Source organism: Methylobacterium sp. J-026, from assembly GCF_022829585.1.
In the GTDB taxonomy this organism is placed as follows: domain Bacteria; phylum Pseudomonadota; class Alphaproteobacteria; order Rhizobiales; family Beijerinckiaceae; genus Methylobacterium.
This window is the reverse complement of the sequence record NZ_JAKSYC010000313.1, coordinates 1-55,864: the sequence shown is the minus strand read 5'-3', so window position 1 is coordinate 55,864 and position 55,864 is coordinate 1. Positions and strand designations below refer to the sequence as shown.

Below are 55,864 nucleotides of genomic sequence, written 5' to 3'. Positions count from 1 at the left end.
ATCCTGTCGATCCCGCTGCTCGCCATCATTCCGGAGAGCCAGGAGGTGCTGCGCGCCTCGAACCTCGGCTGCCCCGTCACCCTCAACAACCCCCTCTGCGCCCCGGCCCGCGCCTATGCCGACGCGGCGCGCCGGCTGAAGGGCGAGGAGGTGCCGATGAGCCTGCCGGTCGAGCGCAAGTCGTTCCTCGACAAGCTGTTCATGCGGAGGGCGGCATGAGCATCCTGGGGATCTTCCAGAAGCGCAATTCCGGCACCGTCGCCCGCGACCGCCTGCAGCTGATCCTCGCCCATGAGCGGGCCGAGTCGGGGCGTCCCGACCTGGTGATGCAGCTCCGCGACGAGATCCTGGCGGTGATCGCCAACCATGTCTCGGTGGAAGCCGACAAGGTGAAGGTCACCCTGGAGCGCGGCGAGGGCGTCTCGACCTTGGGCCTCGACATCGAGCTTCCGCTCGGCGTCTCGGCCAAGCTCGATGCGAAGCTGGCGGCCAAGCTCGCCGAGGTCGCGGCCAACAAGGGGGGCTCGAAGTCGGCCTCCTCCAAGAAGGCCGCTTGAGCCGGGCCGGGATCGGCCCCGCCGGCCTACCAGAGTGCGCGTCGCGCCCGGTCCGCCGGGTGCGGCTTCGCCATGTCGGAGCCTCCGCCGAACCGCGACCCGACCCGTCCGCGCCACGTCTCCGTCGGGGAACCGAACGCCGACGAGCGCCTGCTGGACGCGTCTCGCGCGCAGGTGAAGTCCGGCCGCTGGCCGATGCGCGGCCGGTGACTGCGACGATCACCCACCTCAGGGCCTGACCGGATCCCGCGGGATCAGCCGGAAGCGGGCTGCCCTGTCCGGCTGGGTCGTGACCACCGCCTGCGGCAGCACCGGCTCGTGGTCGTCCAGGACGAGGCGGAACCGGACCAGCAGCAGCGCCAAAGCCAGCACCGCCTCGCTGAGCGCGAATTGCGCGCCGATGCAGACGCGCGGACCGGCGCCGAAGGGTAGATAGGCGAAGCGCGGCGGCGTCGGCGCGCCCGGCAGGAAGCGGCCGGGATCGAAGGCCTCCGGATCCGACCAGAGCGTCCGGTGCCGATGGAGGACCCAGGGGCTCACCATCACGATGTCGTTCTTGTTCACCGGGTGGCCCGCCACGGTGTCGGGGCCGAGGGCCCGGCGGACCACCACGAAGGCTGCCGGGTACAGGCGCAGGGTCTCGTCGATGACCGCGCGGGTCAGCGGCAGCCGCCCGTCGCCCTGGCAGCCGGTCGGGTCGGCGAGATCGGCGCTGCGCGCCTCGGCGGCGACGCGCTCCTGCATCTCCGGGGCCAGCGCCAGCAGGTAGGCGGCCCAGAACAGGGTGCCGGCCGTGGTCTCGTGGCCGGCCAGGATCATCGTGGCGACTTGGTCGCGCAGTTCGGCCGGGGTGAAGGCGGCGCCCGTATCCGGATTGCGCGCCGCTGTGAGCAAATCCAGCAGATCCCCGGAGCCGGCATGGGACCGGTCCGCCTGCTGGCGCGCCGCGATGATGCGGTCGAGGAACGGGATCCAGCGGCGGCGGAAGCGCGCCCGCGCCCAGTCGAGCGGGACCGGCCAACCCGGCGGCGTCACGATGTCGAGCAGGTGCGGCCGGCCCATCCGCACCGCATATTCGGCGATGAACCGGCGCAGCTCGGCGCCGTGCTCGTCCATGCCCACCGAGAACATGGCGCGGCCCGCCACTTCGAGGGCGAGCCGGTAGAAGGCGTTGAACAGGTCCACGGGCCCCGCCGCGGCCTCGGCGGCGATGTGATCCAGCCCCTCCGTCACCGCGGCCGCGATGTGGGGCACGAGGCCGTCGATCGCCCGCGGCGTGAAGGCCGGTGCCAGGGTCCGGCGCTGGTGGCGCCACGCCGCGCCCTCGCTGATCAGGAGCCCGTCGCCCAGGATCGGGCGCAGGATCCGGGTCGTGCCGGTGGTGCGCGCGTAGTTCGCCTGATTGTCGACCAGGACCCGGCGGATCGCCTCCGGGTCGTTGAGGACGAAGCTCCACCGGCCGAGCAGGCCCCGGCGGCTCACCGGCTCCTCGTAGGCGCGCCGGGGGAAGCCATCGAGGCCGTTGTCGCGGATCGAGCGCAGATAGGCCGCGATCGGCAGCTCGCGCTCCGGCGGTGCCCGGTGCGGCGGCACCACGCGGGGCAGGCCCGCGAAGCTCGGGGTCGTCCGGGCCTGGGTCACGGTCGCGTCCGAAAGAACGGGCATGGCGCCATCCTGTGCCGGAGACGGGCGGACCTGTAAACCGCCGCGCGCGCCGGTCACGCCGACGTCATTCCGCGGCGGCGCGCAGGCGCGCCTCCGCCTTCTTGAGCGGCAACCGGGCCGGGAACCGCGCGGGATCCGCCTCGGCCGACAGGCTGGCGATCACGCTCGCCTGGGGCAGGGTGGCCGCCGCGACGGCGAGCAGCGTGTCGACGCCGTGCTCCAGATGCTCGTCGACCCGGTCGATGACCAGCACCTCCGGATCGCGCAGGATGGCCCGGGCGAGGCCGATCCGCACGCGGACACGCTCGGTCAGCAATTGCCCGCGATTGCCGACCTGCTTCTCCAGGCCCCGGCGCTGGATCGATCGCTCGAGGTCGAAGGCGCGGAACACCGCCCGCGCCTCCCGTTGGATGATCGCCTCGCCGTGCATCCGGGCCGTGTCGATGCGGCCGAAGAGCAGGTTGTCGAGCACGGTGCTGCGCGGATTGATCCGGTTCGGGTCGTAGGATTCGATGTCGCAGCCATCGTCGCCATGCATGAAGCCCTGGACGACGTTCCGCGCCCCGACGATGCGGTTCTTGAGCGCCTGGTCGAGCAGGCCGAAGCGCATCCGCGGCTCCACGTAGGCGAGGGCCAGGGCCAGGAAGGCCACGCTGTCGGCTTCGCCCAGGCGCCCGTCGCCGGGCAGGCGCGCGAGCCGGCGCAGATAATCCGGAAGGGCGTCCGGGGTGATCAGCGAGAACCGCCGGAACAGCGGATGGCCGGGCGGAACGTCGGCGAAAATATCCTTGAGGTTGCTGGCGATGGCCACGCCCATGCGGTCGAGTTCGTCGAGGAGCTTGGCCCGCTCAAGGGCGGCGCGGAACAGGGAAGTTCCGGCCAGGCGGTGCGGATCCATCAATGTCGGGTCGCGCGGCACCCCGAACAGCAGGTTCTCCCCCACGGTCGCCTGATCGTTGTAGCTGCCCCGGGCGAAGGGGATCACGAGGTCGGCGAGACCCTTCTGGACGAAGTGGGTGCGCAGGTGCTCCCGGGCCGCGATCATGCGCTGGCCCGCCGGCGTATCGTGGGTGACCGAGCTGAGCGCGCTGAGGCCGAACCGGTAGAGCTCGTCGCCGAGGTGGAGCCGGCCGACCAGGTCGAGGAGGCGTTCGTCGAGATCCTCCGCGTTCCGCGCCCCGAGCTGCCGGTAGTCGATCCACGGATCGTCGACGCTGTCGCACGGGTTGCCGGTCTTCACCGCCTCGTTGATCCGCGTCTTGCTGAGGTCGAGGCGGCCGGTCCGCAGGGGCCGGATCCGCAGGCCGTAGAGGATGTTGTCGCGCACGGTGCCCGGAAAGAGCACGGGGTCCGGACCGGCGAAGGCGATCCGGTGGGCATGGACGGGGCGCGGCAGGATCGACAGGTCGTGTTCGCCGATCCGGATCGTTCCGTTCGAGGCCGTCTGCAGACCGGCGAGGACGCGGGCGAATTCCTGCGCCACCGGGCCGGGGGGCACCAGGGCGATACGCTCCGGCAGCCGCATTTCGAAGTCGCCGACCTCGATCGGCGGGCCGCCCTGCGGATCGCGCAGGGCCAGACCCTCGACCTTGAGCGGGCTGCCGAGCGGCGGGGGCGTCTCCTGAAGCTCGGCCTCGCCCGGCCGGAGGCGTTGCGGCCCGAAATGCGCCGCCACGGTCTCGTACTTCACCTCCACGTCGAGGCGCTGCTGATCCCAGTCGATCAGTTCCTTGAGGGGCGGCGGCAGGTCGCGATAGGCGGCGAGAACAGCCACGAGCTGGCCGATATCGAGTTCGCCCTTGAGGGCGAAGTAGCCGCCGATCGCGTAGAACAAGAACGGGGTGATCTGGGCGAGCAGGTTGTTGAGGTATTTGACCGCGAACTTGCGCCGGTAGATCCGCAGGCGCAGGTCGTAGAGGCTGTAGAGCCGGCCGCCGATCTCCGCCCGCTCCCAGCGGCCGGTATCGTTGATGACCACCGCCGGCAGGCCGTCGAGCACCTCGGCGACGCGGCCGGCGAGGTTGCGCGAGGCGATCTGGCGGCGGCGGCTGAGGCGGATGATCTCGCGCCGCAGCCGCGGGATCACGATCATCTGCACGCCGACCATGCCGCCCGCCGTGAGGCCGAGCCACAGGTTCTGCATCATGATGAAGATGAGCGCGGTGGCGGCCTGGGTGCCCAGGAACACCGGCACCACGATCGCGTCGCCGATGAAGGAGCCGATCGGCTCGACCTCGTCGCGGATGATCGTGGCGGTCTCGGACGATTTCACCTCCCGCTGGGCCTCCGGCGAGAAGCGCAGCATCAGGCTGAACAGCTGGAAGCGCAGGCGCCGCAGCATCCGCTCGCCGAGAATGCCCTTCTGAAGGTTGATCCAGAACTTGAACGCGCCGTTGATCAGCACGAGGCCGAGGAACAAGGTCGACAGGCCGAGCAGCAGCTCGAAGCGGTCGACCTGGAACCCCTCGAACAGCCGCGTCGTCCCGCCACCGACCAGATCGGGCCAAGACACGGTGATCTCCAGGAACGGCGCGGTCGCCTCGCCGTGGGAGAAGGCCTTGCCGGTGATCGCGTCGTTGACGATGCGCTTGGGCAGGTCGAGGGAGGCGAAGTAGAACGGCAGGGAGGCCAGGACGACGGCGCAGATCCGGAACTGTTCGCCCTTCGAATACCGCCAGATGTATGGGAACAGCCGCGGCTCAAGCGCGCGCATGGGTTCGTTCCCACGAGGAGCTGTCACAACGGAGGTCATGCCGAATCGCCGTACCCATGCGAGGGTTCTGGGCCGATACGGTAACCGAGCGGTTCGATTTCATCCAATCACCTCAGGACCGCTCCCATAGACCGCCCAATCCCGCTCGGGGTGTCACGGATCCGTCATATAGGGTGCCGGTTGGGCCCCGGGTCGGCATGAACGGTCGGTCTGCCCCTCCCGCCGGTCTTGGCTGCGGCCGAGGGGTTTGGACGGGTTCACGCCGGTACCGGACTCCGCCATGGCGCGGTTCAGCGCATCCGCCATGTCGAGGGTGGCCTTGCCCCAGGGCGCGCGTCCTTATATTGCGACGCAACCATCACGACTCCGTACCTGCACCGGCGCGGACGGCCGCGCCGCGCGGCCGCCAGGGAGCCGGCACAACCCGTTTCGGGCCGCCATGAATCTGCGCAACATCGCCATCATTGCCCACGTCGACCACGGCAAGACGACCTTGGTCGACAAGCTGCTGGCCCAGTCCGGCACCTTCCGCGAGAATCAGCGGGTCGAGGAACGGGCGATGGATTCGAACGACCTCGAGAAGGAACGCGGCATCACCATCCTCGCCAAGGCGACCTCGGTCGTCTGGAAGGACACCCGCGTCAACATCGTCGACACCCCCGGCCACGCCGATTTCGGCGGCGAGGTCGAGCGCATCCTGTCGATGGTCGACGGCGTGATCGTGCTGGTGGACGCCGCCGAGGGCCCGATGCCGCAAACCAAGTTCGTGGTCGGCAAGGCCCTCAAGATCGGCCTGCGCCCGATCGTGGCGATCAACAAGGTCGACCGTCCGGACGCGCGGATCAACGAGGTCGTGAACGAGGTGTTCGACCTGTTCGCGGCCTTGGACGCCACCGACGAGCAGCTCGATTTCCCGATCCTCTACGGGTCCGGCCGCAACGGCTGGATGGCCGAGACCCCGGAGGCCGACCCTGCCGTGGGCCTCGAGCCGCTGTTCGACCTCGTGCTGAAGCACGTGCCCCCGGCGCGGGTCGACGAGGGCCCGTTCCGGATGCTCGGCACCCTGCTCGAAGCCAACCCGTTCCTGGGCCGCATCATCACCGGCCGCATCGCGGCGGGCTCGGTGAAGCCGAACCAGCAGATCAAGGTCCTGGACCGGACCGGCAAGGTCGTGGAGACCGGCCGGGTCTCGAAGATCCTCGCCTTCCGCGGCCTGGAGCGCGCGCCGATCGAGATCGGCGAGGCGGGGGACATCGTGTCGATCGCCGGCCTGATGAAGGGCACCGTCGCCGACACCTTCTGCGATCCCCAGGTCGACACCCCGATCCAGGCCCAGCCGATCGATCCGCCGACCGTGACCATGTCGTTCATCGTCAACGACAGCCCGCTCGCCGGCACCGAGGGCGACAAGGTCACGAGCCGGATGATCCGCGACCGCCTGTTCAAGGAGGCCGAGGGCAACGTGACGCTCAAGATCGAGGAGGCGGCCGACAAGGATTCCTTCTACGTCTCGGGCCGCGGCGAGCTGCAGCTCTCGATCCTGATCGAGACCATGCGCCGCGAGGGTTTCGAGATCGCCGTGTCGCGCCCCCGCGTGGTGTTCGAGCGCGACGAGGCCGGCGGCCTGCTCGAGCCGATCGAGGAGGTGGTGATCGACGTCGACGAGGAGCATTCCGGCGTCGTCGTGCAGAAGATGTCCGAGCGGAAGGCCGAGATGCTGGAGATGCGGCCCTCGGGCGGCAACCGCCTGCGGCTCGTCTTCCATGCCCCGACCCGCGGCCTGATCGGCTACCAGGGCGAATTGCTCACCGACACCCGCGGCACCGCGATCATGAACCGGCTGTTCAAGGCCTACGAGCCCTACAAGGGCGAGATGCCGGGCCGGCGTAACGGCGTGCTCATCTCCAACGACCAGGGCGAGGCCGTGGCCTACGCCATGTGGAACCTGGAGGATCGCGGCCCGATGATGATCGAGCCCGGCTGGAAGGTCTACCAGGGCATGATCGTCGGCGAGCACAACCGCGAGAACGACCTCGAGGTGAACGTGCTCAAGGGCAAGAAGCTCACCAACATCCGCACCACCTCGAAAGACGAGGCCGTACGCCTCACCCCGCCGATCCGGATGACCCTGGAGCGCTCGCTGGCCTGGATCCAGGACGACGAGCTCGTCGAGGTGACGCCGAAGTCGATCCGCCTGCGCAAGGCGGTCCTCGACCCCAACGACCGCAAGCGCGCCGAGCGGTCTAAGGAGAACGCGGCCTGAGCCGATCGCCCGGCGATCGGACGTGAACGGAAGGCAACCGGGCGCTCAGGTCCGGTTGCTGATGCGGCCCTTATGCCGGATCCCGATCGGGTCCATCGAACCCTTATGCCAGCGTCTCTAGCTTGGCGTGGTGGCCCCGAGAGGCCCGTGTGAACCCCCTGACTCCGATGTCCGTCGCGTTGAACCCGCTCCAACCCGCCCTGCCGGCCGCCTCCGGGACGCCGCTCTCCTATCTCGTCGGCCAGGACGGCGAGGGCCACTGGGTCGCCGTCGAGACCGGGGGACGGGCCGGTGGCATCTTCCGCAGCCGCCAGGACGCGATCCGCTACGCCTGCCTCGAGAGCGGATGCCGCCCGGACGCGGTCCGGATGGCGGCGGGGCCGATCCCGTTCCGGCTGTCCTGACGCGATTCGCTGAACGGGGAACGCGCGCCACATCCTGCATGGGGTGCGCGGCTTTCAGTAACCGTATGTGGGCCGGCGCTGGGCCGAACCTAAAGAATACGCCGGTGGCACGGCGTTCCGCATGGTCCCGCGGAGCACCGTGTTCCTGAGCCCGTGCGGGCGGGCCGCGTTCTGACGCCGGTTCTGCCCGGATCAATCCTCCTCCTCCGCTGCGGCGAATTCCCCCGACAGTTTCAGCCCCGCGATCCAGGTCTCGCCGTCGCGCTTGATGACGGTTCGCGGCCGGGCATCCCCGTGCTCCGCGATCCCCTCCGCCAACCGCTCGGAATGCGTGACGAGCCAGACCTGGGTGCGCTCCGCCGCCCGGACGATCAGGCGGGCCAGCGGCTCCATCAGGTCGGGATGCAAGCTCGTCTCGGGCTCGTTCAGCGCGATGAAGGGCGGCAGCCGGTAGCCCAGGAGGGCGCCCGCCAGGGCGAAGTAGCGCAGGGTCCCGTCCGACAGTTCCGGGGCCGTGAAGACGCGCCCCGGGAAGTCGGGGACGCTCAAGCCGAAACGCGCCTCGCGGTCCGGCTCCGGGACGACGAGCCGGGCCCCCGGGAAGGCGCCGTCCACGGCCCGATCGAGCTCGACCGTGTCCTGCCGGATATGCACCAGGGTGGCGAAGACCGCGGCGAGGTCGGAGCCGTCCGAGGCCAAGGTCGGCGTCGTCACGGCGAGGCACGGCCGCCGCAGGGGCGATTCGGCGTCGCTTCGGAACGTGTGATGGAAGCGCCAGGCCGTCAGCGCCTGGCGGACCAGGGCGACCTCCGGATGGCCGGCAGCGTCGAGGACGCTGCCGAGCACGGTCTCGGTGGGCAGCAGGTCCGCGCCGAGGGACCGCTTCCGGCCGTCCTCGTCCCGGGCGAAGCCGGTGGGACCGTCGCGGTCCAGCATCACCGCCGCGCGGCCGCCGGTCCGGACCGTCAGGCGCTCGGCCTTGACCTGCGGCTCCTGGCGGAAGGCGGCGCCGAGCGTGCCGTTGCTCCCCTGCGGCACGAGCCCGACCTCGACCGCGTAGGCGAAGTCCTGGCCGGTCCCATCGTCGCGCAGGGTCGCCGACAGGCGGATCCGGGCGGGCTCGCCCTGCCGGCGCCGGCCGGCCCACAGCGCCGAGTTCATGCCGCCCTCCGCGGCGAGGTCGCGGGCGAGGGTGCCCCGGGCCGCCGCCTGCAGCAGTTCGAGGGCCCGGTACAGATTGGTCTTGCCCGTGCCGTTGCCGCCGACGAAGACCGACAGGCCGTCGACCGGGAATCCGATCCGCCTCAGCGAGCGATAGCCCGAGACCGCCACCTCACGAACGACCAGCATCCCCTGTGCCCCCCCGCTTTCGACGCCTGCAGGATGCCCGATCCCCGGGCACCCGGCCGCGACGGTGCGGCCAGCGTCTCAGGAAAGGCTTTTAGTCCGGTATCGTCAGGTCCGCGATCCCCGCGGGGGCTTCCGGGTGGCGCGGGTCCATCGCCTCCAGCGTGTCCGCCACCGTCCGGGCCACCACGTAGTTGCGGAACCACTTGTGGTCGGCCGGCACCACCAGCCAGGGAGCCTCTGGCGTGGAGCAGCGGGTGAGGGCATCCGCAAAGGCCCGCTGGTAGGCGTCCCAGGACTTCCGCTCGACGAGGTCGGCCGGTTCGAATTTCCAGCGCTTGTGCGGATCGGCGATCCGGGCCTCCAGGCGCTTCTTCTGCTCCGCCTTGGAGATGTGGAGGAAGAACTTGAGCACCGTCGTGCCGGACTCGGCGAGCAGATGCTCGAACTCGTTGATCCGGCCGTAGCGGCTCCGCCAGACCGCATCCGGGACGAGGCCCTTCACGCGCACGACGAGCACGTCCTCGTAGTGGCTGCGGTTGAACACGCCGATCATGCCGCGCGCCGGGGTCCGGGCATGGTAGCGCCAGAGGAAATCGTGATCGAGCTCGTCGCGCGAGGGCACCTTGAACGCGCTGACGGTGCAGCCCTGCGGGTTCACGCCCTTGAGCACCGATCCGATGGTCCCGTCCTTGCCGCCGGTGTCGATCGCCTGGAAGACCAGGAGCAGGCTGCGGCGGCGCTCGGCGTAGAGGCGTTCCTGCAGGTCGACGATGCGCGCGCGCTCTTTGGCCAGCGCCCCCTTCGCCCAGTCCTTGTCGAGCCCGCCATCGGCCCCGGTGTCGACGGCCGCCAGGTCGAAGGGCGCGCCCGGCTTGACCGCGACGATGCCCTGTGCTGGGCGGATCGGCCCCGGCGGGCGGCCACCCGGCGGTGCCGGCTCGGTTCCCGACACAGTGCCGGACTGGCTGGCGGTGGACGGTCGGTCCGCCCATTCCGATCCGTGCAGGTCGGCCCTCTCTGTCACGCCGTCGTCATGCCCCTGGCCGCGATGATGCTTGCCGTGCTTCTTCGACATGGGCAGGACCTGTTTCCGGACGTTGCCGACCGACGGCGAGAACGGGCGGCAGTCTGAGCCGTTCCGAGGGCCGGGGCAGGACGGGGTTGAGTCGGTTGGTCACCATCTACTTCATCCGCCACGGCCAGACCGACTGGAACGCCGAGGGGCGCCTCCAGGGCGGGCGCGACATCGACCTGAACGCCCAGGGCGAGATCCAGGCCGCCGCCGTCGCGGCGCGCCTCGCCGCCGCGGCGGGTCCGAGGCTGGCCGATGCGGATTTCGTCGCGAGCCCGCTCAAGCGGACCCGGCGGACCATGGAGATCCTCCGGTCGGCCCTCGGCTTGCCATCGGAGGCGTACCGCACCGATCCACGGCTGCGCGAGATCAGCTTCGGCAATTGGGAAGGCTCGACCTGGGCGGAGATCCGCCGCCGCGATCCAGTCGGCGCCGCGGGACGCGACCGGGACCGCTGGCACCATCGTCCGCCGGGGACCGGCGGCGAGAGCTACGCCGCCCTGGTCGAGCGCGTTGGACCCATGCTCGCCGATCTGGAGCGGGACACGGTCGTCGTCGCCCATGGCGGCGTCGCGCGGGCGGCGCTCGTGGCGCGCGGCCATCTCGACATCTACACCGCGCCCCGCATCGGCATACGCCAGGGCGAGGTTCTGATCCTGGGACCCGACGGCTGGCGCTGGGGTTGATCCCGTGCGCCGGCGCAGTGCAAAGCCGCCTCGATAACGGCATGATCGGCGGGCTATAGGGCAGCCGGCACGATGGGCGCCGGCTCGAGTGACCGGCCAGCGGAGCAGCGGATGAGCGACGTCGCCGAGAAGACCCGGGCCGGCCCGGCGGCCGGGGAGCGCGAGCGTGCCGGTCCCGGGGCGGCGGTTCTGCGGGGCGCGCACCGCCCCGACCTGATCCGCGATGAGGTGCTGGCCGAGATCTTCCTGGACTCGGCCCGGTCCCGGCCCGAGCATCCCTGCCTGGTCGACGGCGACCGCGTCGAGGCGGGTGGCATCCATCCGCACCTGACCTATGCCGCGGTCGCGGCCCGCGCCGGCCGGATCGCCGCCGGGCTTGCCCATCGCGGCATCGGGCCCGGGGACGTGGTCGGCCTCTGGATGGCCCGCGGCCCCGATCTCCTCGTGGCGCAGATCGGCATCACCCTGTCGGGCGCCGCGTGGCTGCCCTTCGACGCCGAGGCGCCCGCCGACCGGGTGGGCGTGTGCCTGACCGACGCCGCCGCCAAGGCGCTCCTGGTCTCCCCGGCGCTGCGCCCCTCGGCGCCCGCTGCCGCCCCGGCCCTGACCCCGGCCGATCTCGACGCCGCGACCCCGGCCGACGCCCCGGTGCCGGACGCCCGCAGCAAAGGCCTGACGCCGGAGCACCCCGCCTACCTGATCTACACCTCGGGCTCGACCGGCGTGCCGAAGGGCATCGTCATCAGCCACGCCAATATCTGCCACTTCCTGCGCTCGGCCAACGCCCTCTACGGGATGCGCGCCGACGACGTGGTGTTCCAGGGGGCCTCGGTGGCCTTCGACCTCTCGATGGAGGAGATCTGGGTCCCGTACCTCGTGGGCGCCACGCTGTTCGTGGCGAGCCCGGCCATGATGGGCGACGTGGAATCCCTGCCCGGCATCCTGGAGGCGGAGCGGATCACCGTCCTCGACACAGTGCCGACCCTGCTGGCGATGATCTCCGGCGATTTGCCGACCGTGCGCCTGATCCTGCTCGGCGGCGAGGCCCTGCCCGAGCCGCTGGTGGCGCGATGGGCGACCCCGGCGCGAAGCCTGTTCAACACCTACGGGCCGACCGAGGCGACCGTGGTGGCCACCGCGGCCGAGATGCGGCCCGGCGAGCCGGTCACCATCGGCGGCCCGATCCCGAATTACTCCGTCTACGTCGCTGGCGAGGATCTGAGCCTGCTCGGGCGCGACCAGCCGGGGGAACTCCTGATCGGCGGCCCCGGCGTCGCCCGCGGCTACCTCGCGCGCCCCGAACTGACGGCGGAAAAATTCATCGCCAACCCGTTCGCGTCCGACGGAACCGATCCGATCCTGTACCGCTCGGGCGACGCGGTCTCCCTCGACGCCGCCGGCCGGATCGTGTTCCACGGCCGGATCGACGATCAGGTCAAGATCCGCGGCTTCCGCGTGGAGCTCGGGGAGATCGAGGCGCGGATCCGGAGCGTGCCCGACATCAACCAGGCCGCGGTGGTGCTGCGGCAGGACGATGGCGTCGACCGCCTGGTCGCCTTCCTGATCCCGGAGCGCGGCCACACGATCGAGACCGCCGCCCTGCGCCGGATCCTCGCCGGGCAGATGCCGCCCTACATGGTGCCGGGCCATTTCGAGGTGACGGAGACGCTGCCACGCCTGACCTCGGGCAAGGTCGACCGCAAGGCGCTGAAGATCGCCCCGCTCACCGTGGTCTCGGCCGACGGCGAGCAGGAGCCTCCGGCCAACGAGACCGAGGCCGCCCTCGTCGCCGCCGCCAAGCAGGTGTTCGGGAACCAGCCGATCCCGCTGACGGGGGATTTCTTCGCCGATCTCGGGGGCCACTCGCTGCTTGCCGCCCGGTTCGTCTCGGCGGTGCGCGAGAGCCCGGCGCTGGCCGGCATCACCCTCCCGGACGTCTACGCCCTGCGCACCGTGCGGGCGATGGCCGATGCGCTGATCGAGCGGACCGGCGGCATGGGCGCCGCCGCGTCCATCCGCGACCTGAGCTTCGCGCCGCCGCCGCTCCTGCGCCGGGCGCTGTGCGGCCTCGCGCAACTCGTCGCGCTGCCCGTCGTGATCGCGCTCGCCACCGCGCAGTGGCTCGGCATGTTCGTGACCTATCTGCTGCTCACCGGCGGCGGGCTCAGCTTCTTCGCCGAACTCGGCGTGCTGCTGCTCGTCTACGTGGCGATCAACGGCGTGACCGCGGTGGTGGCGGTGGCCGGCAAGTGGCTGATCCTGGGCAAGACCAAGCCGGGCCGCTATCCGCTCTGGGGGACCTACTACTATCGCTGGTGGCTGGCGCAGCGGCTGGCGCCCCTGGTGCACGTCAAGTGGCTGCAGGGCTCGCCGGCCATCGCGATCTACCTGCGCCTGATGGGCGCCCGGGTCGGCCGCGACACCCTCATCTCCGACATCGAGGTCGGCGCCCCCGATCTCCTGACCATCGGCGACGGCGCGTCGCTCGGCGGCCGCCTCGTCATCGCCAATGCCGAGATCATGGGCAACGAGCTGGTGATCGGCCGCGTCGAGATCGGCGCCGATGCGGCGGTGGGCACCTCCTGCGTGATCAGCCACGACACGGTGATCGGCCCGCAGGCCGAGATCGCCGATCTCACCACGATCCCGGCCGGGACCCGGGTCGGGCCCGCCGAGGCCTGGGACGGGTCCCCCGGCCGCAGGGTCGGGATGGCCGACCTTTCCGCACTGCCGGAACCCGCCGACGCCTCGTGGACGCGGCGGGCCGCCTTCATGGCCGCCTATGTCGTGCTGCTCGGCGTGATCCCGGCGGTGGGCCTGCTGCCGATCTTCCCGGCATTCTTCATCTTCGATCAGATCTCGGACTCGCTCTCCGACATGACCGATATCGACTATCACTGGTACCTGCCGATCCTCACCTGGCCGACCGCCATGCTGATGACCGCCGGCACGGTGCTGCTGATCGCCGGCATCCGCTGGGTCCTGCTGCCGCGGACGCGGCACGGCACCTACTCGGTGCACTCGCTGTTCTACCTGCGGAAATGGTCGCTGGCGCTCGCCGTCGAGGTGACGCTGGAGACGCTCTCGTCGTTGTTCGCCACCGTGTACATGCGGGCCTGGTACCGGATGATGGGCGCCCGGATGGGCCAGGGCGCGGAGATCTCCACGAATCTCGGCGGCCGCTACGACCTCGCCGATGTTGGGCCCAAGAACTTCATCGCCGACGAGGTGGTGTACGGCGAGGAGGAAATCCGGCGCGGCTGGATGCACCTGGAGCCCACCCGCACCGGGGCCCGGGTCTTCGTCGGCAACGACGCCGTGGTCCCGCCCGGGGCGATCATCCCCGACGACGTGCTCATCGGCATCAAGTCGAAGCCGCCCGCGAACGACGCCATGAGCCCCGGCGAGACCTGGTTCGGCTCGCCGCCGATCCGGCTGCCCGCCCGCCAGCGGATCGATCTCGGATCGAACGCTCAGACCTACGAGCCCGGGCTCTGGCCGAAGATCCGGCGCGGCGTGTTCGAGGCCTTCGCGACCTCGTTCTCGCCGATGCTCTACATCACCCTCGCGATCACGGTGATCGATTGGTACTTCTACCCGGCGATCCTTGAGAAGGATTGGTCGGGCCTGGCCTTCAGCTTCGTCGCGGCGAGCGTCGCCATCGCGCTGATCCAGTCCGCGGCGGTGATCGCGATGAAGTGGCTGCTGATGGGCGTCTACAAGCCCGGCATGCAGCCGATGTGGTCCTGGTGGGCCATGCGCACCGAGGCCATCGCGGTGGCCTATTGGGGGCTCGCCGGCAAGGTCCTGCTGGAGCATCTCCAGGGCACGCCGTTCCTGCCCTGGGTGCTCAGGCTGTTCGGGGTGAAGGTCGGCAAGGGCGTCTGCATGCTCACCACCGACATCACCGAGTTCGACTGCGTGACGATCGGCGACTACGCCACGATCAACCGGGTGTCGGCGCTCCAGACCCACCTCTACGAGGACCGGATCATGAAGATCGGCCGGGTGATCGTGGGCAAGGGCGTCTCGGTGGGGGCGTTCTCGACGGTGCTGTACGACACCAAGGTCGGCGACTTCGCCCGGCTGCGCCCGCTCACCATCGTCATGAAGGGCGAGTCGATCCCCGCCAACACCGAGTGGGAGGGCGCCCCCGCGGTCCCGGTGATCCACGTCGCCTGACCGTGCGCGCATCGTCCCGAAGGGTGCCCCCCTCTCGAGACGATGCCCGCCGCAGGGGTGAGGGACACTTCGGCATTGCGCGCCCACGCGATCTCAGGCTTGGGCGGAGGCGGCCGAACGCGTCGCGCGCGTCCCGGACTCCAGTGCCGTCTTGCAATTGTGAGTGGTCGCGCCGCTCAATTGCGAGCCAATACAGGCATAGGATTCGGTTTTCGGACAGTCTAAGCTCTGCTGATATCTGTCTTCGCTGATTCGCTGCCGCCTGTGCGCGAACACGGCAGAGCGGGACGGGACCCCCGTAGTCGGCTTGTGGAGATCGATGGACGGCCTGCATCTTGATCCTGCGACCCTGCTCATCGTCAATTCCACCATCACGCTGCTGGTGGGATTGCTGTTCCTGACGACGTGGCGGCAGGCGCCCGAGGTCCGGGCGCTTGCCCTGTGGGGGGCCGCGCATCTCGTTGGGGCGGCGGGCTCCGCCGGCCTCGCCCTGAGGGGGCAGATCCCCGACCTGCTCTCGATCGGCCTGTCCAACGCCGTGGTGCTGAGCGCCTACGGCCTGATCTGGAGCGGTGTCCGCGCCTTCGAGCGTCGGCCTCCGCGCGTCGCCGTGGCGATGGCGGGCGCTCTGGTCTGGTGCGCGCTCTGCCTCATCCCGGACTTCTACGCGTCGCTCGTGCTGCGCATCGTGTACGCCTCCGCGGTGGCGACGGTCTATTGCGGCGGTGCGGCCCTGGAGTTCTGGCGCGGCCGCGGGGAGTGGCTGGCCTCCCGGATCACGGCCGCCGCCGTGCTCGGGCTGCACGGCGCCTTCTATCTCGTGCGTATTCCCTCGACGCTGCTGGCGCCGCCGCAGCTCGGCACGACCCCGCTGGCCTCGCCCTGGGTGGCGATCCTGTGTTTCGTCACCATGCTGTTCTCGATCGCGTCGGCCTTTACCCTGATGGCCCTGGTCAAGGAGCGGGCCGAGCGCGAGCAGCGCGTCGCCGCGTCCACGGATCCGCTCACGGGCGTGCGCAACCGCCGGGCCTTCGCGGAGGCGGCCCACAGGGCGCTCGCGAACCGGGAGAGTGGGGCGCTGCTGCTCCTCGACCTCGACCGGTTCAAGGCCGTCAACGATCGCCACGGGCATGCGGTCGGCGACGCGGTGCTGGTCGGCTTCTGTGCCATGGCGACCGCCCTGCTGCCGCCGGACGCGCCGCTGGGCCGCCTCGGGGGCGAGGAATTCGCCTGCTTCCTGCCGGGGGCCTCAGCCGCGGAGGCCCTGGCCCGGGCCGAGGAACTGCGCCGAACCTTCGCCGGCCTCGCCGTGCCCGAACTCCCCGAACTGCGCGTCAGCGTCAGCATCGGGATCGCCCAGACCCGCGACGGAATCGGGTTCGACGCGCTGATGCGCCGGGCCGATGCCGCGCTCTACGTCGCCAAGAACAGCGGTCGCGACCGCGTCGCCGTGGCCGAGATCGCCGCCGTGCGGGCCGCCTGAGGCCGGCGTGGCTCCGGCCGGGCGGTCAGGCCAGGGCCCGCGCCGCTTCGGAGACCTTGCGCACCGATGCGTCCACCGAGGCCGCCGAGGCCGCGATCTCGGTCATCGCCGCGCGCGCGGTCTCGACGCTGTGGGCGGCCGATTGCATGTTCTCGGTGAGGTCGCGGGTCACCGCCGCCTGCTCGGTCACCGCGGACGACACGCTGAGCGTGATCTCGCTGAGCTGCTCGATGGTCGAGCCGATCCCGTCGATGGCGGCCACGGCCCGGGCGGTCTCGGTCTGCACGGCCGCGATCTGGGTGCCGATCTCCCCGGTCGCCCGGGCCGTCTGTTCCGCCAGCGCCTTCACCTCGGCGGCGACCACCGCGAAACCCTTTCCGGCCGCCCCCGCCCGTGCGGCCTCGATCGTGGCGTTCAGCGCGAGGAGGTTGGTCTGGTCGGCGATGGAGCGGATTAGGCTCACGGCGGCGCCGATCCGATCGGCGGCGCCGGTCAGGCCCACGACGATCGCCCCGGCCTCCTCGGCGCGGGTGACGACCTTGTCCACGGAGGATTTCGCCAGGAGCGCGTGGCGGCTCAGCTCCTCGATCGAGGCGGAGAACTCCTCCGAGCCGGCGGCGACCGCCTGCACGTTACGGGCGGTCCGGTCCGAGGCCTCCGCGGTCTCGTCGGCCTGCTGGACGACGCGGCTCATCGAATCCCGGATCGCCGCGATATCCCCGTCGATGACGCGCTGGCCCTCGGCCCGGCGCTGCCGGTCCTCGACCTGCCGCGTCACGTCGGTGGCGAACTTGACGACCGCGCAGGGCTTGCCCTCGGCATCGAGGATCGGGTTGTAGGCGCCGAAGATCCAGACGACGCGGCTGCCCTTGGCGATCCGCCGGAACTCGCCGGCCTGATGGCGCCCCTCCGCGAGGGCCGCCCAGAACGCCGCGTAGTCCGAACTCGCGGCCTCCGCCGGCGGCAGGAACATCCGGTGATGCTGCCCGCGCACCTCCGCGAGGCTGTACCCCATGGTCGAGAGGAAATTCGCGTTGGCATCGGTGATGGTGCCGTCGAGGGTGAAGCGGATCACCGCCTGCGAGCTATTGATGGCCGCGACCTGGCCGGCGAACAGCGCGTTGCGGGTCCGCTCCTCGGTCACGTCCGTGGCGAGCTTCACGACCTTGACCGCCTTCCCGGCGCGGTCGAGGATCGGGTTGTAGGAGCCCTTGATCCAGATAACTCGTCCGGACTTGGTGACCCGGGCGAAATCCCGCACTTCGGGCTTGCCCGCGCGCAGGCGATCCCAGAAGGCGCCATAGTCCGGGCTCGTGCGCTCGGCGTCCGGCACGAACAGGCTGTGGTGGCGCCCGCGGATCTCCGCCAGGGTATAGCCGACGAGATCGAGGAAGATCGCGTTGGCATCCGTGACCTTGCCGTCGAGGTCGAATTCGATCCGTCCGGTGGTCCGGTCAATCGCCGTCAGGGGCGTGTCCGTGCGTAAACCAAACATCGCCATCGCCCGGCCCAATCCGTTATCGTCTTGTCGGCGCATTTTTACGTTAGATAGGTTAACAATTTACAATGCCCGATCTTCAGAAACTGAATACAGCCGGATCGTCAGGTGACGACTCATGCGACCGCGGGCTAGAAACCGCTCTACCGTTCGGGCCGATCCGAGTTCATGACCGCAAATCAGTTTATGATGCGACCCGATAATCTGTAGGTTTGCTGTTCGTGGGACGCAGGGCTTTCGGGCCTCGTCATCGCGCCGGGCTATCGCGGCGGCTCACCGGGGCCCGGCGTCCACGACAGCTCCGTCTCGGACCGGGTCGGAACGCGCCGCATCACCGGCGGCCTCCCCCCACGGCGTGTGGGAAGCCTTGTCAAACGCTTCGCAGCCTGTGAGGCAGCCGGACGCGGTCGCGATCGGCTGACAGGCCTGCACGGGGGATCGGAAATGGACGCGTCAAGCCGGATCGAGCGCCTGGAGATCCGCCTCACCGAGCAGGAGGCGACCATCGAGGATCTGAACCGTACCGTGACCGACCAGTGGCAACAGATCGACCGTCTCGCGCGGCAGATCCAGGGGCTGCGGGATCAGATGGACGAGGCGGCGGCCCGGTCGGCGCCGGGCTTGCCGGAGCCTCCGCCGCCCCATTATTAAAGTTCGTTCCGAACGATGCCTGCCCGCCTTCGGGCGATGCGCCGGCGCCGCACCCGTCACCGGGCGGATGGGCACGGCGCTCAGGGCCTGCCGGAGGCGCGCCGGCGGGTCAGAAATTCGCCTGCGTGACGAACTTGGTCACCAGATAGGCATCGAGCGCCTCGGTGCCGCCCTCGCTGCCGTAGCCGGACTCCTTGACACCGCCGAACGGCGTCTCGGGAAGGGCGAGGCCGTGGTGGTTGATGGAGACCATCCCGCTCTCCACCGTGTTCGAGACCCGGGCCGCCCGCTCGGCCGAGCGGGTGTAAGCGTAGGCCGCGAGCCCGTAGGGCAACCGGTTGGCCTCGGTCAGGGCCTCGTCGTCCTCGGAGAAGCGGTTGATCATCGCGACCGGACCGAACGGCTCCTCGTTCATCATCTGGGCCGTCAGCGGCACCTCGGTGAAGACCGTCGGCTCGAAGAAGTTGCCGCGATTGCCGATGCGCTTGCCGCCGGCCCGCAGGGACGCCCCGGCGGATTCGGCGTCTGCCGTGAGCGCCTCGATCGCCTCGAGCCGGCGCCCGTGAATCAGCGGGCCCATCGTGGTGTCCGGATCGAGGCCGTCGCCGACCTTCGCGCCCTTCGCGTAGCGGGTGAAGCCCTCGACGAACCGGTCGAACACCGAATCGTGCACCAGGAACCGGGTCGGCGAGACGCAGACCTGGCCGGCATTGCGGAACTTGGACGGGGCGAGGACCGACACGGCCTTCTCAACGTCGGCATCGCCGAACACGATCACGGGGGCATGGCCGCCGAGTTCCATGGTCGCGCGCTTCATGTGCTCGCCGGCCAGGGCGGCGAGCTTCTTGCCGACCACCGTCGAGCCGGTGAACGAGATCTTGCGGATCACCGGGTGGGGGATGAGGTAGGCCGAGATCGTCGCCGGGTCACCGTAGACCAGCGAGAGGGCGTCGCCCGGGATGCCGGCATCCAGGAAGGCCCGCACCAGCGCGGCACAGCTCGCCGGCGTGTCCTCGGGGCCCTTCAGGATCACCGTGCAGCCGGTGCAGAGCGCCGCCGAGATCTTGCGGACGGCCTGGTTGATCGGGAAATTCCAGGGTGTGAAGCAGGCCACCGGACCCACCGGCTCGCGCACCACGGCCTGAAGCACGCCGTCGGCGCGGCCGGGGATGACACGGCCGTAGGCGCGCTTCCCCTCCTCGGCGAACCAGTCGATGATATCGGCCGCCGCCAGGGTCTCGATGCGCGACTCGGCCAGGGGCTTGCCCTGCTCCTGGGTCATGATCCGGGCGATCTCGTCGACCCGGGCGCGCAGCAGGTCGGCGGCCTTGCGCATCACCTTGCCGCGCTCGAAGGGCGCCACCTTCCGCCAGATCGGGAAGGCGCGGGCCGCGGCTTCCAGGGCCTCGTCGAGATCCGCCGTGCCGGCCACCGCGCATTGGCCGATCGTCTCGCCGGTGGCGGGATTCAGGACCGCCAGCGTCTCCCGTTCGACACCCGCACGCCAGCGTCCGGCGATGTGAAGCTCGGTATCCGGATACATCGATCGTTTCCCGCCCGGCCGCACGCGCGGCCCCAGCCGGAATGTGGCCTTTTGGCGCGCCCGGGCAATGCCTGTGGCGGCATGGCTGGGGCGGCGGTCATTCAGGCTGCGGCGCGGGTCCGCTCGGGCACGTCCACGACGGTCGCGGTTCCGTGGCGGGCGCGCAGCGTCGCGCCCTTCGGCACGATCTGCCAGCCCTCGCGGCAGCCGTCGATCGGCTCGGAGACGACGACGATCCCGCCCGGTCCCTCGCGATAATACAGGCTCGGCGGCCGGCCGTCGCAGGCCCAGCGATAGGCTGTGAGCGTCTCGCCGTCGGTGAGCAGGGCCGTGAAGCGCAGCGGCTCGCAGACATTGGCGGCGTCCATCAGGTCGCGGACGGATTTGAGCGTCCGCGCCATGGCGCCGACGGGGTCCTCGGCCAGCCCGTTGGCCAGCGCCAGGAGGAAGATCGCCTCGGAATCGGTGCTGCCCCGGCGGTGGTCGTAGAACGCGTCCGGGATCAGCGCCTCGAGCCTGCGCTTGATCCGGTGATAGCCGCCGATCTGGCCATTGTGCATGAACAGGTGCCGGCCGTAGGCGAAGGGATGACAGTTCGCCCGGGCGGTCGCGGTGCCCGTGGAGGCGCGGACATGCGCGAAGAAAGTTCGCGCCCGCACCTGCCCGCACAGGTTCACCAGGTTCTCGTCCGACCAGGCCGGTGAGATGTCCCGATACACGCCCGGTTCCGGCCGCTCGGCGTACCAGCCGATCCCGAACCCGTCGCCGTTGGTCTCGGTCTTCCCCTCGTCGGCATGCAGCGACTGGTGCACCAGCGAATGGGTCGGTGCGCAGACGAGGTCGGAGAGGAAGACCGGCTCACCGCTGTAGGCGAGGAAACGGCACATGTTGGTCGGTGATCCTTCAGCTTCAGCCCGCGCTGGATCCGGTGGCCTGTCCCGCCGGGGTGGAGACGTTCCGTCGCAGGAGGTTAACAGTCGGTCCACATCGGTGAACAGGGTCTTAACTGCCGGTCCGGTGCGCCAAATTCGGGCGTTCCGCTCGAAATCGGCACCGCCTGACCGCGAGGCAGGCATGCCCGCCAGACGGCGCCGGACTCTTGTGAGCCGGCTCCTGACAGGTCAGCATGGCCGAATCGGGGAATCAGAAGCCTGCCGGAGCAGGCCGTGCCCCGTCGCGGGGCAATGGACCGACAGCAGGAGATTTTCATGGATCGCGCACAGGCCGAATGTTCCAATCCCGTCGCCCTCGTCGTCGAAGACGACGCGTCGGTCCGCGACCTCGCGACGGCGGTGCTGGAAGAAACGGAACTCGGCGTGATCGCCTGCGAGAGCGCCGAGGCGGCGCTCTCGGTGCTGGAGCGCTCGGACGTCACCGTGGCTTTGCTCTTCGCGGATGTGCGCCTGCCGGGGGCGATGGACGGGGTGTCCCTCGCGCAGGCCGTGGGCCGCCGCTGGCCGGATGTCCGCGTGGTCGTGACGTCCGGGGCGAGCCGGGACGCGCGCCTGCCCGATCAGGCGGTGTACATGCAGAAGCCCTGGCGCGCGCTCGACGTGCTGGTTCAGGCCGAGCACGCGACGATGGCCGCCAAGGCCGCCTGAGCGGCGTGGGGGGCAGCGTCCCCCCATAACCGTAGCCGTTCAGGTCGCGGCGCGAGACGGTCAACCCGCCTTTCGAGGACCCGCGCGGGCCTCTCTGGCCTGGCGCACATGAAAAAGCCCGGTCGCTCGCGCGCCGGGCCTTTCCAAATCGATGCGGCGTCGCTCAGGCGGCGGGAGCGGGGCTCACCGGCAGCTGACCGGCGGCGTTGCCGCCCTGCGGGCCGGCGGCGGACGGCGACGGGAAGCCGGGGCGGCGGCTGCCGGCCGGGAAACGGGGCTTCGGCTTCGGCGCGGCGATCAGGCCCTCGCGGATCGCGGTCTTGCGGGCCTGCTTGCGGGCGCGGCGGACGGCCTCGGCCTTCTCGCGAGCCTTGCGCACGGACGGCTTCTCATAAGCCTTGCGCTGCTTCATCTCGCGGAAGATGCCCTCGCGCTGCATCTTCTTCTTGAGGACGCGAAGCGCTTGATCGACGTTGTTGTCGCGAACGAGTACCTGCAACGGACTTGATCCTCTGGACCTGGATTTGGGGCTCGCGCGGCCCGCCGCCGATCTGGAAACCGACAACGTCCCTCGCCCGGGATGAACCCGGGAGGGACGGGAACGTCGGTTTCCGAATCGGCGTGGAGCCCACGCCTTGGCGAAGCTACTACACCAAGCGCGCACCAGTTCCAACCTGTCCGCGCGGTCGATCTTCGGCGCTGCCGTGGTAGGTTGCCAGAATGAGACACGACGACTCGCAGCAATTCGCCAGCGACAATTATTCCGGCATCTGCCCGGAGGCCTGGGCCGCCATGGAGGCGGCCAATCGCGGCCACGCGCCGGCCTACGGCGAGGATGCCTGGACGCAGCGCGCCGCGGACGCGTTCCGCCACCTGTTCGAGACCGCGTGCGAGGTGTTCTTCGCGTTCAACGGCACCGCCGCCAACGCCCTCGCGCTCGCCGCCCTGTGCCAATCCTATCACAGCGTGATCTGCGCCGACTCGGCCCATGTCGAGACCGACGAGTGCGGCGCGCCGGAGTTCTTCTCGAACGGCTCGAAGCTCCTGACCGTCCGGACCGAGGGCGGCAAGCTCACCCCCGAGGCGATCCGCGGACTCGCCACGAACCGCAGCGACATCCACTTCCCCCGGCCGCGGGTGGTGACGATCACGCAGCCCACCGAGACCGGCCAGGTCTACAGCCTCGCCGAGCTGCGGGCGCTCTCCGAGACCTGCCGCGCCCTGGGCCTCGCCCTCCACATGGACGGCTCCCGCTTCGCCAATGCCTGCGCGAGCCTCGGATGCAGCCCGGCCGACATGACCTGGCGGTCCGGCGTGGACGTCCTGTGCTTCGGCGGCACCAAGAACGGCATGCATGCCGGCGAGGCCGTGGTGTTCTTCGATCGCCGGCTCGCGGAGGATTTCGGCTACCGCTGCAAGCAGGCGGGCCAGCTTGCCTCCAAGATGCGTTTCCTCGCGGCGCCCTGGGTGGGCATGCTGGAGAGTGGCGCGTGGCTGCGGAACGGGGCGCACGGCAATGCCTGCGCCCGGCGCTTCGCCGAAGCCGTGGCCGGGCTTCCGGGGGTGCGGGCGCTGTTTCCCGTCGAGGCCAACGCGGTCTTCCTGACCATGCCGGCCGCCACCATGGAGGGCCTGCGCGCCCGGGGCTGGCGGTTCTACACCTTCATCGGCGGCGGGGCGCGGTTCATGTTCGCCTGGGACGCCGAGCCGGAGCGGGTGGACCAACTCGTCGCCGACCTGCGGGCCCTCGCGGCCGAGGCGGCCTGACCGCCCGCGGTTCTTTGCCAATACGGGGGCTTGCCGCTACAGGATCGCAAGAGCCGCGCGCGCCCTGTGACGCCGCGCGGCCCAGACCCGCCGACCCAGAGCGTTCGCTCCATGCTGATGCAGACCAAGACCGAAGCGAAGCCGGCCGATCCGGTTTCGCGGCGGCGTACCTTCGCGATTATCTCTCACCCGGACGCGGGCAAGACCACGCTCACCGAGAAGCTGCTGCTGTTCGGGGGCGCGATCCAACTCGCCGGCGAGGTCAAGGCCAAGCGCAACCGGGTCTCGACCCGCTCCGACTGGATGGGGATCGAGAAGGAGCGCGGCATCTCGGTGGTCACCTCGGTGATGACCTTCGAGTACGGCGATTGCGTCTTCAACCTGCTCGACACGCCCGGCCACGAGGACTTCTCGGAGGACACCTACCGGACGCTGACGGCGGTCGATTCGGCCGTCATGGTGATCGATGCGGCCAAGGGCATCGAGGCGCGCACGCGAAAGCTGTTCGAGGTTTGCCGGCTGCGCGACATCCCGATCGTCACCTTCGTCAACAAGCTCGACCGTGAGGCCCGCGATCCGTTCGAATTGCTGGACGAGATCGAGAAGACGCTGGCGCTGGATGTCGCTCCGGTGACCTGGCCGATCGGCACCGGCCGGAACTTCTCCGGGACCTACGAACTCGGCGCCAACCGGGTCCGCCGCCTCGACGCGGCCGAGGATGCCGGCATGGTCGCGGTGTCCGGCCCGGACGACCCGCTGTTCGATGAACTGCTGACCGAGAACGGCGCCGCCGCTGCGTGGCGCGAGGAGGTGGAACTCGCCGAGGGCGGCCTCAAGCCGTTCGACCTCGACGCGTTCCGCGAGGGACACCTGACGCCGGTGTTCTTCGGTTCGGCCCTGCGCAATTTCGGCGTGCGCGACCTCATCGACGGGCTCGCCAAGGTGGCGCCGCCGCCCCGGGGCCAGGATGCCGACAAGCGCCTCGTGGAGCCCGGCGAGCCGCGCATGACCGGCTTCGTGTTCAAGATCCAGGCGAATATGGACCCGAACCACCGGGACCGCATCGCCTTCATGCGGGTCTGCTCGGGCAAGCTCAGCCGGGGCATGAAGGCCCGGCTCGTGCGCACGGGCAAGCCGATCTCGCTCTCGGCGCCGCAATTCTTCTTCGCCCAGGATCGGGCCATCGCCGACGAGGCGTTCGCCGGCGACGTCGTCGGCATCCCGAACCACGGCACGCTGCGGATCGGCGACACGCTCACCGAGGGCGAGGACATCGTGTTCCGCGGCGTACCGAGCTTCGCCCCCGAGATCCTGCGCCGGATCAAGCTGACCGACGCCATGAAGGCCAAGAAGCTGCGCGAGGCCCTGCAGCAGATGGGCGAGGAGGGCGTCGTCCAGGTGTTCATCCCGCAGGACGGCAGCCAGGCGATCGTCGGCGTGGTCGGCGCCCTCCAGCTCGACGTGCTGAAGGAGCGGCTCCAGGCCGAGTACGGCCTGCCGGTGGATTACGAGACCTCGCGGTTCTCGGTGTGCCGCTGGATCGAGTCGGATTCCGAGATCGAGCTCGACAAGTTCGTGGACAGCCACGGCTCGGCCATGGCCAAGGACCTCGACGGGGCCCCGGTCTTCATGGCGACCACCGCGTTCTCCCTCCGCTACGAGGAGGAGCGCTACCCGGCGGTGCGCTTCACCGACGTGAAGGATTACCAGAAGCGGGCGGCGTGAGGCGGAGGGGCGCCTGATCCATTCTCCGACCTCATCCTGAGGTGGTGAATGGGAGAATCGACGTCTCGGCTCGGTCAGAACTTCCCCAGCATCGGGAATTCCACGCTCAAGGTCGATTCGGCCGCCATCGGCGCCTCGCGCTTGCGCGGCTTGCGGTTGAGCACCTGCTTCAGCTTGGTCTTCAGCACCGCCATGTCGAAGGGCTTGAGGATGAAGGCGTCCGCCCCCGCCTGATGGGCGAGGTTGATGTCCTCGAAGTCGAAGGACGATTCGGTGAGCATGAACGGCGTGTTCATCAGCGCGTCGTCGGCGCGGATCTCGCGCAGGAGGCTGATCCCGTCCATCGGCTCCATGTCGAGGTCGGAGATCACCAGGGCGTAGCGGCGCTGCCGCAGGCGTTCCAGCGCCTCGGGGGCGCTGGTGACGCCCTCCACGTCCGGGAAACCGATGCGGGTCATCAGCATCACGATGAGCCGCAGGAGCTTCTCCTGGTCGTCGACGATGAGGATCGGGGGCGTATCGCTCTCGGACATCGCTCGGCTCAGACGAAGAGGTGATCGATGCCCTGGCGGGACATCGCGTCGGATTGGAGCGCCAGGCAGAGCCCGTGGATCGCCGAGGCCTTCGGTGTGCCGCGCTGGAGCATGGGCAGCAGATTGGCCTTGGCGAACAGGGTGTCGTTGCCCGCGCTCCGCTGGGCGCTCTTGAAGGAATGGACGAATTCGCGCTTGGCGATCTCCCGCCACTCGCTGATCTGGACGTCGCGATGGCGGCTGTCGGCGCTGACCCGGTCGAAGGTCTCATGCACCGACGAGCGCTCGCCCTCGATCACCTGACAGGCGAAGTTGCCCTCGATCACCAGGAAGCTCGTGATCACCGCGAACTCGTTCTTCTTCTGGGCGATGCGGCCGATCTCGCCGATCTGCTCGGACCGCTTGGCGGGATCCGACGACAGGTTCATCCGCGAGAAGTAGATGATGTGGACGAGGCTCGTCCGTTTCGCCCGCATGATCCCGAGACCCGAAAGCCGTACCCGTCAAGCACTTTCGGGCAGGACGCGCTGCGCCCGATCCCTGCCCGGACCCGCCGCATCATCCCGGATACCGCACCCGGGACGATTCGCCAGCCTGTTGCGATCGCATCATCCGTGTCCGAAGGCCTGTGGCCACCGTCCGGGATGATGCTCTAGCCCGCCTGCGACCTTCGCATGGGTTCGGATAACGTGCCGTAAACGCCGGAAAACCCCGAGCCGGGCCGGGGACGCCCCGGCGCGGCAGAATTTGCCGGCCCGGTCCGTCCGGGCGGCCAAGGCTGCCGGGCCAAGCCGGAGCCAATCGTGGTTTGTCAGGGACTTAGTGATGGCACGGCGGTTGCGGCCATCCGGATCTGCGGGCCGCGATGGCGCGCATCGGGATCGCTCGCCATGGATCTTTTTTCCGCCCTGCAGACCTCGGTCTCCGGACTGCAGGCGCAGTCCTACGCCATCAGCAACATCTCCGGGAACATCGCCAACTCGCAGACGACCGGTTTCAAGCGCGTCGACACCAGCTTCGTCGACCTGATGTCCGAGACGACCCCCAAGCGTGAGGTCGCCGGCTCGGTTCTGGCCCAATCGCAGCTGACGAACACGATCGCCGGCAACGTCGTCTCGACGACCGTGCCGACCAACATGTCGATCAGCGGGACGGGCTTCTTCACGGTGGCGCAGAAGACCGGGGACGCCAACGGCGCCGCGACCTTCAGCGGGACGAACGCCTACACGCGGCGCGGTGACTTCGCTCCCACCGCCGACGGGCACCTGATGAACGGGGCCGGCGGCTACCTGACCGGCAACAACCTCGATCCGATCAGCGGCCAGGTCACCTCGTCCGGACCGATCGTGATCGGCAATCCGACCCTCCCGGCACAGCCGACGACCACCATCACCTACGCGGCCAATCTCCCGGCAACGCCGACGACGAGTTCGACCGCCGATCCGGCCAACAGCATCGCCGGTCCGTCGCTGACGGCCTATACCGCGTCCGGAGCGCCGGTCACGATCAACATGCGCTGGGTCCAGACGACGCCAAATGGCAACGGAACGGATTCCAGCTGGAACCTACTGTACAACAGCAGCGCCACCAGCACACCGAACTGGACCGATACCGGCCAAGCGTTCACCTTCGATTCGACGGGCAAGATGACCTCGCCCACCGGCACTGTGGCCGATCCGACCAGCATCACCGTCGATCTGAGCAACAAGACGATCTCCGGATACACGTTTCCGAAGCTTTCGCTCGATCTGTCCGGCGGACTGACCCAATACGCCGACGCGAGCGGCGCCGTCACCACCAACGCGCTCAGTCAGAACGGCAGCACCGCGGGCACGCTGACGAGCGTCGCGGTCGGCACCGACGGCAAGATCAACGGGACCTTCTCGAACGGGGCCGTGAAGGCGCTCGCCAATGTCGGGATCGTCCAGTTCGCCGATCCGGACGGGCTCAAGGCCGATACGAACGGCAATTACCTGCAGACGGCCGATTCCGGCCCACCGCTGGCGGGCCTCGACGGCAGCACCATCACCGGTGCGAGCATCGAGCAATCCAACACGGACATTGCGACCGAATTCTCTAAGATGATCGTAACCCAGCAGGCCTATTCTGCAAACACGCGCGTCATGTCGACGGCCCAGACCATGATGTCTGACCTGCTCAACGTGATCCGGTAGGTTGCATCGCAGGGAGCGCTGAGGAGGCTTCGACATGTCGCTGAACGCGCTCTCCAATGCGACCGCCGGGCTTGCGGCCACGCAGGCGGCGATCAACGTCGTCTCGCTGAACGTCGCCAATGCCGGGACGGCCGGCTACGTCAAGCGGACGCTCACGCCGGTCGCCACCGGGACCAACAACCTGGGGGTCGCTGCCGGGACGGTCACCCGAAGCTTCGACGCCGCCGCCCTGAACCAACTCCGCCTGGAGACGTCCGGCGCCGCCTATACCAGCACGAAGGCCAGCATCGGCTCTCAGCTCGACGCCCTCTACGGAACCCCCGGCAGTGCGACGGCCCTCGACGGCACGCTGAACACCTTCACGCAGTCGCTGCAGCAACTCGCCGCCAATCCGACCTCCGCGGCGGCCCGGACGACCGTCCTCGGCAACGCGACGGCACTGGCCGGTCAGATCAACAGCGCCGCCAACACGGTGCAGACCCTGCGCACCGGGATCGAGGCGCAGCTCGGAACCGACACGACTTCGGCCAGCGCGCTCCTCTCGAACATCGCGAAACTCAACACCAAGATCCAGAACACCACGGACAGCACGTCGGTCGCCGACCTGCAGGACCAGCGCGACCAGGCGATCAACAGCCTGTCGAGCTACATGGATGTCAAAGCCACGCCGCAGAGCGACGGCACGGTCACCGTCCTCACCCAGTCGGGCGCCACCCTGGTCGATCGCGGCAACGCGGCGACCCTGAGCTTCGATGGCCGCGGCACGCTCAGCGCGAACTCGTCCGCCACGTCCACGCCGCGCTCGGTCGGCACGATCACCGCCACGCTGCCGGGTGGCGGCAAGATCGATCTCGGCGAGCCCGGCGTGCTGCGCTCCGGAAGCCTCGCCGCCCAGCTCGAGCTGCGCGATCAGACCCTGCCGCAGGCGCAGCGCCAGCTCGACGACCTCGCCGCCGGCCTGGCAAGTTCGCTGACCGACAAGACCGTGACCGGGACCTCGGACGGGACCTCGGCGACGATCGACCCGACCGGGATGAAGGCCGGCAACACGATCACCATCCCGGTGACGGTGAACGGGGCGGTCCGCAACGTCATCCTGATCGCGTCCGACGCCAATGCCACGTCGGTCCCCGCGAGCGAGACCAACGATTCCACCGCCCTGGTGCAGACCTTCAAGATCCCCAGCGGGACGGCGACCTACGCCGACTCGATCAATGCGGCGCTGGGCAATCTCAATCTGGGATTGAACGCGACGATGACCGGCAGTTCGGTCACGATCGGGCCCGCGTCCGGGAACACACCCGCGGTGACCGCGGCCACCGCCAACGTCACCGCGGTTTCCGCCACCGACCTGTATACCGGCAACCCGTCGCTGGCCCTGTTCGTCGACGGCGCGAACAACGCGGTCTACACCGGCAGCTTCGACGGCGGCTCGAAGCTCACCGGATTCGCGCAGCGCATCGCGGTCAACCCGACCCTGTCCGGCGACACGGCGGCGCTCTCGGCCGCGGCGAGCTCGACGAGCGCGGCCAACACGAACGCGTCCGGCACACGGGCGCAGCAGCTCTACGCGGCGCTGACCTCCACCCAGCAGACCTTCTCGTCGTCGAGCGGCATCGGCGGGGTCTCGGCGCCCTACAGCGCCACCGTGGCGGGTTTCGCGCAGGACATCATCGCCGCGCAGGGGGCCGCCTCCGCCAATTCGACGGCCATCGATTCCAGCCAGCAGACCGCGCTCTCCACCGCGCAGAGCCGGTTCTCGGCCGGGGCCGGGGTCAATATCGATCAGGAGATGTCGAACCTGATCGCCCTGCAGACCGCCTACGGCGCCAATGCCCGCGTGCTGACCGCGGCCCGCGACATGCTCAACCAGCTGCTGCAGATCTGATCATGACCACGATCGCCCCCTTCGCGGCCGGCTCTTACCTGACGACCCGGAACGCCGCGCAGCTCACGACCCTGAAGAACCAGCTCAACGACCTGTCGAACCAGGTCTCGAGCGGACAGGTGTCGCAGACCTACGGCGGCCTCGGTTCCGGGCGTTCGACGGCCCTCGGCGCCCAGGCGACGTTGAGCGCGCTCGGCGGCTACGCGGCCGGCATCACGGCCGGCCAGACGCGGACGAACCTCGCGGTGACGAGCCTCACCCAGGTCGCGACCCTCGGGACGAGTGCCAGCCAGACCCTGAACAACGGTCTGCAGAGTGTGGCGACCAGTTCGGTCTCGGGCCGCTCGACCGCGTTGGGGGACCTGCAGACGGCGCTCGATGCGCTCAACCAGTCGGCGGCGGGCAACTATCTGTTCGGCGGCGGCGATGCCAGCACCCAGCCGGTGGTCGATGCGGACACGCTCCTCAACGGGACGACCGGCAGCCAGGGCCAAACCGTCGCCGGCCTCTCCGCGGTGATCGCGGAACGGGTCGATGCCGAGGTCGGACCCAACCAGAACGGCCGGCTCACCCAGACGCCGACCCCGTCTTCGTCCAACTCCGGCACCTCGGTGACGGTCACCGACGAGGCGGACAGCCAGACCCGGGGCATGTTCGGCTTCACCCTGGCCGCGGCACCGACGGTGACGGGATCGGCGCTCAGCGCCACCTACACGGCCGCCGCGAGCCCCAGCCCGGCTTCCTTCACCCTCAACCTGACGGCGCAGCCCCAGCCCGGCGACAGCGCGACCATCTCGCTGACGTTGCCGGACGGCACTTCGAAGACCCTCACCCTCAAGGCCGCGACGACAGCGGACGCGACCTCGACCACCAGTTTCGCGATCGGGTCGAGCATCTCCGACACGATGAACAACCTGTCGGCGACCCTGAACAAGGCGCTCAAGGGTCTGGCCAGCGGCACCCTGGCGGTGAACGCCACCGCCGACGCCGCGTCGAGTTTCTTCACGGGCTCGGCGAAAGGCGGCCTGACGGGCTCCGGGATCATGCCCGAGCGCATCCAGTACGATGCCAGCAACAACCCGATCGGCTACCGACCCGCCACCGCGGCCGACACGGTGCTGTGGTATCAGGGCGAGAACACCTACACCGCGTCGAACACCCCGACGTCGGCGCTCGACAGCCAGTCGATCCAGGTCAGCGCGACGTCCAACATCGGCACGGGCGCGCGCGCGATCGATCCGGCGGTACAGAACGTCCTCGCCGGCCTGGCCACGATGGCCTTCGCCCTGCCCACGACCAACGACGACACCACCGGCACGGCTTATCAAACCGTGATGAACCGCGCCGGCGCGTTGCTCTCCTCGACCGACGGCAGTTCCGGCGTCCAGAACACGGTCACCCAGCTCTCGATCGCCGCCGCCCGGCTGACCAACGCCGGCACCACCAACGCGGCCACGCAGAACACCGTGCAGAACACGCTGGACGGGATCGAGCAGGCGCCCACCGAGGAAGTCATCGCCAAGCTCCTCGACGTGCAGAACCGGCTCCAGGCGAGCTACCAGATCACCTCCACGCTCTCAAAGCTCTCGCTGGTCAACTACATCAGCTAAGCCCGGTCCGGTCACGCGCGCTACGATGATCGCGCAGCCGTGTGCGGAAGCGGATCGCCCGCGATCGCCGCAATCTTAGTCTCGCCGCTTTCCCACAGTGAATCGTGGAAACCGGACGCGCCGCCGCTCCGTCGCCCACCCGAGGAGAGGTCCGCATGTCGCCGTCCGAACCTGTCGCACTCGTCCGCGGTCTCGGCGGCGCCCCGCGGATCGGCGCGACCGTCCCGGCCGAGCGGGCGGCCGACACCCCCGTCCCCGGTTGCGGGCGGCTCGACGATCGCGGCATTGCCCTCGACATCCCGCTGCGCGGCTTCGCCCGGCTGCGCGTCCAGAGGCCGGATCCCGACCCGTTCATCGGTGCGGTCGAGGGTTCTATCGATCGGCCGTACCGGCATCCGCCGCGCCGGGCCGCCTGAGATGCGCGGGCGGCTCCAGCCGGTCGCCGCCCTGGCGATGATCCTGTCCCTCGCGGGGTCCGCTCTGGCGATCGACCTGCAGAAGGCGCCGGTCACGCCCGGGCCGGTTCCGTGCCCGTCGAAGGGACCGGGCTTCATCCGCCTGCCGGGTAGCGCTTCCTGCATCCGCGTGTCCGGGCACGTCGCCGCTGGGATGGACCTGCGCACCGGGCACGCCGCCGCGGCGGCCCCCGTCGTCGCCGGCCGCCTCGCCATCGACAACCGCGCCGACACGGATCTCGGCGAGGTGCGGACCTACCTGCGGTTCGGTAACGGCCGGCGCTGAGCGCCGGACCCTACAGGTTCCGCGACAGGACCAGCGGCCCGCTGCGCACGCCGCGCCCGTAGGGGGAGGGGGCCGGACTCTGGCGGCCGTAGCCCGCCGGCATCTGCGCCCGTCCGATCTCCTCCGCGAGCGACTTGATCAGGCCCTCCGACACGGTTTTGGCGCTGGCGAGCACCGTCTGGTTCGCCTCGACGGCCGCGGTGAAACGGCGGTGTGCCGACCGCAGGTTCTCGACCCCGTCCGGATGGAAGCGCTTCAGCGCCACGGCGTTCGCCTTGGCGACCTCCAGCCCCTGCATGTAGGCGCCGGCCAGGGCGGCCTTGGGCTCGGCCGCCGCGATCCCCTCCCGCAGCCGGCCGGCACGGACATGCGCCGCCTCGTCGGCCAGCACCGCCTCCAGCGCGGCCATGTTGGCGAGCACCCCCGCGACCAGCGCCTCCGCGGTGACGCGGTCGGCGACGCGGAGCGGCTCAGCCCGCTGCATGGGTCGTTCCATCGCTCGGTGCTCCCTGCATCTTCATGATCTCATGAAAGACCGAAGCGGCGATACCGACGCCGCCGTTCTTCACGATCTGTCCCGCATATTCCTTGGTCAGCATCGAGCGGTAGACACCGCCGCCGGTGCCGTTCTCGCCGAGGGGGCCGTCGGTCCCCTCCGACTGGGTCAGCCGGTCGAGGCTGGATTCCAGGAACATCGATTCGAACTCGGTCGCGGTCTTCCAGGCCTTGGCCTGGTTGGCGGTCTTGACGATCCCGTCGACCGCCCCCCCGGCGACGGAGGTCCCGACGCTGGCGGCAGCGGCGGTGACGTTGGCGAGTTGCAGCATGGTCGGGCCCTCCACGCTCGGACGCGTCACATCAATTCGATATCGGCCTGCAGGGCGCCGGCCGCCTTGATCGCCTGCAGGATCGAGATCAGGTCGCGGGGGCCGACGCCGAGGGCGTTGAGGCCGTCGACCAGTTCCCGCAGGCTCACGCCCTCCTTGACCAGGGCGAGCTTGTTGCCCTCGCCGGTATCGACCTTCAGCGCGGTGCGCGGCACCACGACGGTGCGGCCGTTGGACAGGGGCGCCGGCTGGCTCACCTGCGGCTGCTCGGTGATCGTGATGGTCAAGTTGCCCTGGGCGATCGCCACCGTGGAGACGTGCACGTCGCGGCCCATCACGATGATGCCGGAGCGCTCATCCACGATCACCCGGGCGGTCTGGTCGGGCTCGACCTTGAGCTGCTCCACCTCGGTGATCAGCCGGATCATGTTGCCGTTGTAGCGGGCCGGGATCTGGATCGTGACGGTGGCGGGGTCCGTGGGCTCGGCCGTATCGGCGCCCATGAAGTCGTTGATCGCTGCGGCGATCCGCTTGGACGTGGTGAAGTCGGGATTGCGCAGCGACAGGCGCAGAGACTTGGCGTCGTTCAGCTTGAAGGCGATCTCGCGCTCGATGTTGGCGCCGTTGGAGATGCGTCCGTTGGTGGGCACGCCCCGGGTGATCTTGGCGGCGGCCCCCTCCGCGGCGAAGCCCGCGATCGCCACCGAGCCCTGCGCCAGGGCGTAGACCTCGCCGTCGGCGCCGAGCAGCGGCGTCACCAGCAGGGTGCCACCCTGGAGCGATTTGGCGTCGCCCAGCGAGGAGACCGTCACGTCGATACGGGTGCCCTGCGCGGCGAAGGGGGGCAGGCTCGCCGTCACCATCACGGCGGCGAGGTTCTGCGTGCGCATCGTGGCCCCGCGGGTGTTGACGCCGAGGCGCTCCAGCATCGCCTGCAGCGATTGCTTGGTGAACGGGATGTTGTTCAGCGTGTCGCCGGTGCCGTTCAGGCCGACGACGATGCCGTAGCCGACGAGTTGGTTCTGGCGCACGCCCTCGATGGAGGCGAGATCCTTGACCCGCGACAGGGCGAGCGCCGGGCCGGACATCGCCGCCAGGAGCAGCACGCCCGCGGCGAGTGCGGCGAGGACCGATCCGATGAGACTGCAGGGGTGGCTCGGGCGCATGCCGGGTTTTTCGAGGGTGAACGGACCTGCCCCCCTCCTGCCAGCGTCGTGCCACCCGAGAATTTCCGGTAAGTCGCTGACAAGAGAGATCATTATCCGGCCGGCATGCCGTGGCCCATCACGATCGACCGGTACCGATGCTGCCGACCCGGCAGCTTCTGCCGGCTTGTTTACCCGCGCTTAACCCTGCGGGCCGAATTTCGAGCCCTGCGCAGGGGCGCTTGGAGCAACGCGAACCGGATCATGCGCGTCGAGACTCGCCAGCCGATCCAGGGCGCGGGCGGCGTCGCCACCCTCCGGCGGACCGAGGGCGGCGCAGGCTTCAGCCTCGGCGCGACCCCCGGTGCCGCCACCGGCGCCGGTGCCCCCGCGGCGGCGGCGACGCTCACCGGCCTGGACGCGGTCCTGCTCCTCCAGACCGAGAGCGAGACGCCGCAGGAGCGGCGGCGTCGCTCGGCCAAGCGCGGTCAGGATCTCCTCGACGGCCTCGACCGGCTGAAGGCCGCCCTGCTGGGCGGCCGGGTCGCGCCGCAGGACTTGAGCGCCATCGCGTCCCGCCTCGCCGAGCGCCCGGGCCCCTCGGGGGATCCGCGGCTCGACGGGCTCATGGCCGAGATCGAGCTGCGTGCGGCGGTGGAACTCGCCAAGCTCGAAAGCCGGCGCAGCGTCTGACCAGGGCGCCTTACCCCGTCCGCCGCTTCGGTCCGGTCGGCAGCATCTGCGGTTCGCCCGGCCCGGTCTCCACGCCGAGATCCGGCACCGCGATGATCGGCGCGCCGCGCAGGTCCTTGCGGGTGACGATGGCGCCGCGCTCCTCCAGATAGGCCAGCATCCGCCGGGCGCGGCCGCCCGAGCTGGTGCCGTAGGCCTCGGCCAGCATGGTGTCGGTGGGGCAGGGCGCGCCCTCGATCGCCGCCCGGGCCACGACCAGAAACAGCCCGGCGAGGTCGTCCGGCAAACCGGCCGCGATCTCCTGGGCGCGCTCCCAGGTGGAATTGTCGGCGACCGCGCCCCCGGCCTCGGCCCGGGCCACCGCGAGCCGGCGCTTGAATTCCGGCAGGCCCATCGTGTCGCCGCGCAGGCGCCGGATCCGGCACCGCACCGTGAAGTCCTGGTAGAGCGTCGCGGGGGTGCAGGCCGCCGCATCGGCATCCGCCAGCACCGAGGCCAGAACCTCGGACAGGGCCGCCTCGCGCGCCTCCGGATCCATCGGCTCCTCCTCCGGCTCCTCCACGGGAACCGGCGGCCGGTAGTTCGCCAGCTGCACCAGCACGTCCGGGGCCGGTGCCGGACGCGGCTTCGGGCGGGGCGCGAAGGGCACCGAGACCTCCTCCGGGCTCGCCGTGAGGATCAGGGACCGGGCGTCCTCCAGCGCGTCGGGCAGGGGGACGAGCACCGGCGAGGAACTCCGGCTCACCGTCTCGGTCGGACCGACCGCGATGGTGAGCGGGCGGCGCGACAGGGCCGGCCCGAGGGCCACGAAATGCCCGCGCGGCAGATCGCGGAACGTCTCGGCCTGCCGGCGCTCCAGTCCCAGGAGGTCAGCGGCGCGGGCCATGTCGATGTCCAGGAAGGTCCGGCCCATCAAAAAATTCGACGCCTCGGCCGCGACGTTCTTGGCGAGCTTGGCGAGGCGCTGCGTGGCGATGATCCCGGCCAGGCCGCGCTTGCGCCCGCGGCACATCAGGTTGGTCATCGCGCCGAGGGAGAGGCGCCGCGCCTCGTCCGAGACCTCGCCGGCGGCGGCCGGGGCGAAGAGCTGGGCCTCATCCACCGCCACCAGCATCGGGTACCAATGGTCCCGGTCGGCATCGAACAGCCCGCCGAGGAACGCGGCCGCGGCGCGCATCTGCCCGTCGGCGTCGAGGTTCTCCAGCGACAGCACCACCGAGACCCGGTGGGTGCGCACCCGCGCGGCGATCCGCTGCAGGGCGGCGTCGTCGCCGTCGGCCTCCACCACGACGTGGCCGTAACGGTCGGCCAGACTGGCGAAATCGCCCTCCGGGTCGATGATCGCCTGCTGCACGAGGCCGGCGCTCTGCTCCAGCAGGCGCCGCAGCAGGTGCGACTTGCCGGAGCCTGAATTGCCCTGCACCAGCAGCCGCGTGGCGAGCAGTTCGGTGAGGTCGAGGAGCGCGGGGCGCTCGCCGGTCAGGCCGAGATCGATGTCGGAACGCATGGCGCCTCATAGCATGCCGGCGCCGGTTCCGGGGCCCCCGCGACGGCGCTGTCCACGCTTCCCGCCATACCAGCCAAGCCGTAGCCGGCCTGGACCCGGACATGGCAGACCTGTAGGCCGCACGGCCCTCCTCGCAATATCCGGATCTCCAACACGATGGCGGCCTGCGGCCTCGATTTCGGCACGTCGAACACCACCCTGGGTCATGCGGGTCCCGACGGGCCGATCCTGCTGCCGCTGGAGGGCGCGCATCGCACGATCCCCAGCGCGATCTTCTTCGAACTCGGCCGTGAGCCGGTGATCGGCCGTGCCGCCACGGCGGCCTATGTGGACGGCCTGTCGGGGCGGCTGATGCGCGGGCTGAAATCCGTCCTCGGCACGCCGCTGATGGACGAGGCGACCCCGGTCGGCCGCCAGCGCCTGCGCCTGCGGGACGTGATCGCCCGCTACCTGACCGCGGTGAAGGCGCGGGCCGAGACGGCCTGCGACGCGCCCCTCGACAGCGTGGTCCACGGCCGCCCGGTCCATTTCGTGGACGGCGACCCGGAGGCCGATCGCCGGGCCGAGGACACGCTGCGCGCCATCGCCCGCGACGTCGGATTCCGCGAGGTCTCGTTCCAGTACGAGCCGATCGCCGCCGCCCTCGACTACGAGCGGCAGGTCCGGTCGGAGGAGATCGCCCTGGTCGCCGATATCGGCGGCGGCACCTCGGATTTCTCCATCGTGCGCCTGTCGCCCGAGCGGAGGCGCCGGGTGGAGCGGGCCGGCGACATCCTGGCCAATGACGGCGTGCGCATCGGCGGCACCGATTTCGACCGGCAGCTCAGCCTCGGCACGGTGATGCCGCTCCTCGGCCTCGGCAGCCCGATGCGCCGGGGCGACCTCGCCGTGCCGAACGCCTACTATCACGACCTCGCCACGTGGTCGGCGATCAACCGCCTCTACAATCAGAAGACCCTGCGCGAGATCGACGAGGTGATCCGCGATTGCGCCCGCCCCGAACTCGTCGCGCGCCTGCGCGAGGCGGTGGAGGGCGAGCGCGGCCATGCCCTGGCGGGGGCGGTGGAGGGCGCCAAGATCGCGGCCTCGGAAGAGGGCGGGACGGAACTCGATCTCGGCCTCGTGGAGCGTGGGCTGTCGGTGCCGGTGGATCGCGCGCGCCTCGCCGCGCAGACGGGCGACCTCGCCCGGGCGGTGGCGGCCCGGATCGGGCGCTGCCTCGTCCAGGCGGAGCTGGCGCCGGAGCGGATCAACGCCCTGTTCCTCACCGGTGGCTCCACCGGCCTGCCGCACCTCCGCGCCGCCCTGACCGCGGCGCTGCCGGCCGCCCGGGTGGTGGAGGGCGACACGTTCGGTTCGGTCGGCCTCGGCCTGACCATCGAGGCGGCCCGGCGCGGGGGGTGATGACGGAGCGGACCCTGTCCCGGGGACGCTTCGGCCGGAACCCGGCCTCTCGGTAGGCGAGCCGGCCCGGGTCATCGAGCTCGATCTGTGACAGGCGGAACCCCGATTGACGCGCCCGCGCCGATCCCCGACAAGGCGGTCCCTCCCGGTCGGAGACAACGGCGGCCCATCCGGCGCCTTCCTCGCCGCCTCGCCCGATGCTGTTCAACTCCTTCGTTTTCCTTCTCGCGTTCTTGCCGGCCGCCCTGGTCCTGCACGGGCTGGTGGCGCGTGCCGCGCCGGCCTGGCGGCTGCCGCTCCTCGTCGGCCTCTCGTTCGTGTTCTACGGCTGGTGGGACATCCGCTTCGTGCCGCTGCTCGCCGGCTCGATCCTGGCGAACTGGAGCGTGGCCCGCCTCTATCGCCGCTGGCCCGGCCGCTGGCTGATCCCGGCGGCCATCGCGGCCAACCTCGCCCTGCTCGGGGTGTTCAAGTATCTCGACTTCTTCGCCGACCTCGCCAACCTGATCCCCGGCCTCGGGGCGCAGCGGCTGGGCCTCGCCCTGCCGCTCGGCATCTCGTTCTTCACCTTCCACCACATCATGTACCTCGCCGACCTCCGGGCCGGCCGGGCGCCCGCCTTCGGGCTGGTGAAATACGCCCTCTACATCGCCTTCTTCCCGCAGGTTCTCGCCGGCCCGCTCGTGCGCTGGAGCGAGATCATGCACCAGTTCGACGCGGCGCCCTACGCCCGGCCGGACGCCGCCGAGCGCTTCAGCCGCGGCCTGATGCTGCTGACGGTCGGCCTCGCCAAGAAGGTGTTCCTCGGCGATCCGCTCGCGGCCTACGTCAATCCGGTGTTCCAGGCCGCCGCTTCCGGCAAGGTCGTCACCGTCGCCGAGGCGTGGCAGGCGACGCTGGGCTTCACCTTCCAGATCTATTTCGACTTCTCCGGCTATACCGACATGGCGCTCGGCATCGCGCTGCTGTTCGGTCTCGTCCTGCCGCAGAACTTTGACGCGCCCTACCGCGCCACGTCCCTGCGCGACTTCTGGCGGCGCTGGCACATGACCCTATCGCGCTTCCTGCGCGATTACCTGTACATCCCGATGGGCGGGAACCGGCACGGGCTGCCGCGCCAGGTCGGCGCGCTCCTGGCCACCATGACGCTCGGCGGGTTGTGGCACGGGGCCGGCCCGACCTTCCTGGCCTGGGGCGGCCTTCACGGCCTCGGCCTCGGCGCCGGCCTGCTGGCCCGCCGCACGCGGCTGGCGATCCCGGCGCCGCTGGGTTGGCTGCTGACCAGCCTGTTCGTGATGCTGACCTGGGTCCTGTTCCGGGCGACGAGCTTCGAGGCGGCGATCCTCCTGTTCAAGGGCCTGTTCGGGCTGGCGCCCCGGGGCTCCGGCTTCAAGTGGCGCACCATCGCGGTCGCCGCCCTCGTCGCCACGGTCGGGCCGACCGCCTGGACGGCGGTCCACCGCCTGCCGCCGCGGCGCCTCCTCGCCTTCGGCTTCGCGCTCCTGTTCGTGATCGTCCTGCTGAAGATCGGCGACGATGCGAACTACGAGTTCATCTACTTCCAGTTCTGAGGATGGCGGCCCCCCGACCCCCCTCGGACCAGGACTGGCGCGGCTTCGCCCGCGCCCTGATCCTATCCGTCTTCGGCGTGTTCGCGGCCTATCTCGCCCTGGCGGTGCTGGTCGATCCCTACGATACCGGCCGCTCGACCCTGCTGTCCCGCGGCGCGGTCCGGCCGCAGGGGCCGCGCACCGCATCGGCCGTGCGCGGGCGCGATCCGGCCTTTACGGGCGCGGTGATCGGCAACTCGCACATCCAGCTCATCGAGCCGGCGACGCTGACCCGGCTCACCGGCATCCCGTTCGTCCAGCTCTCGGTGCCGGCCACCGGTCCGGCGGAGCAGTTCGCACTCCTCGACTGGTATTTGCAGCACCATGCGCGGCCCGCCGCCCTCGTGCTCTCGGCCGACGCGTTCTGGTGCGCGGACGATCCGAGCTTCCCGAGCGAGCATGGGTTTCCCTTCTGGCTGCTCGGCGGCTGGCCCGACTACCTCGGGGGACTCGTGCGCTTCCCGGCCGCGCAGGAGACGATCAACCGCCTCGGCTGGCTCCTGAACCCCCGCCGCAGGAACGCCGCCCCCGATGGCTGGTGGGATTACGAGCGCAACTATCTCGGCCAGGGCTTCGGCATCGATCCCGCTAAGAAGGCCGCCCTGGAGAGGCCCGTAGGCCCCGGGCCCGAGCCGCAGCATGGCGGCCCGTTCCCGATCGCCGGACGGCTCCGGGCGGAGCTCGCGCGGGTCCCCGCCGAGACGCCGGTGGTGGTGGTCTTTCCGCCGGTCTATGCCCGCGCCGAGCCGCCGCCCGGCAGCCCCCGTGCGGTGGCCGAGGCCGCCTGCCGCTCCGAGGTCCGCGCCGCGCTGGCGACGCACCGGTCGAGCACGGTGGTGGATTGGCGCGACGGGCGCCCCGAGGCGGCGGATCCGGACCTGTTCTTCGACCAGACGCATTACCGGCTGGGTCTGGCCCGGCCCCTCACGGCGGAGATCGCCGCCGCGATCGAACGGCTGCGGAGGCCGGTGACAGAGTAAAAGCGCTGTAGCGTGGCTTGTTTGCCGCACGCGGCTGGACAGTGGCGGCGCTTTATGGGCCCCGCTTCCGTGTGCGTTGTCGCGATTGGGCGCCTCGACTATACGGCACCTCACGTTATCGCCGCGCACCGGCCATCCCCTGGTGGGCGGTCTTACGATCCAGCGAGGGTGACGCATGGCGAAGGTGACGCTGGAGGACGGCTACGTCCCGTCCGACGACGAGCCCTTCATGAATGACCGGCAGCGCGAATATTTCCGACGCAAGCTGCTGGGCTGGAAGAATGACATCCTGCGCGAGGCGCAGGACACCCTCGTCGCGCTCCAGACCGAGAACGAGAACCATCCCGACCTCGCCGACCGGGCATCGTCCGAGACGGACCGGGCGATCGAGCTGCGGGCGCGGGACCGGCAGCGCAAGCTCACCGGCAAGATCGATGCGGCCCTCGCCCGGCTGGAGGATGGCTCCTACGGATTCTGCGAGGAGACCGGCGAACCGATCTCGCTGCGCCGCCTCGATGCCCGGCCGATCGCCACCATGTCCCTCGAAGCCCAGGAACGGCACGAGCGCCGGGAGCGGGTCTATCGCGACGATTAACCGAGCTGCTCCGCCGCCATCCGGAGCCCGCCTTGGCCGACCTCCCCGGCGGGTGCCACCGAACCGGCGCGTGCCGCGGGCGTTCTGCGTCGGACCCTTTTCGTGTCCGGAGAACCGCATGAGACGTCCCCTGATTGCGACGATCGCCGGTGCGGTCGCCGCGCTCGCGCTCGCCGGCTGCGAGCCGGCCAAGCCGGGCCCGGCCGGGCCGGCCGGCCCCAAGGGTGACCAGGGGCCGCCCGGGCCGCAGGGTCCGGCCGGCCTGAACGGGGCGACCGGCGAGCGCGGACCCACGGGCGAACGGGGCCCGGCCGGCGCTGCCGGACCCCCGGGTCCGGCGGTCAACAGCCAGGTCCGGCTCGACGTCGCCTGCCGTCGCGAGGAGGTGTTGATCGGCGCCTATTGCCGCGGCATGGCGGTGGTACCGTCCGTGACCGTCACGGACGGCGTGTCCACGGTCGGCTGCCTCGACATGACCGCCAAGGCCGCCAAGGATGCCCAACCCGTCGCGGTCTGCATGAAGGCGCCATGAGAATCTTGGTCCCTCGCTCGCTGGTCCCCGCTGTCCTGGCCGGGCTGGTCTCCACCGCGGCTGGTGCGCAATCGGCCGTGCCCACGGAGCGCGCGGCGATCGACCTCGTGCGCGATCGCCGCACGGCCGCCTTCGCCACGGTGGCCCAGACCCTGGCCTACGCCCAGCGCGTGACCGGCGGCGCCTTCCGGCTCGGCGGGTATCGTGTCGATTATCGACCGGAGGCGCCCTTCGCCCGGGTGCAGATCTGCTATCGCCTCGGGATCGACCCCCCGACCTGCGGGCTCGACTACCGCGTCGCGGTGAACCCGGCCCATGTCGAGCCCTCCGACCGCTACGACGGCCTCACCCGTGACCTGGAGCACGGGCCGCAGGCCTTCCTGCGGGCGCTGGCCCGGGACGTGGATCTCCAGCGCCAGCCGGCGCTCCTGCGGAAGATCCAGGCCGCGCTGGACCCGTACAACCCCTACGACTGGCGGTAGATTTCGCTCGAACTCAGAACAGGCTCGGCCAGCGCAGCAGCCGTTCAGGCCCGAAGGCCGCCACCGGCACCGCCGGGGTTCGGCCGGTGGCGAGGTCGGCCACGATCTCGCCGGTGATCGGGCCGGTGGAGAGGCCGATATGGCCGTGGCCGAAGGCGAAGAGCAGGCCGTCGTGCCGGGGCGCCCGGCCGATCACCGGCATCCCGTCCGGCGTGGACGGGCGGGAGCCGAGCCAGGGCTCGTTGTCGAGGGGACCGCCGAGGCGCAGGGTCCCGGCGGCCTCCCGCGCGGCCGCCTCGATCTGGGTGTGGTCCGGGGCGGCGTGGCGGGCGTTGAGCTCCACCCCCGACAGAACCCGCACCCGGTCTTCGCCCATCGGCGACAGGATCGAGCCCGCCCCCGTGTCGAGGACGGGCCGCGTCAGCGGCGGGCTGTCCGGGTGCAGGGCGTAGTGGCGATGATAGCCCCGCTCGGCCGCCACCGCGAAGCGGTAGCCCAGCGTCCGCGCGATCGCCCCCGAGGCGGCGCCGGCCGCGAGCACCACCTGCCGGGCCCGCACCGCGCCGGTCTCGTGATCCACGCGCCACCCGTCCGGTCCGGGCGCCAGTCGCGCGACGCTGCCGCGCAGGCGGCGTCCGCCCAGCCCCGCGAACAGCGCCTCGCAGGCCTCGATGAGCCGGCCGGGCTCGCGCACGGAGCCGGTCTCGGTCAGCAGCATCGCCCGGGCGTAGGGACGGACCAGGGCCGGCTCGAGGTCGCGCAACGCCGCGGAGTCGAGGATCTCGAAATCCACCCCGTGCCCGGCCAGGATCTCGCGCTCCAGGGCGGCACCCGCGAAGGCGGCCTCGGTCCGGTAGGCCTTCAGCCAGCCGGTGCGCTGGAGTCGGTCGCCCGTCCCGGCCCGGGCGGCGAGGCGCTCGTGGGCGGAATAGGCGGCGCTCGTCAGGGGCAGCAGCGCCCCGGCGGCCCGGCGCCAGCGCGCGGCGCGGGCGCTCGCCAGGAAATGCGCCGTGTAGGGAATGATCCGCGGCAGGTGCGCGTAGCTCAGGCGCAGGCCCCGGTCGGCGTTGCGCAGGTAGGCCGGGAGCTTGCCCCACAGGGCCGGGCTCGACATCGGCAGGATCGAGCCGCGGCTGATCACCCCGGCATTGCCGTAGGAGGTCCGGGCCCGCGCCTCGCCGGGATCGCACAGGACCACGTCGAGGCCGCGATCCCTCAGCGCGATGGCGCTGGCGAGGCCGACCATCCCGCCGCCGATCACCACGATATCGGCCGTCTCGTCCGTCGCCATCGAGCCTCGTCCCGCGCCAAGCGGAGCCTTGTGACGGGTTTTCACGACCCTGGGTAGCGCGCCGGATGCGGCACCCCATGAGTTCGGCGAAGGGCGATTTCCCGGAGCGCCCGCGGCAATCCGGTCCGAGATCGGTTACAGAGCGCATATGACTCTCGTCCGCTTCGCCCCGTCGCCGACCGGCTACCTCCATATCGGCAATGCCCGTCCGGCCCTGCTGAACGCGCTGTTCGCCCGGAGGACGGGCGGGCGCTTCCTGCTGCGCCTCGACGATACCGACGCCGAGCGCTCGACGGAGGCTTTCGCCGATGCGATCCGGGAGGATCTCGCCTGGCTCGGGATCGAGCCCGACCTGTTCGCCCGGCAGAGCGCCCGCACGGCGCAGCACGATGCCGCCGCGGATCGCCTGCGCGCCGCCGGACGCCTCTATCCCTGCTACGAGACGCAGGAGGAACTGGAACGCCGCCGCAAGCGCCAGCTCGGCCGCGGCCAGCCGCCGATCTACGACCGGGCGGCGCTCAGCCTCACCGCGGAGGAGCGGGCGGCACTGGAGGCCGAGGGCCGCCGGCCGCACTGGCGCTTCCTCCTGGAGGCGCGGACCGTGGCCTGGGACGACCTCGTCCGCGGGCCCGCCCATGTCGATTGCGCGTCCCTCTCCGACCCGGTGCTGATCCGGGCCGACGGCAGCTACCTCTACACGCTGCCCTCCGTGGTGGACGATGCCGACCTCGGCGTCACCCACGTGATCCGCGGCGAGGATCACGTCACCAATACCGGCGTGCAGGTGCAGATCTTCGCGGCGTTGGGCGCGGCCGTGCCGGTCTTCGGCCACCACAACCTGCTGACCACGGCGGACGGGGAGGGCCTGTCGAAGCGGCTCGGCCACCTGTCGCTGCGCGGCCTGCGCGAGGCCGGCTACGAGCCCGCCGCGGTGCGCTCCCTGGCGGTCCTGACCGGCTCGGCCGAATCCGTGCGGGCGGTGCCCGACCTCGAGACCCTGGCGGGGCTCGTCGATCTGGCCGAGATCTCGCGCGCGCCGGCCCGGTTCGACACGGCGGAACTCGACGGCCTGAACGCGCGCCTCGTCCACGCCATGGACTACGCCGCGGTGGCCGGCCGCCTCGCGGATCTCGGGATTCCGCCGGACCGCGCGGAGGCGTTCTGGCTGGCGGTGCGGGCCAATCTCGGCCGGGTCCCGGAGGCGGCCGCGTGGTGGCGGGTGGTCGCCGGCCCGGTCGAGCCGGTCCTCACCGAGGCGGCGGTGATCACGGCGGCCCGGGAGACCCTGCCGCCGGAGCCGTTCGGACCCGAGACCTGGAAGGCCTGGACCACCGAGATCCGGAGCCGCACGGGGGCCAAGGGCCGGGGGCTGTTCATGCCGCTGCGCCTCGCGCTCACCGGTCTGGAGCACGGGCCGGATCTGGCCGGCCTGCTGCCGCTGATCGGGCGGGACCGGGCGGCGCGGCGGCTGGCCGGCGAACCCGCCTGATCTACGGGGTCTCGGCTTCTGCCAGCGGCGTCGCCAGCAGCTTGTCGACCCGGCGTCCGTCGAGATCCACCACCTCGAAGCGCCAGCCGGCGATCTCGCAGGTCTCGCCCGTCTCCGGCAGGTGCTGGAGCGCCGCGATGACCAGGCCGGCCGCCGTGGCGTAGTCCCGCGACGGCGGGAGCCGCAGCCCGAGCTGGTCGGCCAATTCATCGGCCGGCATCGAGCCGGCGATCAGCCAGGAGCCGTCGGCGCGGCGCACGGCGTCCGGCTCCGCGGTCCCGGAGCGGAAGGCGCCGGCGATCGCATCGAGGATGTCGGCGGGAGTCAGGAGCCCGTCGAAATGGCCATACTCGTCGTGGACCAGCGCCATCGGCACCGGCGCCGTCCGCAGGGTGTCGAGGGCATCGAGGGCGTCGAGGGTGTCGGGCAGAACCGGCGCCGGGCGCACATGCGCACGCAGGTCGAGGCGCTCCCCCCGCGACAGGGGGCCGAGGAGGTCGCGCACCTGGAGGATGCCGATCATCGCGTCCGGGCCGCCATCGGCCACCGGCAGGCGGGCATGGGGGCTCGCCAGGACCTGGGCTCGCACGGCGTCCGGATCGTCGGACAGGTCGATCCAGACCACGTCGGTGCGCGGGGTCATGACGCCCCGCACCAGCCGATCGCCGAGGCGGAGCACGCCGGAGATCATCGCCCGCTCGCCGCCCTCGATGATCCCCGCGGTCTCGGCCTCGGCCACGAGGCTGCGGAGCTCCTCCTCGGTGACCGCGCTGGCGCTCTCGGTCTCCTGGCCGATCAGGCGGAACACTGCCCGGGTCGAGGCGTCGAGCAGCCACACCGCGGGCAGGGCCACCTTGGAAACGATCCCCATGCCGGGCGCCACCGCGCAGGCGATCCGCTCCGGGTCGCGCAGGGCGAGGTGCTTCGGGACCAGCTCGCCGATGATCACCGACAGGTAGGTGATCACCCCGATGACGAGGCTGTAGCCCAGCGTGTCGGCCCAGCCCTTGGGCAGGCCGAGGTCGATCAGAACCAGGGCGAGCCGGTCACCCAGCGCCCCCCCCGAGACGACGCCGGACAGGATCCCGATCAGCGTGATGCCGATCTGCACGGTCGAGAGGAACCGCCCCGGCTCCTCCGCGAGGACCAGCGCCGCCTTCGCGCCGGCATGGCGGGCGTCGGCCAGGGCCCGCAGCCGGCCCTTGCGCGCCGAGACCAGGGCCAGCTCCGAGAGCGAGAACACGCCGTTGAGCGCGATCAGCAGGACGACGATGACGAGCTCAATCAGGCCGGATCATTGAGCCGCGTCCCCGCGGGGCGGGGGCGGCTTCCTCTGTGGCGCGGGCCTGCAAGATGGGCGCGGGGCGCCGTCCGCGCAACGGCCAAGCCGCGGCTCAGCGCGGGCGCGCCTCGATCAGGGCCGAGTCGAGCAGGAAGCTGCCGTCGGGCTCGATCCGGAAATGCGCGGCGACCTCCGCCGGCGCCGAGGCCTGGAGCGCCCGGATCGCCGCGACATGGGCCGCCGGCGTGCGCATCCGGGCGATCCAGCTCGCGAAGTCCATGCGCGGCCGGCTGGCCATCACGGCGCCGGGCGCGAAGCCCGCCGCTTCCAGCATGGCGCGCCATTCCGAGACCCGGTAATCGCGCACGTGCGACGGGTCGCGCAGCAGCTCCATCGCCTGGAGATGCGTGTCGAGCAGCGGGTCCTCGGGCGAGATGATGTCGCAGGCGACCAGCAGGCCCTCCGGCTTCACCACCCGCCGCGCCTCCGCCAGGGCGGCCGGCACGTCGCGCCAATGGTGGGCGCTGAACCGGGTCAGCACCGCGTCGAAGGCCGCGTCGGGGAACGGCAAGGATTCCGCGGACCCCTGCCGGGTCTCGATAGGGGCGAGGCCGCGGCGGTGCGCCTCGGCGGTGACGGCCGCCAGCATCGCGTCCGAGAGATCGTAGGCGGTGACCGCGGCACCCGCCGCCGCCGCCGCGAAGGCGACGTGGCCGCCGCCGCAGCCGAGGTCGAGCGCCCGCGCCCCCGGCATCCCGCGGAGCAGGCTGCCGATCCGGTCGAGATCGGCGCCGCCGGCATGGACCGCGCTCGCCACGTAGGCCGCCGCCTGCGCGCCGAACTGGTCGACGACGTGGCTGGCATGGTCGCGGGCGCTCATGGATGCCTCTCGGGTTCAGACCGTCAGCGGTGCCAGGCGCGACAACCGAATCGCGATGGCGAGCGCCAGACCGTAGAGGGCCGCCACGAACAGCACCACGCCGGTCCAGCCCGAATGGGCGAAGAACCAGCCGCCGGCGGTGCCGAGCACCGAGGAGCCCAGATAGTACAGGCACAGATAGACCGAGGAGGCCTGCGCCCGGTCACGCCGGGCCCGCCGACCGACCCAGCTGCTCGCCACGGAGTGCGCCCCGAAGAAGCCGACCGTCGTCACCACGATCCCGAAGACGATCAGCAGGATGTTGTCCGACAGGGTCATCAGGATCCCGGCGAGGCCCAGGCCGGTGGCGAGCCAGAGTACCCGCCGCCGGCCGAAGCGGCTGGCGAGTTCGCCGGTCACCGGGCTGCTCACCATCCCGGCGAGGTAGACCGAGAAGATCAGGCCGATCACCGTCTGGCTCAGGGAGAACGGCGGATCGAGCAGGCGGAAGCCGATGTAATTGTAGATGCAGACGAAGCCGCCCATCAGGAGAAACGCCTCGACGAACAGCCAGGGCAGCCCGGCATCGCGGAAATGGTGGCCGAAGCTGCCCGGCACCTCCCGCCAGGCCATCCGGCGCGCCACGAAGCTGCGCGAGGGCGGCAGCCAGCGCCAGAACGCCAAAGCCGCCACCAGCGCCAGGATGCCGATGGTGGCGAGCCCGGTGCGCCAGCCGACATGGTCGGCCATCACCCCGCTGATCAGGCGGCCAGACATGCCGCCGAGCGCGTTGCCGCCCACCAGCAGGCCCATGGACAGGCCGATGGCCTGGGCGTCCATCTCCTCCGCCAGATAGGCCATGGCCACGGCGGGCAGGCCGCTGGCCGTGAGTCCGCTGAGCGCCCGCAGCGCCAGGAACCCGTGCCACCCCGGGACCAGGGCGGCCACGAGGGTGAGCAGCGCGGAGGCCAGCAGCGAGGCGAGCATCACGGGCTTGCGGCCCCAGACCTCGGAGAGGGGGCTGACCACCAGCAGCGCCACCGCCAGCAGCCCGCAGGGGAGTGACAGGGCGAGGCTGCTCTCGGCCGGAGAGACGCCGAATTCGTCCGAAAAAATCGGCAGCAGGGGCTGCACCGCGTAGAGCACCGCGAAGGTCGAGAACCCGGCGGCGGCCAGCGCCAACGCCGTGCGGCGGAAGACCGGCGTACCCGACCGGATCAGCCGCTCGTCGCTCTCGCTGTCCATCCTGGCCCCGCGCCGCCGATTTCGACCGGTGGTGCGGGGCGGAGCCGCCGGCGTCAACCGCGATCGGCGCAGTCTCGCCCTGCGGCTGAGTCAGCCCGGCGCGCGCGCCGCGCCGGGTCGCTCAGCGCGGCGGGGCCGCCGGCGCCGGACCCTGCTGGAGCAGCGGGGTGATCCGCCGGACCGTGACCCGGCGGTTCTCCCGGGACGGTCCCGGCGTGTTCACCTTCAGGTACTGCTCGCCGTAGCCCTGGGTGGTCAGGTTCTCGGGCGGGACCTGGAACTGCCGGGTCAGCACCGTCGCCACCGACTGCGCCCGACGGTCCGACAGGGACAGGTTGTCGATATCCGAACCGACCGCGTCGGTGTAGCCCTCGATCAGGAAGACCTCCTGCGGGTTGGCGCGGATCGCCCGGTTGATCGCCGCGGCGATCACCGACAGCCGCGCAGCCTGATCCGGCGTGACCGTGAACGAGGCGGTGTCGAAATTGATCGTGTCGATGTCCACCGAGCGCATCCGGGCGCGCAGATCCGGGCTGTAGCGGACCTGGTCTAGGGTATAGCGCCGGTCGATCGCCACGACCGGCGGGGCCGTGAGCGCCTCGTAGACCGCGCCCTCGTCGGCCTGGTCGTACTCCACCACGTAGCGGTCGCGGGGGATGCGGATGTCCGGGGGCGGCAGAACCACCACGTCGTCGTAGATCGGGCGCGGCGGGCCTACATAGCTGTTGTCGATGATCACCACCTCGCGGCCATCGCGAAAACGGCGGTAGCGGCGCAGCATCCGGCCGTCATCGTCCGTGACGGTGACGATCTGCTCGCCCCCCGGCCGGTCGATGAAGCTGTAAAAATCGGCGCCCCGCCGTTCGGAGCGGAAGCCGCGCGGGTCGAGGTCGCGGAACCGCTCGTTCTCGTCGTGGCGGATCAGGTAGCCGTCGCGGTCACGCACGATGATGCGGCCGGGCTCCCGGTAGACGGTGCGGCCGCCCTCGCTGTATTCCCGGCGGTCGCGGCGGACCTGCTCGTAATCGCGCACGTCGTCGTCCTGCCGGAAGCCACCCGGGACGTAGCCGGGCTGTCCCGGGGCGTTCAACGCACCGCGACCGACCGCTCCGGCGGGCCCGTTGGCCGGCGGTTGTCCGGGTTGCGCTGGCCCTGGTGCGGGTGCCGGACCGGGCGGCTGGAACGGTCTGCCCGGCACGCCGGGCGCCATATTCGGCGGGAGCGGCCGACCGGGCTGGGCACCGGGCCCTTCGTTCGCCTGCGGCCGGCTCCCCGGCTGGACCTCTTCGCGTTGGACCGGCCGTCCGGGTACGCCGGGCGCCATGTTGGGCGGGAGGGGCCGCCCGGGCTGGGCCTCGGGGCCGCCGCTCGGCTGCGGCCGGTTGCCCGGCTGCACATCCTCGCGCTGGACGGGGCGTCCGAGCATGCCCGGCGCCGGGTCAGACGGCGCGGGCCGGCCACGCTCGGCACCGGCGCCCGCGTTCGGGCGATCCGGTTCGGGCGCGCCGCGGTCGCGGTCAGGCGACGGGCGGAGCTGCGGCGGAGCCGAGGGCCGCTCGTTGCCGGGCGGCCGGGGCTGTGCGCCCGATCCGCCGTCCCGATCCGGGGCTGGCCGATCCTGGCGCGCCGGCGGGCGTTCCTGCCGCTGCTCTTCCCGCGGCTCCTGCCGACGCTCCTGCTGTTCCCGGGCCGGCGGCGGTGGGGCCGCGGGCCTGGGTTCGGGGGCGCGTGGCCGCTCCGGCGGTTCGGCCTTGCGTGGCGGCGGCGGTTCGGGGTGCTCCCGGGCGGCCGGGGGCGGCGCGGCCCGGTCCGGACGCGGCTCAGGCCGTTCGCGCGCCGCCGGCGGACCCGGTGGTGGGCCGGGCGGCGGGCCGGGGCGTTCCTGCGGCGGCCGGTCCGGACGTGGGCCACCGCGCGGGGGCTCGCCGCCCCGGGGGCCGCGCTCCTCGGGACCGCCCTGTGCCAGCAGAATCGCGCCCGACGCTGCATCGGCGGCGTGAAGGGGCGTCAGCACCGGCAGCACCGTGCCGGTCAGGAGGATCAGTCGTAGGAACCGCATCGAGGCCTCGTATCGGGTGGAGCCGAACACGGGACTCGGTCGTTGGTTCCAGCGAAGTTCCCTTACGGCGTCAGCCGCTGGGGCACCGCGATCACGTTCGGGGCGATGATCCGAACGGCCACGTGATCCGGCTTGGCCAGCACGGATGCGGTCTCGTTCGGCGCCGCCCCGTCCTTCCCGGATTCGGAAGCCGTGGCCGCGGCCTCCTCCTTCGTGCCGATTCCGGCGCGCCCGGCGGCGTCGGCCGCGAGTTCCGCCGCGGTCCGGTCGGCCCGGCCCACGAGGGTCAGCCTGACCTTCGGACGGGACAAGGCCTCGGCCTGCATCGGCGTCACGAAGATGTCGCCCTTATGCCGGACCAGCATGCTCTCCGCCTTGACCAGGGACTGCGCCCAGGTCTTGCCGTCGGGCTTGCAGGAGCAGTTCGGGACGAATTCCTTGCGAAACTTGAAGGCGTTGGCGAGGCTCGCATAGGCGCGGCTGCCCTTCACCGTGGCGGCGTGCTTCAGGGCATCGTCGCCGTAGGGCATCGAATAGGCCTGCGCCTCCGTGCCGGGGCAGAGCGCCTGGCACATCTCGTCCGCGCCGCCGCGGCCTTCGGGCAGGTTCCGCATCGGGAAGAAGCCCCCGTCGCAGGTCCGCACGCAGACCATCTGCGGGCCGCCGCGGGCGTAGCTTTCCCCGCTCGCCGCATAGGTCTCCCGCGCCGGGCAGGTGGAGGCCACGAGGCTCTGGAGTTCGCGCCGGCGGGTGCCGTCGTCGTCGAACACCGCGCCGCCGTAGGTGGCCTTGAGGGCCCGGATACGCTGCTCGACGGCGCCGCATTGCGGCGGCCGCGTATCGAAGAACAGGAATTTCTCCGTGCAGTTGAGGCCGCGGTAATAGGCTTCCAGCCGCCCGATCTCGTCGTTGAGGGCCCGCGTCGTGCTGGCGCCGTTGTGCAGCGCGGCCAGCTCGGCCCGGTACCGGCGGCATTGGGGTGACGGCAGCTGCGGCGTCGGCCGCATCTCGGCGGCCGGCGGATCGGCCGGCGCCTCCTGCGCATCGGCCGTCGCGAGAAGCGTTCTGGACAGCCCGAGGGCGAGGACCGCGCTCAGGATGAGGCGGCCGAGCAAACGGGCGATCGGGCGGTGAGGCATCGGCTGCATCGCATTGAGCGGGTGCGCGGCGCTCCAGAGGCCCCGGGCGTGCGCATCCGCGCTTCGGGACCGAAGCAAAGACATCCTACGCCCCCTCGCAACACCGCGACACCCCTCCTACATCCCGCCCGCAAGCTTCAGGGGGGATTGGCCGGCGATGTGGTTTCGGAGTCTCACTTATGTCGGGCTTCTCGGGCTGGGGCTGGCCGCGGCCGGCCCGGCGGCGGCCCAGGAGCCCGACCGGATCTTCGACAAGTCGACGGTCTGGCGTCCGCTGACGCCCAACGACAAGCTCGTCGTCTACGGCGTGGATGATCCGGCGGTCTCGGGGGTCGCCTGCTGGTACACCCAGCCCGAGAAGGGCGGGATCAAGGGCACGCTGGGCCTCGCCGAGGACGTCTCGGACATCTCGCTGGCCTGCCGCCAGACCGGGCCGATCGCCTTCAAGGGCAAGCTCGGCCAGGGCGAGGTCGTATTCAGCGAGCGGCGTTCGCTGATCTTCAAGTCGATGCAGATCGTGCGTGGCTGCGACACGCGGCGCAATACGCTGATCTACATGGTCTATTCGGACAAGGTCATCCAGGGATCGCCGAAGAACTCAACTTCGGCGGTGCCGCTCGCCCCCTGGGGCACGGAGCCGGCGCCCAAATGCGCGGACGCCCTGAAGGGCTGACCGGGGGCGGGGTCGCCCCGTCCGGCCGGGTTCAATCCTGGCAGGTGATGCGGATCGGGCGCTCGGTCGGGGTCGAGATCGGCTGGCTGATGGCGCCGGTATATTCGTCGGCTGCGGCGACGCCGTAGGCATTGGCGGCGGCGTAGCCCTGCGCCTCGCACCACGCGTTGGCGACGACCTGACCGCAGCTGCTGCCGGGCGTCGTCAGGCACTCGCCGACGCCGTATCCGTCGCTCGACGGGATCAGGAAGGTCTTCTCGACGTGGCCGGGCGCCTTCGCGGGGGTCTCGCCGTCGCTGCCCGCCAGGGCGGCATGCGCCAGTCCGGCGGTGGCAAGGGCGGTCACGAGGGCGAGGAAACCGGTGGCCGAGCGTCGCATGGAGGGTCCTTGGGCACAGGATCTGTGGCGTGAGGAACGTCGGACGGACGGTCCGACGGCGCGGTTAAGGAAGCCTTACCCGGATGGCGCGAAGGCCTTCTCGAATTCCTCACGCTTTTGGGTTAGCCCGATCACGCGCGCCGCGCCGTCGCGGCGATGCAACAGGATGCGGTGGCGGTGTCGTTTGCAGCGCCACGGTTCTGCCGCTCTTCGCCGTGCGCGACCCGTAGGTCTTTGACGGCAGGGTGGATTTGGCCGGCGGTAGCGGGGCGTCGCGCGCCGGCCGCGGCGCCGGGCGGAGGATGGATTTCATGGCGCCGATGTTGCGGCTTCACAACACGCTGACCGGCACCAAGGAAACCTTCGCGCCGATCGATCCCGCGCATGTCCGGCTCTACGCCTGCGGGCCGACCGTCTACGACGCCGCCCATATCGGCAACGCCCGGCCGATCATCGTCTTCGACCTGCTGTTCCGGCTGCTGCGCCACCTCTACGGCCCGGCGCACGTGACCTACGCCCGTAACGTCACGGACGTGGACGACAAGATCAACGCCCGGGCGGCCGCGCGCGGGATCACCATCCGCGACCTCACCGACGGCACGCTGGCCCAGTTCCACCGGGACGTGCGCGACCTCGGCGTCCTCATGCCGGAGGACGTGAACGTGGCGGGCGAGCGGCCCCGCTTCGTCGAGCCGCGCGCCACCGACCACATCGCCGAGATGGTGGCGATGATCGAGGCGCTGGTCCGCGCGGGCCACGCCTACGTGGCGGAGGGCCACGTCCTGTTCGACGTGCCGTCGATGCCGGATTACGGCGGCCTGTCCCGGCGCCCCCTCGACGAGATGGAGGCCGGCGCCCGGGTCGAGGTCGCGCCCTACAAGCGCTCGCCCCTGGATTTCGTGCTGTGGAAGCCGTCGAAGCCCGGCGAGCCGTCCTGGCCGTCCCCCGCCGGGATCGCCGAGCCGGGCCGGCCCGGCTGGCATATCGAGTGCTCCGCGATGTCGGCGAAGCACCTCGGCAAAACCTTCGACATCCATGCGGGCGGGATCGACCTGATCTTCCCCCACCACGAGAACGAGGTGGCCCAGTCGCGCTGCTGCTTCGGCACGCCGGTGATGGCCAATGTCTGGCTGCACAACGGCTTCCTCCAGGTCGAGGGGGAGAAGATGTCGAAGTCGCTCGGCAATTTCATCACCATCCGCGACGTGCTGAAGGACTGGCCGGGGGAGGTGGTGCGGCTCACCATGCTCAAGACCCACTATCGGCAGCCGATCGACTGGACGCTGCGCGGGCTCGAGGAATCGAGCCGCGTGCTCGACCGGTGGTACAACGCCGCCGGGGACGAGCCCGCCGCCCCCGCCATGCCCGCCGCGGTGGTCGATGCCCTGTGCGACGACCTCAACACCCCGGCGGCGATCAACGAACTCCACCGGCTCGCGGGCGCCGAGGCGCAACCGGCGGGCCTGCGGGCGGGCGCGAACCTGTTCGGGCTGCTGACCCGCACCCGCAGCGGCCGCGAGCAGGAACAGGTCGCCGCCGCCGGCATCGACGTCGCGGCGGTCGAGGCGTTGATCGCCGAGCGCCGCGCCGCGCGGGCCGCCAAGGACTGGGCCGCCTCCGACCGGACCCGGGACGCGCTCGCGGCGTTGGGCGTGACCGTCAAGGACAACAAGGACGGCACGACCACCTGGACCGTAGCCCGCTGATCGCCGCGCCCGCGTCCTCTCGCCCGCTTGCGCGGGTCCGGGCGGACGGCATCTGTGGTTTGGGCCGTCCCATGGCGGGACACGGCGCCGGGAGGGATCCGCAGGTGAGTATCTTCACGACCTTCGGTGCGCGGTTCGCGGTTTTGGCGCTCGGGCTCGGCCTGTCCGGTCCGGCCGCAGCCATCGAGGGCGGCGCCCCGGCGGGACGGGACGCCCTGGCGCAGGCGACCGTCGCCATCGGCACGATCACCCAGCCCGAGGAGGCGCTGCGCCTGACCCGCTGCACCGGGGTGCTGATCGCCCCGGACCTCGTGCTGACGGCGGCGCATTGCGTGAACGGCGATCCCCTCGGCGCCCTGGTGGTGTTCTTCCGCGGCAGCGAGCCGGCGGGGCGGGTCTACGCGGCCCGGATCGCCGCCCGCTACAGTCCCGATCCCGGGGAGATGCTGCCGAACGCGGCGCCGGACGTCAGCCTCGCCGACCTCTCCCTCGACCTCGCCGTGCTGCGCCTCACCGAGCCGGTGCGCGACCGGCGCCCGATCGCCCTGGCGACCGAGCCGCGCCGGGTGCCCAAGAGCCTGCGGATCGCCGGGGCGGGCCTCTCCGGGCGCATGGTCGGGCGGCTGCGGACCGCCAGCCTCACGCCGCTCGCGGCCAGCAGTACGGGACTGACCATCGCGCGGGCGAACGGCGCCCGGGTCTGCTTCGGCGATTCCGGCGGGCCGGTGGTCGCGCAGGATCGGGGCGGCACCTACGTCTGGGGGATCGCCAGCGCCGTGATCAGCCGGTCCGCCCCCTGCGGCGGCTACGTGGTGATCGCCCCGGCCGCCCAGGTGTTCACGGGACAGCGCTGAGGCTGCCGGTCCGCCAACCCGCGATCGCGTTCTCAGCTACAAGCGTAGCGGGTCTCACGGGAGAATGGCCGATCCTGACTTCGTATTCGGCGCCGCCGCGCTGAAATAAGAGCACTTTTCCCTCCCCCTTGCGGGGAGGAGCGTGCGTTGCGACCGTCCGACAATGCGAAAACCCCGCGCGGTCGGACCGCACGGGCTTTTCGGGACCGGATGGGAGGCGGTTCAGACCGCCATGCGCTCCTCGCCGTCCATCGGCTCGCGCAGCACGTAGCCGCGGCCCCAGACGGTTTCGATGTAGTTCTTGCCCTGGCTGGCGTTGGCGAGCTTCTTACGCAGCTTGCAGATGAACACGTCGATGATCTTCAGCTCGGGCTCGTCCATGCCGCCGTAGAGGTGGTTGAGGAACATCTCCTTGGTGATCGTCATGCCCATCCGCAGACCGAGAAGTTCCAGCATCTGGTACTCCTTTGTCGTGAGCGGAACGCGCTTGCCGTTCACCGAGGCCATCTTCTCGTCGAGGTCGATCACCAGATCACCCATCGCGATCACTGACTGGGCGTGACCCTTGGACCGGCGCACGATAGCGTGGATGCGCGCCACCAGCTCGTCCTTGTGGAACGGCTTGGTCAGGTAGTCGTCGGCCCCAAAGCCCAGACCCTTCACCTTGTCCTCGATGCTACCCATGCCGGAGACGACGAGAACTGGCGTCTGAATTTTGGCCACGCGCAGGTTGCGCAGCACTTCGTAGCCCGACATGTCGGGCAGGTTCAGATCGAGGAGGATGATGTCGTAAGCGTAGAGCTTGCCGAGGTCGACACCTTCCTCACCGAGGTCGGTGGTGTAGGGGACGAAGCTTTACGATTTGAGCATCAACTCAATGCTCTGTGCGACGGTAGCGTCATCTGCGATCAGCAGAACGAGCATGACACGAACTCGAACTGAGGTGCTTCATAATCTCTCAGCAATACAGAAACGTGAACAGAAGGCGTTGCAGTTCAGGTCTGGGG

The 55,864-nt window shown here is 70.7% G+C and carries 50 protein-coding genes and 1 pseudogene (1 of these 51 cut by a window edge); 29 read left to right on the top strand and 22 right to left on the bottom strand.

The genetic code is table 11. The features are described 5' to 3' along the window. The 3 genes from minD to MKK69_RS26660 all read left to right on the top strand — a co-directional run. Positions 1-219, top strand: the final stretch of a protein-coding gene (minD, locus tag MKK69_RS26670; RefSeq protein WP_243972986.1) for a septum site-determining protein MinD. Its footprint begins 597 nt before the window's first position; only the last 219 of its 816 coding nucleotides appear in the window; its start codon lies beyond the left edge, outside the window; it ends in the stop codon at positions 217-219. Continuing rightward, positions 216-557 carry a cell division topological specificity factor MinE gene (gene minE / locus MKK69_RS26665; protein WP_243972984.1) on the top strand — a complete coding sequence of 114 codons (342 nt, stop codon included), beginning with the start codon at positions 216-218 and terminating at the stop codon, positions 555-557. Before minD ends, minE begins: the two co-directional genes overlap by 4 nt. A gap of 72 nt (positions 558-629) precedes the next feature. Continuing rightward, entirely contained in the window at positions 630-767 is a 138-nt protein-coding gene (locus MKK69_RS26660) for a hypothetical protein (protein WP_243972982.1), read from the top strand. Between the two features lie 18 nt (positions 768-785). On the opposite strand, the gene MKK69_RS26655 is transcribed toward MKK69_RS26660, so the two are convergent. Beyond that, positions 786-2,222 carry a cytochrome P450 gene (locus MKK69_RS26655; protein ID WP_243972980.1) on the bottom strand — a complete coding sequence of 479 codons (1,437 nt, stop codon included), beginning with the start codon at positions 2,220-2,222 and terminating at the stop codon, positions 786-788. A 64-nt stretch (positions 2,223-2,286) separates the two neighbouring features. After that, on the bottom strand, positions 2,287-4,935 hold the full coding sequence (locus MKK69_RS26650) for an ABC transporter ATP-binding protein (RefSeq protein ID WP_243972978.1): 2,649 nt from the start codon (positions 4,933-4,935) through the stop codon (positions 2,287-2,289). Positions 4,936-5,374: 439 nt separating this feature from the next. Here MKK69_RS26650 and typA point away from each other — a divergent pair, with 439 nt between their 5' ends. Both typA and MKK69_RS26640 read left to right on the top strand, forming a co-directional pair. Next, the gene (typA, locus tag MKK69_RS26645) at positions 5,375-7,198 is read left to right on the top strand and encodes a translational GTPase TypA (protein ID WP_243972976.1); all 1,824 of its coding nucleotides are present in this window, start codon (positions 5,375-5,377) and stop codon (positions 7,196-7,198) included. Between the two features lie 167 nt (positions 7,199-7,365). Beyond that, positions 7,366-7,602 (top strand): RAG2 PHD domain containing protein, encoded by a 237-nt coding sequence (locus MKK69_RS26640; RefSeq protein WP_243973001.1) that lies wholly within the window; start codon positions 7,366-7,368, stop codon positions 7,600-7,602. Positions 7,603-7,794: 192 nt separating this feature from the next. Here MKK69_RS26640 and MKK69_RS26635 read toward each other — a convergent pair whose 3' ends face one another. Both MKK69_RS26635 and MKK69_RS26630 read right to left on the bottom strand, forming a co-directional pair. Then, on the bottom strand, positions 7,795-8,952 hold the full coding sequence (locus MKK69_RS26635) for an AAA family ATPase (RefSeq protein ID WP_243972966.1): 1,158 nt from the start codon (positions 8,950-8,952) through the stop codon (positions 7,795-7,797). A gap of 91 nt (positions 8,953-9,043) precedes the next feature. After that, a complete protein-coding gene (locus MKK69_RS26630) occupies positions 9,044-10,027 on the bottom strand; it encodes a polyphosphate kinase 2 family protein (protein ID WP_243972965.1) in 984 nt (327 codons plus the stop codon). A gap of 95 nt (positions 10,028-10,122) precedes the next feature. Between MKK69_RS26630 and MKK69_RS26625 the strand changes: the two genes are divergently transcribed. The 3 genes from MKK69_RS26625 (at position 10,123) to MKK69_RS26615 (ending at position 16,375) form a co-directional block, all read left to right on the top strand. Beyond that, entirely contained in the window at positions 10,123-10,710 is a 588-nt protein-coding gene (locus MKK69_RS26625) for a histidine phosphatase family protein (protein ID WP_243973000.1), read from the top strand. Between the two features lie 111 nt (positions 10,711-10,821). Then, positions 10,822-14,892, top strand: a complete 4,071-nt coding sequence (locus tag MKK69_RS26620; protein WP_243972963.1) for a Pls/PosA family non-ribosomal peptide synthetase — start codon at positions 10,822-10,824, stop codon at positions 14,890-14,892. Positions 14,893-15,220: 328 nt separating this feature from the next. Beyond that, positions 15,221-16,375 carry a diguanylate cyclase gene (locus MKK69_RS26615; protein ID WP_409564895.1) on the top strand — a complete coding sequence of 385 codons (1,155 nt, stop codon included), beginning with the start codon at positions 15,221-15,223 and terminating at the stop codon, positions 16,373-16,375. Positions 16,376-16,400: 25 nt separating this feature from the next. Here the strand turns inward: MKK69_RS26615 and MKK69_RS26610 are convergent, their stop codons facing one another. After that, positions 16,401-17,876, bottom strand: coding sequence for a methyl-accepting chemotaxis protein (locus tag MKK69_RS26610; protein ID WP_243972957.1), 1,476 nt, complete (start codon positions 17,874-17,876; stop codon positions 16,401-16,403). A 441-nt stretch (positions 17,877-18,317) separates the two neighbouring features. Here MKK69_RS26610 and MKK69_RS26605 point away from each other — a divergent pair, with 441 nt between their 5' ends. After that, positions 18,318-18,524: a SlyX family protein gene (locus MKK69_RS26605; protein WP_243972954.1), complete on the top strand. Its 207-nt coding sequence runs from the start codon at positions 18,318-18,320 to the stop codon at positions 18,522-18,524. A 109-nt stretch (positions 18,525-18,633) separates the two neighbouring features. On the opposite strand, the gene MKK69_RS26600 is transcribed toward MKK69_RS26605, so the two are convergent. Together MKK69_RS26600 and MKK69_RS26595 are read right to left on the bottom strand one after the other, a co-directional pair. Continuing rightward, positions 18,634-20,067: an NAD-dependent succinate-semialdehyde dehydrogenase gene (locus tag MKK69_RS26600; protein ID WP_243972952.1), complete on the bottom strand. Its 1,434-nt coding sequence runs from the start codon at positions 20,065-20,067 to the stop codon at positions 18,634-18,636. A 101-nt stretch (positions 20,068-20,168) separates the two neighbouring features. Beyond that, entirely contained in the window at positions 20,169-20,954 is a 786-nt protein-coding gene (locus MKK69_RS26595; RefSeq protein ID WP_243972950.1) for a class II glutamine amidotransferase, read from the bottom strand. A gap of 321 nt (positions 20,955-21,275) precedes the next feature. Between MKK69_RS26595 and MKK69_RS26590 the strand changes: the two genes are divergently transcribed. Then, positions 21,276-21,668, top strand: coding sequence for a response regulator (locus MKK69_RS26590; RefSeq protein ID WP_243972948.1), 393 nt, complete (start codon positions 21,276-21,278; stop codon positions 21,666-21,668). A 163-nt stretch (positions 21,669-21,831) separates the two neighbouring features. On the opposite strand, the gene rpsU is transcribed toward MKK69_RS26590, so the two are convergent. Then, positions 21,832-22,167 carry a 30S ribosomal protein S21 gene (rpsU, locus tag MKK69_RS26585; RefSeq protein WP_243972946.1) on the bottom strand — a complete coding sequence of 112 codons (336 nt, stop codon included), beginning with the start codon at positions 22,165-22,167 and terminating at the stop codon, positions 21,832-21,834. Between the two features lie 221 nt (positions 22,168-22,388). Here rpsU and MKK69_RS26580 point away from each other — a divergent pair, with 221 nt between their 5' ends. Both MKK69_RS26580 and MKK69_RS26575 read left to right on the top strand, forming a co-directional pair. Next, positions 22,389-23,435: a threonine aldolase family protein gene (locus MKK69_RS26580; RefSeq protein WP_243972944.1), complete on the top strand. Its 1,047-nt coding sequence runs from the start codon at positions 22,389-22,391 to the stop codon at positions 23,433-23,435. A gap of 111 nt (positions 23,436-23,546) precedes the next feature. Continuing rightward, entirely contained in the window at positions 23,547-25,160 is a 1,614-nt protein-coding gene (locus MKK69_RS26575) for a peptide chain release factor 3 (RefSeq protein WP_243972943.1), read from the top strand. A 74-nt stretch (positions 25,161-25,234) separates the two neighbouring features. Here the strand turns inward: MKK69_RS26575 and MKK69_RS26570 are convergent, their stop codons facing one another. Together MKK69_RS26570 and MKK69_RS26565 are read right to left on the bottom strand one after the other, a co-directional pair. Next, the gene (locus MKK69_RS26570; protein WP_243972941.1) at positions 25,235-25,693 is read right to left on the bottom strand and encodes a response regulator; all 459 of its coding nucleotides are present in this window, start codon (positions 25,691-25,693) and stop codon (positions 25,235-25,237) included. Between the two features lie 8 nt (positions 25,694-25,701). Beyond that, positions 25,702-26,169 carry a BLUF domain-containing protein gene (locus tag MKK69_RS26565; RefSeq protein ID WP_243972937.1) on the bottom strand — a complete coding sequence of 156 codons (468 nt, stop codon included), beginning with the start codon at positions 26,167-26,169 and terminating at the stop codon, positions 25,702-25,704. A gap of 414 nt (positions 26,170-26,583) precedes the next feature. On the opposite strand from MKK69_RS26565, the gene MKK69_RS26560 reads away from it, so the two are divergent. The 5 genes from MKK69_RS26560 (at position 26,584) to MKK69_RS26540 (ending at position 32,106) form a co-directional block, all read left to right on the top strand. Then, positions 26,584-27,867 carry a flagellar hook protein FlgE gene (locus MKK69_RS26560; RefSeq protein WP_243972935.1) on the top strand — a complete coding sequence of 428 codons (1,284 nt, stop codon included), beginning with the start codon at positions 26,584-26,586 and terminating at the stop codon, positions 27,865-27,867. A gap of 34 nt (positions 27,868-27,901) precedes the next feature. Further along, positions 27,902-29,755 (top strand): flagellar hook-associated protein FlgK, encoded by a 1,854-nt coding sequence (gene flgK, locus MKK69_RS26555; protein WP_243972933.1) that lies wholly within the window; start codon positions 27,902-27,904, stop codon positions 29,753-29,755. 2 nt (positions 29,756-29,757) lie between these two features. Next, a complete protein-coding gene (locus MKK69_RS26550) occupies positions 29,758-31,365 on the top strand; it encodes a flagellin (protein ID WP_243972932.1) in 1,608 nt (535 codons plus the stop codon). A gap of 155 nt (positions 31,366-31,520) precedes the next feature. Next, positions 31,521-31,781 carry a hypothetical protein gene (locus MKK69_RS26545; RefSeq protein ID WP_243972930.1) on the top strand — a complete coding sequence of 87 codons (261 nt, stop codon included), beginning with the start codon at positions 31,521-31,523 and terminating at the stop codon, positions 31,779-31,781. A gap of 1 nt (position 31,782) precedes the next feature. After that, positions 31,783-32,106 (top strand): porin, encoded by a 324-nt coding sequence (locus MKK69_RS26540; RefSeq protein ID WP_243972928.1) that lies wholly within the window; start codon positions 31,783-31,785, stop codon positions 32,104-32,106. Positions 32,107-32,116: 10 nt separating this feature from the next. Here MKK69_RS26540 and MKK69_RS26535 read toward each other — a convergent pair whose 3' ends face one another. From MKK69_RS26535 to MKK69_RS26525, 3 genes are read right to left on the bottom strand one after another with little or no spacing between them, the layout of a single operon-like run. Further along, entirely contained in the window at positions 32,117-32,590 is a 474-nt protein-coding gene (locus tag MKK69_RS26535; protein WP_243972926.1) for a hypothetical protein, read from the bottom strand. After that, the gene (locus MKK69_RS26530) at positions 32,577-32,933 is read right to left on the bottom strand and encodes a rod-binding protein (protein ID WP_243972924.1); all 357 of its coding nucleotides are present in this window, start codon (positions 32,931-32,933) and stop codon (positions 32,577-32,579) included. The genes MKK69_RS26535 and MKK69_RS26530 overlap by 14 nt, the downstream gene beginning before the upstream one ends. Before the next feature lie 26 nt (positions 32,934-32,959). Further along, complete coding sequence (locus MKK69_RS26525; protein ID WP_243972922.1) at positions 32,960-34,099, bottom strand: flagellar basal body P-ring protein FlgI; 1,140 nt, start codon at positions 34,097-34,099, stop codon at positions 32,960-32,962. A gap of 243 nt (positions 34,100-34,342) precedes the next feature. Here MKK69_RS26525 and MKK69_RS26520 point away from each other — a divergent pair, with 243 nt between their 5' ends. Further along, positions 34,343-34,771: a flagellar assembly protein FliX gene (locus MKK69_RS26520; RefSeq protein WP_243972920.1), complete on the top strand. Its 429-nt coding sequence runs from the start codon at positions 34,343-34,345 to the stop codon at positions 34,769-34,771. Between the two features lie 10 nt (positions 34,772-34,781). Here the strand turns inward: MKK69_RS26520 and MKK69_RS26515 are convergent, their stop codons facing one another. Further along, the gene (locus MKK69_RS26515; RefSeq protein ID WP_243972918.1) at positions 34,782-36,278 is read right to left on the bottom strand and encodes an ATP-binding protein; all 1,497 of its coding nucleotides are present in this window, start codon (positions 36,276-36,278) and stop codon (positions 34,782-34,784) included. 156 nt (positions 36,279-36,434) lie between these two features. Between MKK69_RS26515 and MKK69_RS26510 the strand changes: the two genes are divergently transcribed. The 6 genes from MKK69_RS26510 to MKK69_RS26485 all read left to right on the top strand — a co-directional run bounded on the left by MKK69_RS26510 (position 36,435) and on the right by MKK69_RS26485 (position 41,881). Next, positions 36,435-37,682, top strand: coding sequence for an Hsp70 family protein (locus MKK69_RS26510; protein WP_243972916.1), 1,248 nt, complete (start codon positions 36,435-36,437; stop codon positions 37,680-37,682). A gap of 197 nt (positions 37,683-37,879) precedes the next feature. Beyond that, positions 37,880-39,253: an MBOAT family O-acyltransferase gene (locus MKK69_RS26505; protein WP_243972914.1), complete on the top strand. Its 1,374-nt coding sequence runs from the start codon at positions 37,880-37,882 to the stop codon at positions 39,251-39,253. Positions 39,254-39,255: 2 nt separating this feature from the next. Further along, complete coding sequence (locus MKK69_RS26500; protein WP_243972912.1) at positions 39,256-40,272, top strand: hypothetical protein; 1,017 nt, start codon at positions 39,256-39,258, stop codon at positions 40,270-40,272. 175 nt (positions 40,273-40,447) lie between these two features. Continuing rightward, entirely contained in the window at positions 40,448-40,867 is a 420-nt protein-coding gene (dksA, locus tag MKK69_RS26495) for an RNA polymerase-binding protein DksA (protein ID WP_243972910.1), read from the top strand. Positions 40,868-40,985: 118 nt separating this feature from the next. Continuing rightward, a complete protein-coding gene (locus MKK69_RS26490; protein WP_243973003.1) occupies positions 40,986-41,399 on the top strand; it encodes a hypothetical protein in 414 nt (137 codons plus the stop codon). Then, the gene (locus tag MKK69_RS26485) at positions 41,396-41,881 is read left to right on the top strand and encodes a hypothetical protein (protein ID WP_243972908.1); all 486 of its coding nucleotides are present in this window, start codon (positions 41,396-41,398) and stop codon (positions 41,879-41,881) included. Before MKK69_RS26490 ends, MKK69_RS26485 begins: the two co-directional genes overlap by 4 nt. A gap of 13 nt (positions 41,882-41,894) precedes the next feature. On the opposite strand, the gene MKK69_RS26480 is transcribed toward MKK69_RS26485, so the two are convergent. After that, positions 41,895-43,172 carry an NAD(P)/FAD-dependent oxidoreductase gene (locus MKK69_RS26480; protein ID WP_243972907.1) on the bottom strand — a complete coding sequence of 426 codons (1,278 nt, stop codon included), beginning with the start codon at positions 43,170-43,172 and terminating at the stop codon, positions 41,895-41,897. A 148-nt stretch (positions 43,173-43,320) separates the two neighbouring features. Between MKK69_RS26480 and gltX the strand changes: the two genes are divergently transcribed. Continuing rightward, positions 43,321-44,661, top strand: coding sequence for a glutamate--tRNA ligase (gene gltX, locus MKK69_RS26475; protein WP_243972906.1), 1,341 nt, complete (start codon positions 43,321-43,323; stop codon positions 44,659-44,661). Between the two features lies 1 nt (position 44,662). Here gltX and MKK69_RS26470 read toward each other — a convergent pair whose 3' ends face one another. The 4 genes from MKK69_RS26470 to MKK69_RS31450 all read right to left on the bottom strand — a co-directional run bounded on the left by MKK69_RS26470 (position 44,663) and on the right by MKK69_RS31450 (position 49,137). Continuing rightward, a complete protein-coding gene (locus MKK69_RS26470) occupies positions 44,663-45,949 on the bottom strand; it encodes a hemolysin family protein (RefSeq protein ID WP_243972998.1) in 1,287 nt (428 codons plus the stop codon). A gap of 106 nt (positions 45,950-46,055) precedes the next feature. Then, positions 46,056-46,823 (bottom strand): class I SAM-dependent methyltransferase, encoded by a 768-nt coding sequence (locus MKK69_RS26465; protein WP_243972905.1) that lies wholly within the window; start codon positions 46,821-46,823, stop codon positions 46,056-46,058. A gap of 15 nt (positions 46,824-46,838) precedes the next feature. Next, positions 46,839-48,047 carry an MFS transporter gene (locus tag MKK69_RS26460; RefSeq protein ID WP_243972904.1) on the bottom strand — a complete coding sequence of 403 codons (1,209 nt, stop codon included), beginning with the start codon at positions 48,045-48,047 and terminating at the stop codon, positions 46,839-46,841. Positions 48,048-48,168: 121 nt separating this feature from the next. After that, complete coding sequence (locus MKK69_RS31450) at positions 48,169-49,137, bottom strand: OmpA family protein (RefSeq protein WP_409564894.1); 969 nt, start codon at positions 49,135-49,137, stop codon at positions 48,169-48,171. A gap of 201 nt (positions 49,138-49,338) precedes the next feature. On the opposite strand from MKK69_RS31450, the gene MKK69_RS31445 reads away from it, so the two are divergent. Beyond that, positions 49,339-50,097 (top strand): hypothetical protein, encoded by a 759-nt coding sequence (locus tag MKK69_RS31445; protein WP_409564893.1) that lies wholly within the window; start codon positions 49,339-49,341, stop codon positions 50,095-50,097. Between the two features lie 71 nt (positions 50,098-50,168). Here MKK69_RS31445 and MKK69_RS26450 read toward each other — a convergent pair whose 3' ends face one another. Further along, positions 50,169-51,245 carry a DUF2865 domain-containing protein gene (locus tag MKK69_RS26450; RefSeq protein WP_243972902.1) on the bottom strand — a complete coding sequence of 359 codons (1,077 nt, stop codon included), beginning with the start codon at positions 51,243-51,245 and terminating at the stop codon, positions 50,169-50,171. Between the two features lie 157 nt (positions 51,246-51,402). Here MKK69_RS26450 and MKK69_RS26445 point away from each other — a divergent pair, with 157 nt between their 5' ends. Next, positions 51,403-51,918: a CreA family protein gene (locus MKK69_RS26445; protein ID WP_243972901.1), complete on the top strand. Its 516-nt coding sequence runs from the start codon at positions 51,403-51,405 to the stop codon at positions 51,916-51,918. 31 nt (positions 51,919-51,949) lie between these two features. Here the strand turns inward: MKK69_RS26445 and MKK69_RS26440 are convergent, their stop codons facing one another. Next, the gene (locus MKK69_RS26440; protein WP_243972899.1) at positions 51,950-52,297 is read right to left on the bottom strand and encodes a hypothetical protein; all 348 of its coding nucleotides are present in this window, start codon (positions 52,295-52,297) and stop codon (positions 51,950-51,952) included. Positions 52,298-52,608: 311 nt separating this feature from the next. Here MKK69_RS26440 and cysS point away from each other — a divergent pair, with 311 nt between their 5' ends. Then, complete coding sequence (gene cysS / locus MKK69_RS26435) at positions 52,609-54,003, top strand: cysteine--tRNA ligase (protein WP_243972897.1); 1,395 nt, start codon at positions 52,609-52,611, stop codon at positions 54,001-54,003. A gap of 104 nt (positions 54,004-54,107) precedes the next feature. After that, positions 54,108-54,857: a S1 family peptidase gene (locus MKK69_RS26430; RefSeq protein WP_243972895.1), complete on the top strand. Its 750-nt coding sequence runs from the start codon at positions 54,108-54,110 to the stop codon at positions 54,855-54,857. 222 nt (positions 54,858-55,079) lie between these two features. On the opposite strand, the pseudogene ctrA reads toward MKK69_RS26430, so the two are convergent. Beyond that, positions 55,080-55,781 (bottom strand): annotated as a pseudogene (ctrA, locus tag MKK69_RS26425) (response regulator transcription factor CtrA). Between the last annotated feature and the right edge of the window lie 83 nt (positions 55,782-55,864).

Bases quoted from the DNA above. Each gene is read 5' to 3' on its own strand.
- minE (WP_243972984.1), top strand. From the start codon at position 216: ATGAGCATCCTGGGGATCTTCCAGAAGCGCAATTCCGGCACCGTCGCC.
- MKK69_RS26660 (WP_243972982.1), top strand. From the start codon at position 630: ATGTCGGAGCCTCCGCCGAACCGCGACCCGACCCGTCCGCGCCACGTC.
- MKK69_RS26655 (WP_243972980.1), bottom strand. From the start codon at position 2,222: ATGCCCGTTCTTTCGGACGCGACCGTGACCCAGGCCCGGACGACCCCG.
- MKK69_RS26650 (WP_243972978.1), bottom strand. From the start codon at position 4,935: ATGCGCGCGCTTGAGCCGCGGCTGTTCCCATACATCTGGCGGTATTCG.
- typA (WP_243972976.1), top strand. From the start codon at position 5,375: ATGAATCTGCGCAACATCGCCATCATTGCCCACGTCGACCACGGCAAG.
- MKK69_RS26640 (WP_243973001.1), top strand. From the start codon at position 7,366: ATGTCCGTCGCGTTGAACCCGCTCCAACCCGCCCTGCCGGCCGCCTCC.
- MKK69_RS26635 (WP_243972966.1), bottom strand. From the start codon at position 8,952: ATGCTGGTCGTTCGTGAGGTGGCGGTCTCGGGCTATCGCTCGCTGAGG.
- MKK69_RS26630 (WP_243972965.1), bottom strand. From the start codon at position 10,027: ATGTCGAAGAAGCACGGCAAGCATCATCGCGGCCAGGGGCATGACGAC.
- MKK69_RS26620 (WP_243972963.1), top strand. From the start codon at position 10,822: ATGAGCGACGTCGCCGAGAAGACCCGGGCCGGCCCGGCGGCCGGGGAG.
- MKK69_RS26610 (WP_243972957.1), bottom strand. From the start codon at position 17,876: ATGGCGATGTTTGGTTTACGCACGGACACGCCCCTGACGGCGATTGAC.
- MKK69_RS26605 (WP_243972954.1), top strand. From the start codon at position 18,318: ATGGACGCGTCAAGCCGGATCGAGCGCCTGGAGATCCGCCTCACCGAG.
- MKK69_RS26600 (WP_243972952.1), bottom strand. From the start codon at position 20,067: ATGTATCCGGATACCGAGCTTCACATCGCCGGACGCTGGCGTGCGGGT.
- MKK69_RS26595 (WP_243972950.1), bottom strand. From the start codon at position 20,954: ATGTGCCGTTTCCTCGCCTACAGCGGTGAGCCGGTCTTCCTCTCCGAC.
- MKK69_RS26590 (WP_243972948.1), top strand. From the start codon at position 21,276: ATGGATCGCGCACAGGCCGAATGTTCCAATCCCGTCGCCCTCGTCGTC.
- MKK69_RS26580 (WP_243972944.1), top strand. From the start codon at position 22,389: ATGAGACACGACGACTCGCAGCAATTCGCCAGCGACAATTATTCCGGC.
- MKK69_RS26575 (WP_243972943.1), top strand. From the start codon at position 23,547: ATGCTGATGCAGACCAAGACCGAAGCGAAGCCGGCCGATCCGGTTTCG.
- MKK69_RS26570 (WP_243972941.1), bottom strand. From the start codon at position 25,693: ATGTCCGAGAGCGATACGCCCCCGATCCTCATCGTCGACGACCAGGAG.
- MKK69_RS26565 (WP_243972937.1), bottom strand. From the start codon at position 26,169: ATGCGGGCGAAACGGACGAGCCTCGTCCACATCATCTACTTCTCGCGG.
- MKK69_RS26560 (WP_243972935.1), top strand. From the start codon at position 26,584: ATGGATCTTTTTTCCGCCCTGCAGACCTCGGTCTCCGGACTGCAGGCG.
- flgK (WP_243972933.1), top strand. From the start codon at position 27,902: ATGTCGCTGAACGCGCTCTCCAATGCGACCGCCGGGCTTGCGGCCACG.
- MKK69_RS26550 (WP_243972932.1), top strand. From the start codon at position 29,758: ATGACCACGATCGCCCCCTTCGCGGCCGGCTCTTACCTGACGACCCGG.
- MKK69_RS26545 (WP_243972930.1), top strand. From the start codon at position 31,521: ATGTCGCCGTCCGAACCTGTCGCACTCGTCCGCGGTCTCGGCGGCGCC.
- MKK69_RS26540 (WP_243972928.1), top strand. From the start codon at position 31,783: ATGCGCGGGCGGCTCCAGCCGGTCGCCGCCCTGGCGATGATCCTGTCC.
- MKK69_RS26535 (WP_243972926.1), bottom strand. From the start codon at position 32,590: ATGCAGCGGGCTGAGCCGCTCCGCGTCGCCGACCGCGTCACCGCGGAG.
- MKK69_RS26530 (WP_243972924.1), bottom strand. From the start codon at position 32,933: ATGCTGCAACTCGCCAACGTCACCGCCGCTGCCGCCAGCGTCGGGACC.
- MKK69_RS26525 (WP_243972922.1), bottom strand. From the start codon at position 34,099: ATGCGCCCGAGCCACCCCTGCAGTCTCATCGGATCGGTCCTCGCCGCA.
- MKK69_RS26520 (WP_243972920.1), top strand. From the start codon at position 34,343: ATGCGCGTCGAGACTCGCCAGCCGATCCAGGGCGCGGGCGGCGTCGCC.
- MKK69_RS26515 (WP_243972918.1), bottom strand. From the start codon at position 36,278: ATGCGTTCCGACATCGATCTCGGCCTGACCGGCGAGCGCCCCGCGCTC.
- MKK69_RS26510 (WP_243972916.1), top strand. From the start codon at position 36,435: ATGGCGGCCTGCGGCCTCGATTTCGGCACGTCGAACACCACCCTGGGT.
- MKK69_RS26505 (WP_243972914.1), top strand. From the start codon at position 37,880: ATGCTGTTCAACTCCTTCGTTTTCCTTCTCGCGTTCTTGCCGGCCGCC.
- MKK69_RS26500 (WP_243972912.1), top strand. From the start codon at position 39,256: ATGGCGGCCCCCCGACCCCCCTCGGACCAGGACTGGCGCGGCTTCGCC.
- dksA (WP_243972910.1), top strand. From the start codon at position 40,448: ATGGCGAAGGTGACGCTGGAGGACGGCTACGTCCCGTCCGACGACGAG.
- MKK69_RS26490 (WP_243973003.1), top strand. From the start codon at position 40,986: ATGAGACGTCCCCTGATTGCGACGATCGCCGGTGCGGTCGCCGCGCTC.
- MKK69_RS26485 (WP_243972908.1), top strand. From the start codon at position 41,396: ATGAGAATCTTGGTCCCTCGCTCGCTGGTCCCCGCTGTCCTGGCCGGG.
- MKK69_RS26480 (WP_243972907.1), bottom strand. From the start codon at position 43,172: ATGGCGACGGACGAGACGGCCGATATCGTGGTGATCGGCGGCGGGATG.
- gltX (WP_243972906.1), top strand. From the start codon at position 43,321: ATGACTCTCGTCCGCTTCGCCCCGTCGCCGACCGGCTACCTCCATATC.
- MKK69_RS26465 (WP_243972905.1), bottom strand. From the start codon at position 46,823: ATGAGCGCCCGCGACCATGCCAGCCACGTCGTCGACCAGTTCGGCGCG.
- MKK69_RS26460 (WP_243972904.1), bottom strand. From the start codon at position 48,047: ATGGACAGCGAGAGCGACGAGCGGCTGATCCGGTCGGGTACGCCGGTC.
- MKK69_RS26450 (WP_243972902.1), bottom strand. From the start codon at position 51,245: ATGCCTCACCGCCCGATCGCCCGTTTGCTCGGCCGCCTCATCCTGAGC.
- MKK69_RS26445 (WP_243972901.1), top strand. From the start codon at position 51,403: ATGTGGTTTCGGAGTCTCACTTATGTCGGGCTTCTCGGGCTGGGGCTG.
- MKK69_RS26440 (WP_243972899.1), bottom strand. From the start codon at position 52,297: ATGCGACGCTCGGCCACCGGTTTCCTCGCCCTCGTGACCGCCCTTGCC.
- cysS (WP_243972897.1), top strand. From the start codon at position 52,609: ATGGCGCCGATGTTGCGGCTTCACAACACGCTGACCGGCACCAAGGAA.